General features: G+C 74.7%; 52 protein-coding genes (2 of these 52 running past the window's edge). 28 read left to right on the top strand and 24 right to left on the bottom strand.

Annotated elements, in window-relative coordinates; translation table 11 throughout:
• Positions 1-356: the beginning of a M14 family zinc carboxypeptidase gene (locus IE316_RS19565; protein ID WP_190205703.1), read on the bottom strand. Its footprint begins 1,003 nt before the window's first position; the window shows 356 of its 1,359 coding nt (coding positions 1-356); its start codon is at positions 354-356; the stop codon falls past the left edge of the window.
• A 136-nt stretch (positions 357-492) separates the two neighbouring features.
• Positions 493-1,047: an FHA domain-containing protein gene (locus IE316_RS19560; RefSeq protein ID WP_190205702.1), complete on the bottom strand. Its 555-nt coding sequence runs from the start codon at positions 1,045-1,047 to the stop codon at positions 493-495.
• A 171-nt stretch (positions 1,048-1,218) separates the two neighbouring features.
• On the opposite strand from IE316_RS19560, the gene treZ reads away from it, so the two are divergent.
• On the top strand, positions 1,219-2,964 hold the full coding sequence (gene treZ, locus IE316_RS19555) for a malto-oligosyltrehalose trehalohydrolase (RefSeq protein WP_190205701.1): 1,746 nt from the start codon (positions 1,219-1,221) through the stop codon (positions 2,962-2,964).
• 261 nt (positions 2,965-3,225) lie between these two features.
• Here treZ and IE316_RS19550 read toward each other — a convergent pair whose 3' ends face one another.
• From IE316_RS19550 to IE316_RS19520, 7 genes are all read right to left on the bottom strand, one after another.
• Entirely contained in the window at positions 3,226-4,404 is a 1,179-nt protein-coding gene (locus IE316_RS19550) for an aminoglycoside phosphotransferase family protein (RefSeq protein WP_373311239.1), read from the bottom strand.
• Positions 4,405-4,455: 51 nt separating this feature from the next.
• Entirely contained in the window at positions 4,456-5,583 is a 1,128-nt protein-coding gene (locus IE316_RS19545) for an aminopeptidase P family protein (RefSeq protein ID WP_190205700.1), read from the bottom strand.
• Positions 5,584-5,762: 179 nt separating this feature from the next.
• Complete coding sequence (locus IE316_RS19540; protein ID WP_190205699.1) at positions 5,763-6,320, bottom strand: PDZ domain-containing protein; 558 nt, start codon at positions 6,318-6,320, stop codon at positions 5,763-5,765.
• A gap of 89 nt (positions 6,321-6,409) precedes the next feature.
• Positions 6,410-8,296 carry an O-aminophenol oxidase PhsA gene (phsA, locus tag IE316_RS19535; RefSeq protein ID WP_190205698.1) on the bottom strand — a complete coding sequence of 629 codons (1,887 nt, stop codon included), beginning with the start codon at positions 8,294-8,296 and terminating at the stop codon, positions 6,410-6,412.
• Between the two features lie 158 nt (positions 8,297-8,454).
• Positions 8,455-10,617 carry a germacradienol/geosmin synthase Cyc2 gene (gene cyc2 / locus IE316_RS19530; protein ID WP_190205697.1) on the bottom strand — a complete coding sequence of 721 codons (2,163 nt, stop codon included), beginning with the start codon at positions 10,615-10,617 and terminating at the stop codon, positions 8,455-8,457.
• Positions 10,618-10,717: 100 nt separating this feature from the next.
• A complete protein-coding gene (locus tag IE316_RS19525) occupies positions 10,718-11,977 on the bottom strand; it encodes a damage-control phosphatase ARMT1 family protein (protein ID WP_190205696.1) in 1,260 nt (419 codons plus the stop codon).
• 279 nt (positions 11,978-12,256) lie between these two features.
• On the bottom strand, positions 12,257-12,904 hold the full coding sequence (locus IE316_RS19520) for a ScbR family autoregulator-binding transcription factor (protein WP_190205695.1): 648 nt from the start codon (positions 12,902-12,904) through the stop codon (positions 12,257-12,259).
• A gap of 372 nt (positions 12,905-13,276) precedes the next feature.
• Between IE316_RS19520 and IE316_RS19515 the strand changes: the two genes are divergently transcribed.
• The 5 genes from IE316_RS19515 to IE316_RS19495 are packed head-to-tail and all read left to right on the top strand — an operon-like array spanning position 13,277 to position 17,963.
• Positions 13,277-14,287, top strand: coding sequence for a substrate-binding domain-containing protein (locus tag IE316_RS19515; RefSeq protein ID WP_190205694.1), 1,011 nt, complete (start codon positions 13,277-13,279; stop codon positions 14,285-14,287).
• Positions 14,288-14,320: 33 nt separating this feature from the next.
• The gene (locus tag IE316_RS19510) at positions 14,321-16,597 is read left to right on the top strand and encodes a sensor histidine kinase (RefSeq protein WP_190205693.1); all 2,277 of its coding nucleotides are present in this window, start codon (positions 14,321-14,323) and stop codon (positions 16,595-16,597) included.
• Positions 16,594-17,013 carry a roadblock/LC7 domain-containing protein gene (locus IE316_RS19505; protein ID WP_190205692.1) on the top strand — a complete coding sequence of 140 codons (420 nt, stop codon included), beginning with the start codon at positions 16,594-16,596 and terminating at the stop codon, positions 17,011-17,013. Before IE316_RS19510 ends, IE316_RS19505 begins: the two co-directional genes overlap by 4 nt.
• A gap of 1 nt (position 17,014) precedes the next feature.
• Positions 17,015-17,374, top strand: coding sequence for a DUF742 domain-containing protein (locus IE316_RS19500; protein ID WP_190205691.1), 360 nt, complete (start codon positions 17,015-17,017; stop codon positions 17,372-17,374).
• Entirely contained in the window at positions 17,361-17,963 is a 603-nt protein-coding gene (locus IE316_RS19495) for a GTP-binding protein (protein ID WP_190205690.1), read from the top strand. Before IE316_RS19500 ends, IE316_RS19495 begins: the two co-directional genes overlap by 14 nt.
• Here IE316_RS19495 and IE316_RS19490 read toward each other — a convergent pair.
• From IE316_RS19490 to IE316_RS19475, 4 genes are all read right to left on the bottom strand, one after another.
• A complete protein-coding gene (locus IE316_RS19490) occupies positions 17,956-18,918 on the bottom strand; it encodes an ABC transporter substrate-binding protein (RefSeq protein ID WP_190205689.1) in 963 nt (320 codons plus the stop codon). The genes IE316_RS19495 and IE316_RS19490 overlap by 8 nt on opposite strands.
• A gap of 77 nt (positions 18,919-18,995) precedes the next feature.
• Positions 18,996-19,661: an ABC transporter permease gene (locus IE316_RS19485; protein ID WP_190205688.1), complete on the bottom strand. Its 666-nt coding sequence runs from the start codon at positions 19,659-19,661 to the stop codon at positions 18,996-18,998.
• Positions 19,658-20,329 (bottom strand): ABC transporter permease, encoded by a 672-nt coding sequence (locus IE316_RS19480; protein ID WP_190205687.1) that lies wholly within the window; start codon positions 20,327-20,329, stop codon positions 19,658-19,660. Before IE316_RS19480 ends, IE316_RS19485 begins: the two co-directional genes overlap by 4 nt.
• Complete coding sequence (locus tag IE316_RS19475) at positions 20,326-21,450, bottom strand: ABC transporter ATP-binding protein (RefSeq protein WP_190205686.1); 1,125 nt, start codon at positions 21,448-21,450, stop codon at positions 20,326-20,328. Before IE316_RS19475 ends, IE316_RS19480 begins: the two co-directional genes overlap by 4 nt.
• A 248-nt stretch (positions 21,451-21,698) precedes the next feature.
• Here IE316_RS19475 and IE316_RS19470 point away from each other — a divergent pair, with 248 nt between their 5' ends.
• Positions 21,699-22,397, top strand: coding sequence for a response regulator transcription factor (locus tag IE316_RS19470; protein ID WP_229910468.1), 699 nt, complete (start codon positions 21,699-21,701; stop codon positions 22,395-22,397).
• Positions 22,394-23,830, top strand: coding sequence for a sensor histidine kinase (locus IE316_RS19465; RefSeq protein WP_190205684.1), 1,437 nt, complete (start codon positions 22,394-22,396; stop codon positions 23,828-23,830). Before IE316_RS19470 ends, IE316_RS19465 begins: the two co-directional genes overlap by 4 nt.
• 3 nt (positions 23,831-23,833) lie before the next feature.
• On the opposite strand, the gene msrB is transcribed toward IE316_RS19465, so the two are convergent.
• The 4 genes from msrB to IE316_RS19445 all read right to left on the bottom strand — a co-directional run bounded on the left by msrB (position 23,834) and on the right by IE316_RS19445 (position 27,169).
• Positions 23,834-24,241, bottom strand: coding sequence for a peptide-methionine (R)-S-oxide reductase MsrB (gene msrB / locus IE316_RS19460; protein WP_190205683.1), 408 nt, complete (start codon positions 24,239-24,241; stop codon positions 23,834-23,836).
• A 6-nt stretch (positions 24,242-24,247) separates the two neighbouring features.
• Positions 24,248-25,645, bottom strand: a complete 1,398-nt coding sequence (murC, locus tag IE316_RS19455; protein ID WP_190205682.1) for a UDP-N-acetylmuramate--L-alanine ligase — start codon at positions 25,643-25,645, stop codon at positions 24,248-24,250.
• A 153-nt stretch (positions 25,646-25,798) separates the two neighbouring features.
• Complete coding sequence (locus IE316_RS19450) at positions 25,799-26,272, bottom strand: indole-3-glycerol phosphate synthase (RefSeq protein WP_190205681.1); 474 nt, start codon at positions 26,270-26,272, stop codon at positions 25,799-25,801.
• Between the two features lie 111 nt (positions 26,273-26,383).
• Positions 26,384-27,169, bottom strand: a complete 786-nt coding sequence (locus tag IE316_RS19445; protein WP_190205680.1) for a pyrimidine reductase family protein — start codon at positions 27,167-27,169, stop codon at positions 26,384-26,386.
• Positions 27,170-27,206: 37 nt separating this feature from the next.
• On the opposite strand from IE316_RS19445, the gene zapE reads away from it, so the two are divergent.
• The 11 genes from zapE (at position 27,207) to IE316_RS19390 (ending at position 38,429) form a co-directional block, all read left to right on the top strand.
• Positions 27,207-28,307, top strand: a complete 1,101-nt coding sequence (zapE, locus tag IE316_RS19440; RefSeq protein ID WP_190205679.1) for a cell division protein ZapE — start codon at positions 27,207-27,209, stop codon at positions 28,305-28,307.
• A 159-nt stretch (positions 28,308-28,466) separates the two neighbouring features.
• Positions 28,467-28,865 (top strand): hypothetical protein, encoded by a 399-nt coding sequence (locus IE316_RS19435; protein WP_190205678.1) that lies wholly within the window; start codon positions 28,467-28,469, stop codon positions 28,863-28,865.
• A gap of 78 nt (positions 28,866-28,943) precedes the next feature.
• Entirely contained in the window at positions 28,944-29,525 is a 582-nt protein-coding gene (locus tag IE316_RS19430) for a carbonic anhydrase (RefSeq protein WP_190205677.1), read from the top strand.
• Positions 29,526-29,533: 8 nt separating this feature from the next.
• Positions 29,534-31,066 carry a SulP family inorganic anion transporter gene (locus IE316_RS19425; RefSeq protein WP_190205676.1) on the top strand — a complete coding sequence of 511 codons (1,533 nt, stop codon included), beginning with the start codon at positions 29,534-29,536 and terminating at the stop codon, positions 31,064-31,066.
• Between the two features lie 220 nt (positions 31,067-31,286).
• Positions 31,287-32,702, top strand: a complete 1,416-nt coding sequence (locus IE316_RS19420; protein WP_190205675.1) for a PhoX family protein — start codon at positions 31,287-31,289, stop codon at positions 32,700-32,702.
• Between the two features lie 30 nt (positions 32,703-32,732).
• On the top strand, positions 32,733-34,256 hold the full coding sequence (locus tag IE316_RS19415; protein ID WP_190205674.1) for an FAD-dependent oxidoreductase: 1,524 nt from the start codon (positions 32,733-32,735) through the stop codon (positions 34,254-34,256).
• 86 nt (positions 34,257-34,342) lie between these two features.
• Positions 34,343-35,197 carry a polysaccharide deacetylase family protein gene (locus tag IE316_RS19410; RefSeq protein WP_190205673.1) on the top strand — a complete coding sequence of 285 codons (855 nt, stop codon included), beginning with the start codon at positions 34,343-34,345 and terminating at the stop codon, positions 35,195-35,197.
• Between the two features lie 29 nt (positions 35,198-35,226).
• A complete protein-coding gene (locus IE316_RS19405; protein ID WP_190205672.1) occupies positions 35,227-35,409 on the top strand; it encodes a hypothetical protein in 183 nt (60 codons plus the stop codon).
• Positions 35,410-35,433: 24 nt separating this feature from the next.
• Positions 35,434-36,150, top strand: a complete 717-nt coding sequence (locus IE316_RS19400; protein WP_190205671.1) for a peptidyl-tRNA hydrolase — start codon at positions 35,434-35,436, stop codon at positions 36,148-36,150.
• A 96-nt stretch (positions 36,151-36,246) separates the two neighbouring features.
• On the top strand, positions 36,247-37,554 hold the full coding sequence (locus tag IE316_RS19395; protein WP_190205670.1) for an MbnB/TglH/ChrH family RiPP precursor modification enzyme: 1,308 nt from the start codon (positions 36,247-36,249) through the stop codon (positions 37,552-37,554).
• Between the two features lie 95 nt (positions 37,555-37,649).
• Positions 37,650-38,429 carry a TIGR04222 domain-containing membrane protein gene (locus IE316_RS19390; protein ID WP_190205669.1) on the top strand — a complete coding sequence of 260 codons (780 nt, stop codon included), beginning with the start codon at positions 37,650-37,652 and terminating at the stop codon, positions 38,427-38,429.
• 146 nt (positions 38,430-38,575) lie between these two features.
• Here IE316_RS19390 and hemQ read toward each other — a convergent pair whose 3' ends face one another.
• On the bottom strand, positions 38,576-39,307 hold the full coding sequence (gene hemQ / locus IE316_RS19385) for a hydrogen peroxide-dependent heme synthase (protein ID WP_190205668.1): 732 nt from the start codon (positions 39,305-39,307) through the stop codon (positions 38,576-38,578).
• A 4-nt stretch (positions 39,308-39,311) separates the two neighbouring features.
• Positions 39,312-40,775 carry a protoporphyrinogen oxidase gene (gene hemG / locus IE316_RS19380; protein WP_190205667.1) on the bottom strand — a complete coding sequence of 488 codons (1,464 nt, stop codon included), beginning with the start codon at positions 40,773-40,775 and terminating at the stop codon, positions 39,312-39,314.
• A 158-nt stretch (positions 40,776-40,933) separates the two neighbouring features.
• Here hemG and IE316_RS19375 point away from each other — a divergent pair, with 158 nt between their 5' ends.
• From IE316_RS19375 to IE316_RS19365, 3 genes are all read left to right on the top strand, one after another.
• The gene (locus IE316_RS19375; protein ID WP_190205666.1) at positions 40,934-41,953 is read left to right on the top strand and encodes a DUF4349 domain-containing protein; all 1,020 of its coding nucleotides are present in this window, start codon (positions 40,934-40,936) and stop codon (positions 41,951-41,953) included.
• A 9-nt stretch (positions 41,954-41,962) separates the two neighbouring features.
• A complete protein-coding gene (locus tag IE316_RS19370) occupies positions 41,963-43,333 on the top strand; it encodes an FAD-dependent oxidoreductase (protein ID WP_190205665.1) in 1,371 nt (456 codons plus the stop codon).
• An 89-nt stretch (positions 43,334-43,422) separates the two neighbouring features.
• Positions 43,423-44,241: a rhomboid family intramembrane serine protease gene (locus IE316_RS19365; RefSeq protein WP_190205664.1), complete on the top strand. Its 819-nt coding sequence runs from the start codon at positions 43,423-43,425 to the stop codon at positions 44,239-44,241.
• A gap of 55 nt (positions 44,242-44,296) precedes the next feature.
• Here IE316_RS19365 and IE316_RS19360 read toward each other — a convergent pair whose 3' ends face one another.
• Both IE316_RS19360 and IE316_RS19355 read right to left on the bottom strand, forming a co-directional pair.
• Complete coding sequence (locus IE316_RS19360) at positions 44,297-45,154, bottom strand: ScbA/BarX family gamma-butyrolactone biosynthesis protein (protein WP_190205663.1); 858 nt, start codon at positions 45,152-45,154, stop codon at positions 44,297-44,299.
• A 205-nt stretch (positions 45,155-45,359) separates the two neighbouring features.
• Complete coding sequence (locus IE316_RS19355; RefSeq protein WP_229910466.1) at positions 45,360-45,911, bottom strand: TetR family transcriptional regulator; 552 nt, start codon at positions 45,909-45,911, stop codon at positions 45,360-45,362.
• Positions 45,912-46,198: 287 nt separating this feature from the next.
• Here IE316_RS19355 and IE316_RS19350 point away from each other — a divergent pair, with 287 nt between their 5' ends.
• Positions 46,199-47,608 carry a class II 3-deoxy-7-phosphoheptulonate synthase gene (locus IE316_RS19350; RefSeq protein ID WP_190205661.1) on the top strand — a complete coding sequence of 470 codons (1,410 nt, stop codon included), beginning with the start codon at positions 46,199-46,201 and terminating at the stop codon, positions 47,606-47,608.
• A gap of 51 nt (positions 47,609-47,659) precedes the next feature.
• Positions 47,660-48,715: a 2,3-diaminopropionate biosynthesis protein SbnB gene (gene sbnB / locus IE316_RS19345; RefSeq protein ID WP_190205660.1), complete on the top strand. Its 1,056-nt coding sequence runs from the start codon at positions 47,660-47,662 to the stop codon at positions 48,713-48,715.
• 13 nt (positions 48,716-48,728) lie between these two features.
• Here the strand turns inward: sbnB and IE316_RS19340 are convergent, their stop codons facing one another.
• Together IE316_RS19340 and IE316_RS19335 are read right to left on the bottom strand one after the other, a co-directional pair.
• Positions 48,729-49,457: a thioesterase II family protein gene (locus IE316_RS19340; RefSeq protein WP_190205659.1), complete on the bottom strand. Its 729-nt coding sequence runs from the start codon at positions 49,455-49,457 to the stop codon at positions 48,729-48,731.
• Positions 49,454-50,245 (bottom strand): AfsR/SARP family transcriptional regulator, encoded by a 792-nt coding sequence (locus IE316_RS19335; protein ID WP_190205658.1) that lies wholly within the window; start codon positions 50,243-50,245, stop codon positions 49,454-49,456. The genes IE316_RS19340 and IE316_RS19335 overlap by 4 nt, the downstream gene beginning before the upstream one ends.
• 427 nt (positions 50,246-50,672) lie before the next feature.
• Here IE316_RS19335 and IE316_RS19330 point away from each other — a divergent pair, with 427 nt between their 5' ends.
• The 3 genes from IE316_RS19330 (at position 50,673) to IE316_RS19320 (ending at position 53,723) form a co-directional block, all read left to right on the top strand.
• The gene (locus tag IE316_RS19330) at positions 50,673-51,188 is read left to right on the top strand and encodes a flavin reductase family protein (protein ID WP_190205657.1); all 516 of its coding nucleotides are present in this window, start codon (positions 50,673-50,675) and stop codon (positions 51,186-51,188) included.
• A 166-nt stretch (positions 51,189-51,354) separates the two neighbouring features.
• The gene (locus IE316_RS19325) at positions 51,355-52,602 is read left to right on the top strand and encodes a cation:proton antiporter (RefSeq protein ID WP_229910465.1); all 1,248 of its coding nucleotides are present in this window, start codon (positions 51,355-51,357) and stop codon (positions 52,600-52,602) included.
• Positions 52,603-52,805: 203 nt separating this feature from the next.
• A complete protein-coding gene (locus IE316_RS19320; protein ID WP_190205655.1) occupies positions 52,806-53,723 on the top strand; it encodes an ArsR/SmtB family transcription factor in 918 nt (305 codons plus the stop codon).
• Between the two features lie 514 nt (positions 53,724-54,237).
• On the opposite strand, the gene IE316_RS19315 is transcribed toward IE316_RS19320, so the two are convergent.
• Complete coding sequence (locus IE316_RS19315; protein ID WP_190205654.1) at positions 54,238-55,752, bottom strand: amino acid adenylation domain-containing protein; 1,515 nt, start codon at positions 55,750-55,752, stop codon at positions 54,238-54,240.
• Between the two features lie 156 nt (positions 55,753-55,908).
• Between IE316_RS19315 and IE316_RS19310 the strand changes: the two genes are divergently transcribed.
• Positions 55,909-56,470 carry the 5' portion of a ScbR family autoregulator-binding transcription factor gene (locus tag IE316_RS19310; RefSeq protein WP_190205653.1) on the top strand. Its footprint extends 71 nt past the window's final position, so only the first 562 of its 633 coding nucleotides appear in the window; it begins with the start codon at positions 55,909-55,911; its stop codon lies off the right edge, out of view.

The following is a 56,470-nucleotide window of genomic DNA, read 5'->3' as shown; positions in this document are numbered from 1 at the left end:
AGGGTGTACGGCCCGGCCAGCCAGCCCTCGTTGCGGCGCAGGCCGTCGGGGTCCAGGCAGAGCAGCAGGTTCCAGGTGGCGCCGTCGGTGAGCCGGGGGTCGGCCAGGGCGCGCTCGGCCAGCCGCAGGGCGGTGGCGCCGCCGACGGGTTCGTTGGCGTGCGGTCCGGCGACGACGAGCACCTGCCGGTCGCCGCGGCCGACGCTGAGCAGCAGCAGCGGGTCGCCCGCGCGGGAGGTGCCGATCCTGCGCAGCCGGGCCCGGCCGGGGTGGCGGGCGGCGAGCAGGGCGGCTGCGGCGCCCAGTTCGTCGACGGTCGGGTAGCGCAGGAGGCGCGGCAGGGCACACACCTCCACGATGCGGTGCCGACGGTCCACCGGGTGTGCACGGCGTACGCACAGTCAGTCACGAGACCGGGGGTACGTCAACACCGCGACCAGCAGCAGGCTTTCGGCCACCCTGCCCGGGGTGGCGGCCCCTGCGGAGCACGGCTCAGTGCGCCGCCAGCCGGAACGCCATCTGGCCGAAACCTATCTGGTCGCCCTCGCGGACCACGGCGGCGCCGACGACCCGCCGTCCGTTCACGGTGGTGCCGTTGGTGGAGCCGAGGTCGCGCAGGACCCACAGGCCGCCCTGGCGGCTCAGCTCGGCGTGTACGCGGGAGACCGTCTCGTGGGTCAGCCGCAGCCCGTTGGCCGGGTCGCGGCCGATGCGCAGCGGGTGGCCGGTGCCCGGGTGCGGCAGCAGCAGCTTGGGCAGCCTCTCCGCCTGCCAGGCCCGGCGCAGCTTCACGGTGAAGCCCGAGACGGCCTCCACCGCGCCGAACACCAGCCGGGAGAGGCGGCCCTCGGTGCGCAGGTCGGCGGTGAGCACGGCCAGTTCCTCGGGGCTGCGGGCGGTCAGCGCCAGCTCCATCCGGCGGATGAACGTGTCGTGCGACAGCTTGCCCAGGGCGACCCCGTCCCGGAGCACCTTCAGCGCTTTGTCGCGCTCCGCGTCGGACAACCGCTCCGCGGGGTACGTGTTGAACTCGAAGGACGACGTCACGCAGGTGATTGTCGGTCAGCGCGGGCGGGGTGTCCAGGAAAGGCCGGACGGCCGGTACGCGCGCGTGGCCGGTGACACCTGTGCCGACAGGCGCGTTCACCGGCGGAACGATCGCTTCCGCGGGACCATGGACGGGTTACGTCACCGTGTGCAGACGAAGGGGAACCGCCCGTGCAGTTCGAGGTGTGGGCACCTGAGGCCGGCAGTGTCAGGCTCCAGTGCGACGGCGTCACGCGCGCGTTGGAGCGCGATCCGGAGCGCCCGGGGTGGTGGCGGGGTGAGGCGGAGGCGCGGGACGGCTCGCGGTACGGCTTCTCGGTGGACGACGGCCCCGTGCTGCCCGACCCGCGCTCCCGCCGGCAGCCGGACGGCCCGGACGGGCTCAGCGCGGTCGTCGACCACGGGCGGTACACCTGGCGGGCCGAGTGGACCGGGCGGCCGCTGCCCGGCGCGGTGCTGTACGAGCTGCACGTGGGCACGTACACGCCCGAGGGCACGCTGGACGCCGCCGCCGACCGGCTGGAGCACCTGGTCGAGCTGGGCGTCACCCATGTCGAGCTGATGCCGCTCTGCCCGTTCCCGGGCCGGCACGGCTGGGGCTACGAGGGCGTCTCGCTCTGGGCGGTGCACGAGCCGTACGGGGGACCCGAGGCGCTGAAACGGTTCGTCGACCGGGCGCACGAGCGGGGCCTCGGGGTGGTCCTGGACGTCGTCCACAACCACCTGGGCCCGACCGGCAACTACCTGCCCTCCTTCGGCCCGTACTTCACCGACACCCACCACACGCCCTGGGGCGCGGCCGTCAACCTGGACGCGCCCGGCTCGGACGAGGTCCGCGACTACTTCGCCCAGAGCGCCCTGGCCTGGCTGCGCGACTACCGGATCGACGGGCTGCGCCTGGACGCGGTGCACGCGCTGGCCGACACGCGCGCGTGCCACTTCCTGGAGGAGCTGTCCAGGGCCGTGGACGCGCTCGCCACCGAGACCGGCCGCCCCCTGTTCCTGATCGCCGAGTCCGACCTGAACGACCCCCGGGTCATCACCTCCCGCGCGGCGGGCGGCCTCGGGGTGCACGCCCAGTGGAACGACGACTTCCACCACGCCGTGCACGCCGCGCTGACCGGTGAGGCGCAGGGCTACTACGCCGACTTCGCCCAGGACCCGCTGGCCGCGCTCGCCAAGACGCTCACCGGCGGCTACTTCCACGACGGCACGTACTCCAGCTTCCGGGGCCGCCGGCACGGCCGCCCCCTGGACCGGTCCCGGATCGCCGCGCACCAACTGCTGGGCTACAGCCAGACGCACGACCAGATCGGCAATCGCGCCCAGGGCGACCGGCTCGCCGCCCTGGTCTCCCCCGGCCTCGCGGCCTGCGCGGCGGCGCTGACGCTGACCTCGCCGTTCACCCCGATGCTGTTCATGGGCGAGGAGTGGGCGGCGGGCACGCCCTGGCAGTTCTTCACCGACCACACCGACCCGGAGCTCGCCGACGCGGTACGGCGCGGGCGGCGCCGGGAGTTCGCGGCGCACGGCTGGCGCGAGGAGGACATCCCCGACCCGCAGGACCCGGCGACCCGGGACCGCTCCTGCCTCGACTGGTCCGAGCCCGGACGCGAGCCCCACGCGCGCGTGCTGGACTGGTACCGGCGGCTCATCGCCCTGCGGCACGAGCGGCCCGACCTCACCGACCCGGACCTGGCCGGCACGAAGGTGGCGTACGACCGGGCGGCGCGCTGGCTCGCCTTCCGGCGCGGGGACATCCGGGTCGCCGTCAACCTCGGCCCCGAACCGGCGGCCATCCCCCTCGGCACCCGCCCCGCGCGCGTACTCGCCGCGTGGGAACCGGTCGAGGCACCGGGGGCGGACGGGGCGCTGCGGGTGCCTGGGGAGTCGGCGGTGGTGCTGGTGCAGGAGTAGGCGGGGATCCCCACCGTAGGAGGGGATCCCGATCGTCCCGGCGCCGGGCGCCGGGCGCCGGGCGGTCGGCGGCCGGGCGGTCGGCGGCCGGTCGGTCGAAGGGTCGGCGCCCAGGCGGTCGGCGGCTGGGGCAGTCGGCGGTCGGGCGGTCGAACGGTCGGCGCCCAGGCGGTCGGCGGCTGGGGCAGTCGGCGGCCGGGCAGTCGGCGCCCGGGCAGTCGGCGGCCGGTCGGTCGGCGGCCGGTCGGTCGGCGGCCAGCGTCAGGGTTCCGGGTTCGGGTTCGGGTCGGGGTCCGGACCCGGATCGGGGTCCGAGTCGGGGTCCGGGTCCGGGTTCGAGTCGGGGTCTGAACCCGGGCCGGGGTCCGAGTCGGGGTCCGGGTCCGGGCCGGGGTCCGAGTCGGGGTCCGGGTCCGGGCCGGGGTCCGGGTCCGGGCCGGGGCCCGAGTCCGGGCCGGGGCCCGAGTCCGAGTCGGGGTCCGGGTCCGGGCCGGGGCCCGAGTCCGGGGTTGCCTCGCGGAGTTCCGTCACGCGTTCCAGCAGGATCGGCTCCCAGGCGCGGCGCAGCCGGTCGGCGGCGCGCAGGTCGGCGTGGGCCGCGGCGAGGGCCAGGAGCGCGTCGCAGCGGGCCAGCCAGAGGCCGCGCAGGCAGGGGCGGGCGCCGTAGCCGGCCAGGGTGGCGGCGCGGACGGCGGCGGGGGAGCCGACGGCGAGCGCGAGGGCGGCGATGTCCTCCGCGGGGTCGCCGATCACCGCGTCGGACCAGCCGAGGACGCCCCGCACCCGGCCGTCGGCGCTGACCACGAGGTGCTCGCCGGTGAGCCCGTGGTGGACGAGGACCGCGGTGCCGGGCTGGGCGGCCAACTGGGCGGTGGCCGCGGGGGTGAGCTGGGCCAGCCGGGCCGGGTCGAACTCGTCGGCGGCGGCGAGCCGGCGGGCGGCCCGCTCGGCGGCCCGGCGCAGCGCCTCCAGGGACCGCGGCGCGGTGCGCGGCACTCCGAGGGCCTCGGCCTGCCGTACGGGCACCTCGCGCAGCCCGGTGAGCAGCCCGGCCAGGTCGGTCTCGCCGATGGCGGACACCTCGTGCCGGTCGGCCCGGCCGCCCCGGACCCGGGCGTCGAGGGTGCAGGTCAGGCCGGGCACCCACTCGCCGTGCGCCACGCTCACCGGGACCGCGACGGGTAGGTGCGGGCGGACCAGGTCGCGCAGGCGCAGCTCGCGGCGCTGGCGGACGGCGGCCTCGCGGTCGGGGGCGAGCCGCAGCACATGGCCGGTGCCGACCCACCACGCGACCGGCGCGGCGCCCTCCCTGACGGGCCGCACCTCGGTCCCGGCGCCCGTGCCGCCGGAACCGCCCCCGCCGTCGCGGTCGCCGCCGCCGAGCAGGGAACGGACCAGTCTGCGGACGGTGTCCGCGGTGGGTGTCGGTGCCTGGGTCATGGTCGCGCCGTTGTCTTCCGGGACGGTCGGGGAAGCGGACGGGGGAAACGGTCAGTCCACGACGACCAGTTCCCGCACGGTGTCGTTCAGCCGCCCCCCGCCGTCCTCGGTGACCGTCACGATGTCCTCGATGCGTACCCCGAAACGGCCGGGCAGATAGATCCCCGGCTCCACCGAGAAGCACATGCCGGGCACCAGGGGCCGCTCCTCGCCCTCGATCATGTACGGCGGTTCGTGGGTGGTGACGCCGATGCCGTGCCCGGTGCGGTGGATGAAGTACGCGCCGTACCCGGCCTCCTCGATCACCGCGCGGGCGGCCCGGTCGACGTCCTGGCAGGCGGCGCCCGGCCGTACCGCCCGGAAACCGGCCTCCTGGGCCGCGCGGACCACATCGTGCACCCGGCGCTCCTCGGCGGTGGGCTCGCCGACGTGGACGGTGCGGGAGGTGTCGGAGCCGTAGCCGCCGAGCAGGCCGCCGAAGTCGAGGACGACCATGTCGCCGTCCTCGATGACCCGGTCGCCGGCCTCGTGGTGCGGGTCGGCGCCGTTGGGGCCGGAGGCGACGATGGTGAAGTCGACCACCGAGTGGCCGTGCGCGCGCAGCAGCCCGTCGAGGTCGGCGGCCACCTCCGACTCCCGGCGGCCCCGGAAGGGCAGCGCGCGGAGGTCCTCGAAGGCGGCGTCGGCCGCCGCGCCCGCCGCGGCGAGCAGTTCCAGCTCGGCCGGGTCCTTGACGGCGCGCAGCATCGGCAGCGCGTCGGTGAGGGAGGCGTAGCAGGTGCCGGGCAGGGCGCGCTGGAGGCCCAGCAGGTGCATCGCCCAGGCGTTGTCGCTGATCCCGAACCGCCCCGAGCCGTCGAGCAGCGCGGCGGCGACGGCGTACGGGTCCTTGCCGTCGGTCCAGTCGCGCAGGGTCAGCGCGGGCGCACCGGGGGCCCGCGCGGCGTCGGGGGCCTCCAGGGCGGGGACGACCAGGGCGGGGTCCTGCCCGGGGGTGAGCACCAGGAGGGTGAGCCGTTCGGTGACGGCGGTGGGCGCGTAGCCGGTGAGCCAGACCAGGTCGGGGCCCGGTGCCACCAGCAGCCCGGCCAGCCCGGCGTCGGCCGCCGCCCGGACGGCGCGCTCCATGCGCGCCCGGTAGTCGTCGGCGGTGAAGGGAGCGGGCGTGCCACCGGTCATCCGGGCCTCCTGAACCACTGCGCTGGGACCGCTGCGAGGGAACCACTGGGAACTGGGACGGGACCACGGCCGTGACCGGGTCATGGTCCGGCCATGGTCCTACGCAGCATCCTGCCCGCAGCGGGGAGGCGGCGCGAGCCGGTTGACGAGGCCGGGTCCGCCGGTCCGTCCGGGGCCCGTCAGGTGACGACCCCCGGAACGGCCGTCAACTGCTGGTAGCCGCCGCTCGCGTGGCGCACCGTGAGCCGCACCGCGCTGCCCGGACGGGCCCCGGCGACGGCACGCGCGAGGTCGGCGGCCGAGTCGACGCGGGCGCGGCCCACCGCGAGCAGGACGTCGCCCCGGACCAGGCCCGCCGCGTATCCCGGGCCCGGCACATGGACCCCGACGACGCGGGCGCCGGGCCCCTCGTCGTCCACCGCCTCCACACCGAGCGTCGCGGTGACGCGGGCGGACGGCGGGGCGGTCACGGCGGCCGGGGACGCGGTGGCGGCGGGAGCCGCGGTGTGCTGCCGCAGTTCGGCGAGCCGGCTCATGCCGATCACCGTGGTGCCCAGCGCGCCGAGCCCGGCCCCCGACAGGACCAGGACGGTCCCGACGAGCAGACCGGTCAGGACGGTGGTGAGCCGGCGCCGGCGGCGGCGCACGGGCCCCGGACGCCGGGCGGGTGCCCGCCCGGCGCGGTCACCGGGGCCCTGACCGGGGATCGGTTTGGGACGCAGCGCTGTCTGTTCCATGGTTCGCCTCCGCCGGGAGCCCTACCCGGGCCGCCGGCGGCCGACGAGCCACGAACGAGTGAGACTGACCCGGCGTCAGCCGGTGCGGGTCAGCCGGTGTGGCCCTCCTCGTGTCCGCCGTGCCCGCCGTGCCCGCCGTGGTCGAACTTCAGCGCTTCCGGGGGCAGCACGACGAACGGCCGCATCATGCCCATGTCCTCGTGCTCCAGCAGGTGGCAGTGGTACATGAACCGCCCGTAGGCGCCGTCGAACCGGCCCATGATCCGCAGCATCTGGCCGCCGGGCACCCGGTAGGTGTCCTTGTTGCCCAGTTCGTTGGGGGCCGGTGTGAGGGTGGTGCCCGCGTCGTACCGGATCGGGGTGCGGGTGCCGCCGAGCGCCGGGTCGAAGCCCGAGACGTCGTAGGCGTCGCGGCCCAGGAGCTGGAAGTCGGCCAGGTGGACGTGCATGGGGTGGACGATCGGCGCCAGGTTGAGGAAGCTCCACTGCTCGTGGCTGCCCTCGGCGATGGTGAAGCCGAGCGCGTCGTTGAACGTCCGTGCCGTGCGCCGGTAGGTGCGGGTGGTGCCGTCGGGGCCGGTGACCTGGACGACGCCCTCGGCGGGGAGCGGGACCGAGCCGGGGTCGGCGACCTCGGTCATCTCCCAGATTTCCGGGTGGCCGCCGGCGCCCTTGGTGCCGGGCGGGGTGAGCAGGACCAGCCGGTGGCCGTGCCCGATGTCGTGGGTGAGCCGCCGGAAGGAGCCGGAGAGCACCTCGGGCAACTCGAAGGCGTCCTCGGCGCAGTCCTCGCCGACCCGGAACTCCATCACGTCCGGGTACCGCACGTCCCCCTCCGGGTCGGGCACACCCGCCGGCTGGTTCGGCCCCTTGTCGACCAGGCGGAGGGTGCGCCCGGCCAGCCCCCGGAAGTCCACGAGCAGGTCGAACCGCTCGGCCGGGGCCGCGGGCAGCGTCGGCAGCTCGGGCCCGAAGACCGGGACCGGGCGCGGCAGCAGCCCGCCGTCGCTGCCGATCTGGTGGACGACGCCGGGCACCGGGTTGTCGTCCTCGTCGATCAGCACCAGGTCGTAGATCCGCGCGTTGGACGCGTTGACCAGCCGGAAGCGGTACCAGGCGGGGTCCACCTCGGCGTACGGCCAGATGCGGCCGTTGACCGTGGTGTACGGGCCGGTGAAGGGCAGGGTGACCGGCTTGCCCGTCTCCGGGTTGCTCTCCTGGACGATCACCGTCTTGTGCAGCAGCCGTCCGTTGAGCCGGCCGTCCTCGTCGGTGTCCAGGTTCCGGTCGGCCAGCAGCAGCGGTATCTCGCGGTCCCCGCGGGGCAGCCGCAGGGCGTCCTCCTCGTCGTCGCGGACCAGGTAGGTGCCGTACAACCCGGTCATCACGTTCCACCGGGTGATGTTCATGGCGTGGTCGTGGTACCACCACTGGACCGCCTGGTGGTCGTTCGGGTACTCGGAGAGCTGGGCGTCGCCGGAGCCGACCGCGTTGTCCGCCCAGCCGTCGTTGCCGCCGCCGGTCTGGGCGCCGTGCAGGTGGGTCACGGTCCAGGCGGGCAGGGCGGTGACGTCCTTGTTCGGTTCGGCGCCGCCGCGGCCCGGTTCGGTGCCGGCGGGCGGCTCGCCCCGGCCGCGCACCGGGACCTCCACCGAGGTCACCGGGTACTCGCTGTCCTTGGGGACGCGGTTGGTCCAGGCGATGCGGATCCGCTGTCCGCGCCGGACCTCGATGGTCGGGCCCGGCACCTGTCCGTCGTAGCCCCACATCAGGGTGGGCGGCAGTTGCGGGTGCAGCCGCACCCAGGTGGGGCGCACGGCGATCTCGGTCACGCGCGGGGCGTCACCGGACGCCGGGCGCAGGACGGGCGGGACGGTCAGCGGCGCGACGTACGGCGTCAGTTCGGTGACCGCCGCGGCCGGCTCCCCCACCGGTCGCGCGGTCGTGCGGACGGGCCTGTCGATGATCTCGGTCAAGGTCGAACACCCCCCGTGTTCCGTTGCTTGTTCACCTCACAGGAGAAGACTCGCGCAACCGCCGGGAAGTTCCCTGAATATCCCGTTCCGCACCAAAAGGCAGAGAGCGTTCCGGAACGGGGGCCGGGCCGGGGCGGTCCAAGGGGGCGGGACCGGGTTCAGTGGAGGACGGGTACCGCCGGGGTGCGGTCGGGGAGGAAGAGGTGGGCGCGCCGGGCGAGGTACTCGGCCCGGTAGCGGGGGACGCTCCGGTGCCAGTTGAGGATGCCCGCCATCCAGTTCCGCAGGTCCGCCACATAGTCGCGCATGATCTGCCGGGCCTCCTCGGAGAGGTCGAAGTCCTCGTAGACGACGGGCAGTTCGCGCTCGACGACGTGCTCGAACTGGCGCATGCGCTGGGTCATCAGGTCGTGCACCACGGGCAGGGCGGTGGGGTAGTCGACGCCGAAGAAGTTCTGCACGACCAGGATCGCGTTGTGCATCTCCCCCTCGTACTCGATCTCCTTCTGGTACGAGAAGATGTCGTTGAGCAGGCAGGCCCAGTCCATCGCCGCGTTCTCCAGGGAGCGGACCGGGCCGCTGCGGTAGACCTCGGGCGGGACGGCGGGGCCGTGGCCCGCGCGGCACAGGCCCAGGGTGAGGTCGGAGCCGAAGGTGGACCGGCGCATCTCCAGGTAGTCGACCGGGTCGGGGACGCGGTGGTGGATCTGGTTGAACAGCTCCCACAGCCACGCCTCGGTCATCTTGTCGATGGCCGTCCGCAGCGGGCGGCGCTGCTCCGGGGTCATGTCCGCCGTGGTGCGCGCCCACAGGTCGATCAGGGAGCGCTCCATCGCGTTGACCGGCGGGGGGACCGGTTCCCCGGCCAGGGGCATGCAGGCCGACAGGCGGGCCGTGGTCAGCCGGGCGGCGACCAGGTCCCGGCGGTGGCCGTAGACCAGCGGGTAGTAGTCGTCGCCGTAGGTGCCGAAGGCCAGCCAGCCGGAGGCGAGGTCGAGCTGGTCCTGGGTGGCGTCCGGGTCGAGGCCCGCGGCGCACAGCGGGAGGTCGCAGCTCGCGAGCTTGTCCTCGTCCCACACGCCTTCGCTGAGCATCCCCATCCGCGCGCACCAGTCGAACAGATGGCGGCGGGAGCCCTCCAGGGCCGGGCTCAGCTCCAGCGGGAAGGGCATGTAGATGTCGGGGATGCGGGAGGGGCCGACGCGCTGGAACGGCACATGGGTGTGGGCCCGCAGCCGCTCGGCACCGGCCGCGGCGAGCAGGGCGCCCACGTCGGCGGCGGAGGTGCCCGGGCCGCCGAGGGACTGCCAGGGGAAGCCGGACGTACGGGCGTTCTCGTTCATGTAGCGGCTGGAGCGCATGTGCCACTCGTGGCCGCCGGACTGCCAGTCCTGGAGCCCCTTGGTGTACGCGGCGACGGCGGCGACCTCGGCCGGGGTCAGGCCGTTCTCCAGGGCGACGGCCGGGACCTCGGTGAACGCGGTGTGCTCGAACTGGTGCAGCCGGGAGGTCAGGACGTCGTTGACGAGGTCGGCGGCCTCCTGGGTGGTGCAGCCGAAGAAGGTCTCCAGCACCAGCACGCCGTTGCTCAGCTCGCCCTCGTCCTCCACCTCGCGCTGGTAGGAGAACAGGTCGTTGCGCAGGTGGACGGCGTCGGCGAAGGTCTCCATCAGCACCCGCATCGGGCGGGTCCCCGCGATGGCCGCGGGAACCTCGGCCGTGGCGTACTCCACCAGCCCCGCCGACCAGGGGGCGCCGCCGACCTTGCGGCGCATCTCGATGTACTCGACGGGGTTGGCGATCCGGCCCTCGTGGATGTTGGACAGCTCCCACAGCGACTCGTTGAGCAGGTGCTCGGTGGCGACGGCGAACCGGCGGCGCCAGCCGGCGGACATCGCCGGCACCGTGCGCGCCCAGAGGTCGGCGAGGCCGGCCTCCACCGGGTTCTCCGGCTCCGGGACGCCCGTGGCCAGGTCGAGCGGCATGAACAGGGGCAGCCGGTCCAGGTGGGCCTTGCCGGCGGCGCGGTCCTGGGAGCGCTTGTACTTCTCCAGGAAGTGGTCGTCGAAGAAGAACACCCACACGTACCAGTCGGTGATCAGGGACAGGTCCGGGCCGTCGCAGTCGGGGTGGGTGTAGGCGCAGAGCAGGCCGTAGTCGTGCGCGTCCAGGTCGGACTGCTCCCAGACCCCGGAACCCTCCAGCATGCCCATGTCGCGCGCCCACGCCGTCGAGTGGGCGCGCGCCTCGTCGACGTGCGGGTTCAGCCGCGCGGGGTGCGGCAGGTAGAAGTGCGGGAGTTCGAAGGGCTGCTGCGTCATGGCCGGGGCCCTACCCAGGGCCCCGGGGCGGCATCCCCGGATCGAACGATGGTCACACCATCGCGTGAATCGGGGCCGTTTCGGGGAACTTCCGCCCCGGTCAGTGCCGTACCTGGATCAGGGCGTGCGCGCCGGCGGTCCGCCAGCGGTCGCCCTCGGTGGCGTCGAGGGCGGCCTGGGTGGCGGGGGCCAGGCCGGTGATCACATCGGACTTCAGGGTGCGCAGCGCGGCGACCGGGCCGGGGAAGTACGCGGTGACGTCGGCGAAGGGTGTGGTCGGGGGCCAGCGCCGGTCGCCGACCAGCCGCCGGTAGTTGAGGTCGCCCTTGAGGACGGTGACCGTGGCCGCGGCGAAGTCCGCGCGCAGGTCCTCGGGCATCCGCGCGTACGGCAGCGGGGCGCAGGAGAAGGGGTGGGCGCGCAGGGTGAGGCGGCCGTCGGCGAGCGCCTCCCGCAGCGCGTGTCCGTACCGGGCGGCGGTGCCCCCGGCGCCGGTCAGCCGGCGCAGCGCGTCGAGCACGTCGGCGGGGGTGGCGTCGGACACGTAGTAGGGGTGGGGTTTGACGTGCAGGACGGCGCGGCGGACCCGGCCGTGGGTGAGGAGGTGGGCGATGAGCAGCAGATCGGGGACGAGTTCGCGGCCGGCGTTGTCGGCGACCAGGCAGAGCGTGGCGTCGCCGGCGGGCGGCAGCAGCGACCAGAGGCGTTCGCTGTCGTCGGCGACCAGGGGCGGCACCTCGGCGCGGTCCGCGGCGCCGGGCGCGGAGAGGCGGAAGCCGAGGTCGGCCCGGTTGCCCCAGACCGAGCCGTGCAGCAGCGCGGCGGCCAGGCCGTCGGGCGGGAGGGCGTCCAGGGCGGCGAGTTCGGCGTCGGTCTCCGGGGCGTCGAGGTCGGCGAGCTTGGCCGGGCGGAAGGGGTCGACGCCCTGCCAGGGGCCGGGGGCGAAGTAGCCGACGGCGTCGAGGAGGCGGCGGTAGAAGTAGCTCTCGGACCACAGCCAGGGCACCTCGAACCAGGAGCGGCCGGCGTGCGCGTCCATGTCCCAGGCGGTCCAGCGGGCGTGGTCGTGGGCGTCGGCGGGCAGCGGTTCGATGCTGCCCTTGAGGCAGTTCTCCAGCAGCGCGTCGAGCGCGCGGCGCCGGGCCGGGTCGTACGGGAGGTCCCGCGCCACCTGCCGGACGATCGCCGGGTGCCGTTCGGCCAGGACGGCGTGCGGGAAGGAGCCGGGCTCGTCGCCGAGGATGACGGGCGGGGCGGGGGTGCCGCGCCCGCCGGGGGCGCCGGGGGCGCCGGGGGCGTCAACAGCGCCGGGAGCGTCAGGAGCGCCGGGTACGTCGGAGGCGTCAGGTGCGTCGGGCATACCACCGACGCTATCGCGGGGGCCCGCGCGGCCGGGTGCGGCGACGCTGGCGGCCAGGCGCGGCGACGCACGCGGCCAGGCGCGGCGACGCTCGCAGCCAGGCGCGGCGACGCTCGCAGCCAGGCGCGGCGACGCTCGCAGCCAGGCGCGGCGACGCTGGCAGCCAGGTGCGGCGACGCACGCGGCCAGGCGCGGCGGCGACGCACGCGGCCAGGCGCGGCGGAACCTCCGCACGAGCCCTGCGTACGGACCTCCCCGCCAAGTCCCGGCGCACCCCCCTCAGATCCGACCGGCCTCCCGCTCCAGATGCGCCGTGAGCCCCAGATAACGCGGTCGGCGGGTCACCGGCACCAGGCCGCGGATCAGCACGCGCCACATCTCCGCGACCCGGCGCGGCTGGCGGGCGACGGGCTCGACGAAGCGGCCCACCACGCGGGTGCCGACGAAGGAGCAGACCAGGGTGTGGGCGACGGAGTCCACGTCGACGTCCGGGTGGACGTCGGACTCCTCGACCGCGCCGAGCAGCCGGGCCGAGACCAGCTCCAGCCACTCGCTGAACGGGTGCCGCAGCGGCGGCCGCACCGGCACGCCCCCGGTGGCCAGCCGCAGGCCGGCCCGGAGCACGGGCCCCTCGACGGAGAGCCGGGCGATGCCGAAGGTCAGGCGCATCAGCGCCTCCAGCGAGGAGTAGCCCCGGCCGTCCATCTCCCGGGCCAGCCGCAGCGAGGTCCGGGACTGGATCTCCATGATGGCCTGGGCGAGGTCCTCCTTGGCGGCGAAGTGGAAGTACAGGGCGCCTTTGGTGACGTGGGCGTGTTCCACGATGTCGCTGAGGCTCGTCGATTCATAGCCGTGGCGGTCGAACAGATCGGCGGCGGCCGTGATGATCGTCGCGCGGGTCTGCTCGGCGCGTAACTGCCTCGCCATCGACTTGTACTCTCTCCTGGGCGGGAACCGACGGGCCATGCCGTTTGTTTTGACCCGGTGTAGACCATAACTCACGTTCCGATCAGCCTATTTGAAGAGACGCAGGAAAGAACGGCGTACGCTCCTGGGTAAAACCGGTTGCCCGGTATGTTTGCGCTCGGCGCCGCTCCGGTCACCCTCCCCGGCGGCCGATCATCACGATGCGGTGGCGACGGCTCACGCCGGGTCTCCGGTCACTTGACTACCGGTGGTCACACGCGGTTTGCTCCGGGCGAGCGAGAATCACCCGGTCGGCGCAGCCCCCGTCGCGCGGCCGCGGCACGGCTCGCCGTTCATCCTGCTCGGCCGCACAGCGAGGTGCCGCGAACCACCATGAACACTCCTCCCCCGCCGCCCGCCCGGCCCCGGCGCCTGCGCGCCGCGGTGCTGACGGTGGCGGTGTGCCTGTTGCTGGCCGACTGCTCCGCCTCGGACGCCGGCGAGGACGGCCGGGCCGCGGACGCCGCCGGGCCGGGCGCGGGACGGCTGCGGATCGCCCTGATCACCCACGGCGGTGCGGGCGACGCCTTCTGGGAGCGGGTGCGCAAGGGCGCCGAGGCGGCGGCCGCCAAGGACGGCGTCGAGCTGACGTACGCCGGGGACGCCGACACCGCCGGCCAGGCCGAACTGGTGCGGGACGCGGTCCGCGACAAGGCCGACGGCATCGCGGTGACCCTGGCCAAGCCGCAGGCGATGAAGGCCGCGGTCGCCGAGGCACGCGCGGCCGGCATCCCCGTGGTCGGCCTCAACTCCGGGATCGACGACTGGCGTCCGGCCGGGCTGCTGGAGTACTTCGGGCAGGACGAGAGCGTCGCGGGCCGGGCCGTCGGCGACAAGCTGGACGACCTGAAGGCCCGGTACGCCCTGTGCGTCATCCACGAGCGCGGCAACGTCGCCCTGGAGGCCCGCTGCGCCGGGGTGAAGAAGACCTTCGGCGGCGAGACCGAGATGCTGTACGTCGACGGCACCGACAGGGAGGCGGTGGGCGCGGCGCTCACCGCGCGTCTGCGGCAGGACGCCCGTATCGACGAGGTGGTGATGAACGGGGCGCAGTTCGCGCTCACCGCGGTGGACGCCGTCCGGGAGGCGGGCAGCGCGGCCCGGGTCGCCACCTTCGACCTCAGCGAGGACCTGGTGGCCGCCGTCAAGCGCGGGGACGTGCAGTTCGCCGTCGACCAGCAGCCCTACCTCCAGGGGTACCTCGCGGTGGACGCGCTGTGGCTGTACCGGACCAACGGCAACGTCAGCGGCGGCGGGGTCGCGCCGGTGCTCACCGGCCCGGCGTTCGTCACCCGCGCCAACGCCGACGCGGTCGCCCGCCACGCCGCGGGCGGCACCCGGTGACACCGCCCTGCCCACCGACCCACCGGGACCGCGATGTCTGAACGGACGGGGGCCCGGCGGCGCCTGGGCTCGATACGGCTCTCCCTGATCCTGCTGGCGGTGGTGCCCAGCGTCACCCTGGCCGCGATGTGGGGCGTGACCACCACCCAGATGTTCGCCGAGGGCCTGCGGCTGCGGGCGCAGACGGAGCTGAGCCGGTCCACCGGCGCCATGGGCACCGAGGCCGCCCTCGCCCTCCAGCGCGAGCGGGCCGCGTCGGCCGAGTGGCTCGCCGCGCCCGGCGGTCCCCGCACCGCCCTGGACGCCCGGCGCGCGGCGACCGACCGGGCGGTCGCCGAGCTGACCGGCCGGTCCGACGCCATCGGCGAGGCACCCGACCGGGTCTCGGAGAAGCTGTACTCGGTGCTGGGCGCGCTGGGCAGCCTGGAGTACTACCGCGACCAGGTCGACGACCCCACCGACATCACCGCCGAGCAGGCGCTGGACCAGTACACGTCGATCATCGACGGGCAGATCCACGCCTTCCAGGAGCTGTCCCAGGTCGACGACGGCGACCTCACCTCGCGGGCCGGCCCGCTGGTCGCCCTGGAACACGCGGCCGAACTGGCCTCCCGGGAGGACGCCGCGCTCACCCTCGCCTGGCCCGGCGGGCGGCTCGACGCCGAGGGGTGGGCCGGCTTCGCGCAACTGGTGCACACCCGGCGCTGGCTGGTCCAGGACCAGATCATGCCCGCGCTGCGCGGCGGCGCCAGGACCGAGGCCGAGGCCATCCTGCGCAGCGCCGAGTGGACGGACCTGGAGGCGGTCGAGGACCAGGTGCTCGCGGCCCGCGCGGCGGGCGGCGACGGCTCGGTCCGGCTGCCGGACGCGCGGCAGCGCTGGTCCGCCGCGATGGACCGGGTCTCCGCGCGGTACGCGGCGCTGATCGAGCGGCAGACCGGGCTGCTGCTGGACCGCAGCGCCGACGAGGCGCACGGGCTGCTGCTGACCGCCGCCTGGCTGAGCGCGGGCGGGCTGCTCGCCCTGCTGCTGTGCGTGGTGCTGTCCTGGCGGATCACCCGCTCGCTCTCCCGCCGGCTGAGCGGCCTGCGCCGGGCCACCCTGAGCCTGGCCCGGGAGCGGCTGCCGGACGTGGTGGCCCAACTGGAGCGCGGCGAGACCGTCGACGTGGACTCGGCGGCCCCGCCGCTGGACTACGGGCGGGACGAACTCGGCGAGGTCGCGCAGGCGTTCAACACCGCGCAGCGCACGGCCGTCAACACCGCCGTCGAACTCGCCGACAACCGGCGCGGCTTCCAGAAGGTCATCCTCGGCATCGCCCGGGAGAGCCAGAACCTCGTCAACCGGCAGCTCGCCAGGTTGGACGCGCTGGAACGCGAGCACACCGACCCGGAGGTCCTCCAGGGCCTGTACGAACTGGACTCCACCGCCAGCCAGTTGCGCCGGTACGAGGAGAATCTCGTCATCATCGCCGGTGAGCAGCCCCGGCGCAGTTGGCGGGAGCCGGTCGCGCTGGTCGACATCCTGCGCGGCGCGGTCGGCGAGGTCGCCGAGTACCGGCGGGTGGAGGTGCACACCGACGAGGAGGTGTCCCTCGCGCCGCCCGCGGTGGCCGACGTGATCCATCTGCTGGCCGAGCTGATCGACAACGCCACCGCCTACTCCCCCGCGCCCAGCCCGGTCGAGGTGCGCGCCGCGATGGTGGGCAAGGGGCTCGCCGTGGAGGTCGAGGACCGGGGGCTGGGGCTGTCGGAGGAGGAGTACGCCTCGTTCAACGCCCAGTTGGCGGTGGTGCCGCAGTTCGACGTGGTGGCGCTCGCCGACGACCTGCGGCTCGGCATGTTCGTCGTCGCCCGCCTCGCCCACCGGCACGGCATCCAGGTGACGCTGCGGCCGTCGCCGTACGGCGGCACCACGGCGGTCGTGCTGGTGCCGCCGGAGGTGGTGGTACGGGAGGTGCCGGAGGCCGGACCCGGGGACGGGCCCGGGGACGAGCGTGCCCTGCCCGCACGGCAGCCCGCCGCACCCCCCTGCGCACCCGCCCCCGCTCCCGTCGACCCCGCTGCCCCCGCCCCGCTCCCCCGGCGGGTGCCGGGGACCAGTCTCGTCGCCGAGTTGCGGGAGGAACCCGCGAGCGGACCGGACGAACCGGACGGCGGACACGGCGACTTCAGCGCCGAGCGCGCCGCCGCCTCCCTCGGCGGATTCCAGCGCGGGACGCTCAAGGCGCGCGGCCGGGAGGCCGACGAGGAGACCGACGGGACCGACGACCGCTCCGCCCGCAGACCGCTCACGAAGGACACGCCATGACACGCCCCACGCCCGCCACCGACACCCGACTGGACCAGTTGCTCACCGGACTCGTGGACCGGGTCGCGGACGTGGACCGGGCCGTCGTGCTCTCCGAGGACGGGCTGGTGGTCAGCAAGTCGATCGGGTTCCCGCGCGACGACGCGGAGCGGCTGGCGGCGACCGCCTCCGGTCTGATGAGCCTCAGCAAGGGCGTCAGCATGGACTTCCGGGGCGGGCCGGTCCGGCAGGCGCTGATCGAGATGGCCAACAGCTATCTGATCCTCACCTCCGCCGGTCCCGGCGCCCACCTCGTCGTGCTGACCGGGGCCGACGCCGACGTCGGCGTGGTGGCGTACCAGATGAACATGCTGGTGAAGAAGATCGGCGACCATCTGAGCGCGGCACCGCGGGCCGCCGCGGGCCCCGGCGCGTGAGGTGAGCGAAGGCGACGCGGGGGGCCGGCTGGTCCGCCCGTTCACCCTGACCGGCGGCCGGACCCGGCCCAGCCGCGCCGACTTCGCCCTGATCACGACGGTGACCGCGGTGGACCCGCCGCCCGCCCGGGCCCCGCGTCCGCAGCCCGAGCACCTGCGGATCCTGAAGCTGTGCGCCGAGCCGATGGCCGTGGCGGAGCTGGCCGCCCGGCTGGACCTGCCGGTGAGCGTGGTCGTCATCCTGCTCTGCGATCTGCTGGAGGCGGGCCGGATCACCGCCCGTGCGCCGCATCCCGTCACGCGGTCCGCCCCGGACCTGGACCTGCTGCAGAAAGTGAGGGAGGGCCTTGGCCGGCTCTGAGCACGCCGCCCCGGCGGCACCCGACGCGGTGAAGATCCTCATCGCCGGCGGCTTCGGCGTCGGCAAGACCACCATGGTCGGGTCGGTCAGCGAGATCGCCCCGCTGCGCACCGAGGAGCCGCTCACCGTGGCGGGGCTGGGCGTGGACGACCTCGCCGGGATCGAGGAGAAGCGGTCCACCACGGTGGCGCTGGACTTCGGCCGGATCACCATCGGCCGGGACCTGGTGCTGTACCTGTTCGGCACCCCGGGCCAGCAGCGGTTCTGGTTCATGTGGAACGACCTGGCGGTCGGGGCGCTGGGCGCGGTGGTGCTGCTGGACGTGCGGCGCCCCGAGAGCAGTTTCGCCGCCATCGACTTCTTCGAGCGGCGGAACATCCCGTTCGTCGTGGGCGTCAACGGCTTCCACGGACGGCACCCGTATCCGCCCGAGGAGATCCGTCAGGCGCTGGCGCTGCCGGAGCGGGTGGCCGTGGTGCTGTGCGACGCCCGGGAGCGGGCCTCCGCCCGGGACGTGCTGATCGCCCTCGTCGACCGGCTGATCGCGGACGCGGACGGCCGGGCCGACGAGGGCGGGCGGATCAGATGAGGCCCTCCGACTGCAGCCACGCCTTGGCCACGTCCAGCGGGTCCTTCTTGTCCGTCTGGACCTGGCTGTCCAGGTCGCGGAGGGTCTCGGTGTCGAGCTTGGCGGAGACGGCGTTCAGCGCGGCGACGGCCTTCTCGGAGAGGTCGCCCTCGCGGACCAGCGGGGTGACGTTGGCGAACCCGAAGAAGTTCTCCGGGTCCTTCAGGACCACGAACCCCTCCTTGTCGATGGCCGGGTCGGTGGTGAAGATGTCCGCCGCCTGCACGGTGTTCTTGGCCAGCGCCGCCTGGGTCAGCGGGCCGCCCGCGTCCAGCGCCTTGAAGGACTTGAACTTCAGCCCGTAGACCGACTCCAGGCCCTTCAGTCCCTGCTGGCGGGTCTGGAACTCCGGGGACCCGCCGATCACCAGGTCGGGGGCGATGTCCTTGAGGTCGGCGAGCGTGCTGGACTCGGTGAGCTCGTACTTCTTCGCCGTGGCCGCGTTGACGCTCACCGAGTCCTTGTTCTCGGCGGGCGAGGAGTCGAGCAGCGTCAGGGACTTGTCCAGCTTGGCCTTGACGGCCTCGTCGACCGCGTCGGCGGACTTCTGCTCCGCCTTGGCGTCGAGGTAGGCCAGCAGCGAGCCGTTGTACTCCGGCAGCACCGTGACCGAGCCGTTCTTCATCAGGCCGTACGTGGTCTCCCGGCTGCCGATGTTGTGCTTGTAGGTGACCTTGACGCCCTTGGCCCGCAGCGCCTCGCCGTACAGGTCGGCGAGGAGGGTGGACTCGGCGAAGTTGTTGGAGCCGACGACGACCGTGCCGGCCTCGGCCTTCTCCCCGGCCAGCGGGTCGTCGCCGTCGTCGGTGCCGTCGGAGGAACAGCCCGCGAGCAGCGCCGCCGCGGCGGCGAGTGCGACGGCCGCCGCACCGGTGTGCCTCGTCCTGGACCTGCTGCTTCGCGCGGTGAAAGTCATTCAACGATCCAATCCAGCCGGTGTTCGATGCGTCAAGAACGGCCTGATTACGGTTTTCCGTCACCGTCGACGGGCCGTCAGCGCCGCCGGACCCCGGGGGAGACCGCGAACCGGCCCGCCGCCCAGAACAGGGCGAGGGTGGTCAGGGCGAGGACGGCGACCAGGGTGGCGCCGCCGACGACCTTCTCGTAGTCGCGCTGGTAGAGCCCGTCGACGATGTACCGGCCGAGGCCGCCGAGGCTGACGTAGGCGGCGATGGTGGCGGTGGAGACGATCTGGATGGCCGCCGAGCGCAGTCCGCTGAGGATCAGCGGCAGGGCGACCGGCAGTTCGACCTGGAACAGGACGCGGGACTCCCGCATGCCCATGCCGCGGGCGGCGTCCACCGGGGCGGGGTCGACGGAGCGGACCGCCTCGTAGGTGGTGACCAGGATCGGCGGGACGGCGAGGACGACCAGCGGGATCATCACCGGCAGCAGGTTGAAGCCGAGCGCGATGGCGATCAGCACCAGCAGGCCGAAGCTGGGCAGCGCGCGGGCGGCGGTGGCCAGGAACGCCAGCACGTTGCCGCCGCGCCCGGTGTGCCCGGTGAGCAGGCCGACGGGCAGGCCGATGGCGGCGGCCAGGCCGAGCGCGAGCAGCGAGTACTGGACGTGTTCCAGCAGGCGTCGCGGGATGCCGTCGTAGCCGTGCCAGTGGGCGCTGTCGCTGAAGAAGGCGTCGACGAAGTTCAGGACGTTCACTTGACCACCGCCGGGCGCCGGGTGGCGGTGCCGCGGGGCATCCACGGGGTGAGCAGGAGGCGCAGGCCGACCAGGGCGGCGTCGCAGGCGATGGCGAGGACGGCCGTGGTGACGACGGAGTTGACGGCCAGTTCGGGCCGGTCGTACTTCTGCGCGGCGGCCAGCAGGTTGCCCAGGGCGCCCTGGTTGCCGATCAGGGCGCCGACGCTGACCAGGGAGATGCTGGAGACGGTGGCGACCCGCAGCCCGGCCACCAGGGCGGGCACGGCGATCGGCAACTGCACCTGGAGGTAGCGGCGTACCGGCCCGAAGCCCATGGCGGTGGCGGCGGCCAGGGTCTCCTGGGGCACCGAGCGGACCCCGTCGACGATGGCCGGGACCAGCACCACCAGGCTGTAGACGGCCAGCGGGATCATCACGGTCAGCTCGGTCTGGCCGGTGTAGTCGATGAGCACGACGAAGAACGCCAGCGAGGGCACGGCGTAGAGCACGGTCGTCACGCCGAGCACCGGGGGGTACAGCCAGCGGAAGCGGACGCAGAGCTGGGCCAGCGGCAGGGCCAGGACCAGCCCGGCCAGCACGGGCAGCAGGGCCTCGCGCAGATGCAGGCCGATCAGCCCGGCCCAGGTGTTCTGCAGGTCGCTGGGGATGTCGAAGTAACCGCTCACGGGGCGACCCCGGCGCGGTCGGCGGGGCCGGCCGCGTGGGCGGCGCGGATCGCCTCGCCGATGGTCGTCTGCGAGGCGACGCCGGTGACCCGGCCGTCGGGGTCCACGGCGACGGCCCAGCCGGTCGGCGAGAGCACCGCGCAGTCCAGGGCGGCGCGCAGCGAGTCGGTGCCGGGCACGAAGGGCCGCCCGTACGGCAGCAGCCGGTCCGGCGCGGTGTCCCCGGCGGCCAGGCCGGCCGGGGTGCCCCAGCCCAGCGGGCGGCCGTCGGCGTCGGTGACCAGCAGGTACGGGGCGTCGGCGGCGGCGAACCGCTCGGCGCCGGCGTCGGCGCGGACCACCGGGGCGGTGGTCAGCTCCAGCGCGGCGGACGGGAAGAAGGACAGGCGCCGCACGCCCCGGTCGGCGCCGAGGAAGTCCTCGACGAAGGCGTCGGCGGGGGCGGAGAGCAGTTCGGCGGGGGACGCGAACTGGGCGAGCCGGCCGCCGGTGCGCAGCACCGCGACCATGGTGCCGAGTTTGATGGCCTCGTCGATGTCGTGGGTGACGAAGACGATGGTCTTGCCCAGCTCCGCCTGGATGCGCAGCAGTTCGTCCTGGAGCCCCTTGCGGACCACGGGGTCGACGGCGGAGAACGGCTCGTCCATGAGCAGCACCGGCGGGTCCGCGGCCAGCGCGCGGGCCACCCCGACGCGCTGCTGCTGCCCGCCGGAGAGCTGGTAGGGGTAGCGCCGGGCCAGGGAGGTGTCGAGGCCGACCCGTTCCATCAGCTCCGCCGCCCGGGCGCGGGCCTTCTGCTTGCCCCAGCCCAGCATCCGGGGCACGGTCGCGATGTTGTCGACGATGGTGCGGTGCTGGAAGAGGCCGGCGTTCTGGATGACGTAACCCATGGAGCGGCGCAGGGTGGTGACGGGCCGGCGCTGGATGTCGGTGCCGTCGAGGAGGATGGTGCCCTCGGTCGGCTCCACCATCCTGTTGATCATGCGCAGGGTGGTGGTCTTGCCGCAGCCCGAGGGTCCGACGAGGACCGTGATCGAGCCGTCGGGTATGTCCAGCGACAGTTGGTCGACCGCCACCGTCCCGTCCGGATACCGTTTGGTGACTGATTCCATCCGTATCAAAACGCCGAGAACCCTTCGGGTGGGGCGGACAACTCCAGGACACCTGGCCCGGGGTCGTACGGGCAGTTGCCGCCCGAGTCTAGACGTGCTGCCTCGGACAACCCTTCCCGGAGCCGCCGCCGCCATGCCCCGGTCCGCGCCCGGCCCGCCTGTCGTTTCCCTGTCGGCGGGCTGTCGTCCAACTGTCGATCACGGTCCGTGGCATCCGGGGGGTCGGCGGCGGGCGGCGGGTGGCGCAATATGAGCGGGTGGACAAAGTTCGACTCCTGGTCGTGGACGACGACCCGCCCATCGCCGATCTCGTCGCCACGGTCGCCCGGTACGAGGGCTGGGAGGCGGTCACCGCCAACTCCGGCACGGACGCGCTGCGCACCGCGGGCTGGTTCCGGCCGGACATCGTGGTGCTCGACCTGATGCTGCCGGACATCGACGGCTTCGGCGTCCTGGACGAGCTGCGCCGCTCGGGGACGATGGTGCCGGTGGTGTTCCTCACCGCCCGCGACCAGGTGGCCGACCGGGTGGCGGGGCTGACCCGGGGCGGCGACGACTACCTGGTCAAGCCGTTCGCGGTGGAGGAGCTGATGGCGCGGCTGCGGACCGTGCTGCGGCGCAGCGCCGGACCCGGCTTCCCGCGCTCGGTGCTGCGGGTCGGGGACCTGACGATGGACGAGGACACCCGCGAGGTGCGGCGCGGCGGGACGCTGATCGCCCTCACCCCGACCGAGTACGAGGTGCTGCGCTATCTGATGCGCAAGTCGCCGGCCGTGCTGACCAAGGCGCAGATCCTCGACCACGTCTGGGAGTACGGCTTCGGCGGCCGGTCCAACGTGGTGGAACTGGTCGTCAGCCGGCTGCGCCGCAAGCTCGACGAGGCCGGGGAGGCCGGCGGGCCGCTGATCCACACCGTGCGCGGCTTCGGGTACGCGCTGCGCCGGACCGCCCCGTGATCCGGCGGCTGTGGCGAAGCTGGCGCCGGCTGCGCCTGGGCACCCGCCTCGCGCTCGGCCTCGGGGTGCTGTCGCTGGCGGTGTTCGCCGTGGTGGGCACGGCGCTGACCGCGTCCATGCGGGAGTACCTCCAGGCGCGGCTCGTGGACCAGATGAAGCTGGTGCAGGTGGTGCAGTCCAAGGACGCGGCGACCCACGGCACGGTCGAACGGCAGCCGTACTACGGCTGGTACACGGCCGTGTACGACGTCACCGGCGGCTCCGCCGACCTGCGCCGGCCCGCCGACGTACCGGCGGACAGCGGGGCGCTGACCGACCTGGCCGAGACCCGGGCCCGGGCCGGCCAGGACCTGACCCGCAGCGTGCGGATCGACGGCCGCGGGCCCTATCTGCTGCGGGCCTGCGAGGTGCGGCCCGGGGTGGTGCTGGTGAGCGCCGCGCCGCTGGGGGACGTCGAGAACACCATGGACCGGCTGATCGCCGTGCAGGTGGTCGCCTACGGCCTGGCGCTGCTGGCGCTGGTGGTGCTCGGGCGGCGGATGCTGCGGCGGGGGCTGCGCCCGCTGAGCGAGATGGCGCGCACCGCGCACGGCATCGCCTCGCACGACCTGACCCGGTCCGCGGCCCAACTGCCGCTGCGCGCGGCCGGCCGGCCCGGCGGGCGCGAGGTGGAGGAGCTGCGCACCGCGTTCAACGCGATGCTGGAGCACATCGACGACTCCCTCGCGGTGCGCGCCGAGGCGGAGCGGCGGCTGCGCCGGTTCGTCGCCGACGCCTCGCACGAGCTGCGCACCCCGCTGATGTCCGTACGGGGCTACGCCGACCTCTTCCAGTACGCGGCCGCCAACGAGCCCGGGGAACGGGAGCGGCACCTGGCCCGGCTGCGGGCCGAGGCGGCGCGGATGGGGGTGCTCCTGGACGACCTGCTGCTGCTCGCCCGGCTGGACGCCGCCGAGGTCGAGGCGCCGCTGCGGCGGACCGACACCGATCTGACGGAGCTGGTGCGGCAGGCGGCCGACGCGTTCCGCGCCTCCCACCCGGGGCGCCCGCTGACGGTGACGGCGGGACCGGAGGCGCTGACGCTGCCGCTGGACCCGCAGCGGATCCGGCAGGTGCTGGACAACCTGCTGACCAACGCGGCCGTGCATACCCCGCCGGGCACCTCGGTGTCGGTGACCGTCACGGCCGGCGCGGACACCGCCGAGGTGCGGGTCGCCGACACGGGGCCGGGGGTGCCGGCCGCCGACCGGGACCGGGTCTTCGACCGGTTCTACCGGGTCGACAAGGCCCGCAGCCGGGACCGGGGCGGCAGCGGCCTGGGCCTGGCCGTCGCCCGCTCCCTGGTGGAGGCGCACGGCGGCACCGTGACGCTGACCGGCGCGCCGGGCGCGACGGTGTTCACGGTGACGCTGCCGCTGCGCGCGGCCCGGTGAGGGTCAGCTCTCGGCGGGCGTCAGCCGCAGCGAGAGGGAGTTGATGCAGTACCGCTGGTCGGTGGGGGTCGGGTAGCCCTCGCCCGCGAAGACGTGACCGAGGTGGGAGCCGCAGCGGGCGCACCGCACCTCGGTGCGGACCATGCCGTGCGAGCGGTCCTCGATCAGCTCGACCGCGTCGGTGTCCTTCGGGTCGAAGAACGACGGCCAGCCGCAGTGCGACTCGAACTTCGTGTCCGAGGTGAACAGCTCGGCGCCGCAGGCCCGGCAGGAGTAGACGCCCTTGGTCTTGGTGTCGGTGTACTCACCGGTGAACGCGGGCTCGGTGCCGGCCTGGCGCAGCACGGCGTACTCGGCCGGGGACAGCTCCGCGCGCCACTGCTCGTCCGGCTTCTCGACGGCGTACGACATGAGACTTCAGCCCCTTACTTCGGCAAGACGGTCCAGGATGAGCGGGCCGAGGTCGGTGACGTCGCCCGCGCCCATGGTGAGAACGAGATCACCGGGCCGGGCCATTCCCGCCACCGCCGCCGGGACCCCGGCCTGGTCGGACAGCGGGGTGACCTCGGCGCCGGCCGCGCGGGCCGCCTGGACGATCAGGTCGCTGGTGACGCCGGGGATCGGGTCCTCGCGGGCCGGGTAGATGCCGAGGACCAGGGAGGCGTCGGCGAGGGCGAGGGCCTGGCCCATCTCCTTGCCGAGTTCCTGGGTGCGGGAGAACAGGTGCGGCTGGAAGACGACGAGGATGCGGCCTCGGCCGGCCGCCGCGCGCATCGCCTCCAGGTCGGCGGTCATCTCGGTGGGGTGGTGGGCGTAGGAGTCGATCACCTGGACGCCGGCCGCCTCGCCCTTGAGCTGGAGCCGCCGCTTGACGCCGGTGTAGGCGGCGAGCGCGGGGGCCAGCTCGGCGGCGGGGATGCCCAGCGCGGCCCCGGCGGCCAGGGCGGCGACGGCGTTGGAGGCGTAGTGCCGGCCGGGCACGGAGACGGTGAAGGTCAGTTCGGTGCCGTCCAGCAGGACGGTGACCTCGCTGCTGAGGCCCCGCGCGGTCACCGACAGGATGCGCACGTCGGCGTCGGCCGCCTCCCCGTACGTCACCGTGCGCACCGAGCCGGCCAGCCGCCGGGTCAGCTCCCGGGCGCCCTCGTGGTCGGCGGAGATCACCAGGGTGCCGCCGGGCCTGATCCGGCCCGCGAACGTCTCGAAGGACTCGTAGATCTCGTCCATGGAGGCGTAGTTGGCGTGGTGGTCGAGCTCCACGTTGAGGACGATCGCGACCTCGGGGGCGTACTTGTGGAAGCTGCGGTCGGACTCGTCGGCCTCGGCGACGAAGATCTCGCCGGTGCCGTGCAGGGCGTTGGAGCCGGGCGCGTCCAGGTCGCCGCCGATGGCGTACGAGGGGTCCAGGCCCAGCTCGGCCAGGGAGACCGCCAGCATCGAGGTGGTGGTCGTCTTGCCGTGGGTGCCGGCCACCGCGAGCGGGCGCAGGCCGTCCATCAGGGCGGCCAGGGCGTCGGAGCGGTGGACGACCGGGACGCCCAGTTCGGCGGCGCGGGCCAGCTCCGGGTTGTCCGCGCGGATCGCGGAGGAGACGACCACGCAGCTCGCGTCGTCGGCGAGGTGCTCGGCGGCGTGCCCGATGTGCACGGTGGCGCCCAGCGCGCGCAGCGCCTCGGCGGTCGCGGAGTCCTTCGCGTCGCTGCCGGCCACCTTGGCCCCGCGCTGCGCGAGGATCTTGGCGATCCCCGACATTCCGGCGCCGCCGATGCCGATGAAGTGCGGTCGGTCCATGGCGGTGGGGAGGCCGGGTGCCATGTTGTCTCCCTGTGCGTGCGGGTCGGTACGTGCTGTCTGCGGCGGTCAGCCTATGCGGTGCGGGGCGCGGGGGCCGACCTCGGCCGGGGTGTGCGGGGGGCCGGGTGGCCGTGCGGGGTGCCCGCGCCCCTGACGGCGTCGTCCGGCCCCGCCTCACGCCTTGCTGTGGGAGAACAGCTTGAGCACCGGGACGCCGACCTTGTGGCGGGCCCGGGAGGCCCAGTCGCGGTGGAAGAACTCCTCCACGTAGTGCGGGTCGGTCAGGACGATCACCTCGTCGGCGCCGCACTCGGCGACCAGGGACTTCAGCTCGTCCAGCGGATGGTCCGCCACCAGTCTGCCCTCCGCGCGGTGCCCCGCCGCGTGCAGGGCGGTGAGGGAGACCTCCAGGGCGCGCTGCCCGACGGTCAGCGCCTCCTCGCCCTCGGGGGTCTCGCCCTCGCGCACGGCCTCGTCCAGTTCGCCGAGGGCGACGTCGTCGATGGCCCGCAGCAACCGGTCGGCCTGGTCGCCGCGCGGCTGGAGCAGCACCTGGAAGGTGACCGGCTCCTCCCCGTGCAAGGTGGTGACGAACTCCACGTCGGCGGACGTCAGGGCCTTCTCGATCATCAAAACGCTTGTGAACACCAGGCGCCCCTTCTCCTTCGAGGGCCACTGCGGCCCCACCCTCCGTGAGCCGCTACCCGGCCCTGCCGAAACCATCCTGCCCCGTGACCGGACTCCCGGCACCGGGTCCGCTCACGGCAGGTCGCGCCGGTAGCGGCTGAAGAGGAAACCCTCCTCTTCCAGCAGCGACGCCAGCACGAACCGGCGCGGCACCGCCATCGCCGGCCCCCCGGCGATCCGCTGGGCGTCGCCCGCGGTGAGCATCGGCGCGACGGTCAGGCACAGCTCGTCCAGCACGCCCGCCGCGACGAACTGCCCGAGCAGCTTCGGCCCGCCCTCGGTGAGCAGCCGGGTGTGGCCGAGCCCGGCGAGGGCTTGGACGGCGCGGGCGGGGTCGACGCCGGTGCCGTCCCCGGCGAGCACCACGCGGGCGCCGGCCTTCTCGGCGGCGGCGATCCGCTCCGGGGGCGCGCCGGCCCCGGTCAGGATCAGCGTGGGGACCAGCGGCGAGGTGAACAGCGGCAGCGAGAAGTCCAGGTCCAGTCCGGCGCTGACCACCGCGATCGCCGGCACCGGACCCTGCCCGGCGGCCCGCCGCGTCCCCGCGAGCCCCTCACGCGCGCGTGCCGGGCGGTAGCCCTCCGCGCGGACCGTCTCGGCGCCGACGACCACCGCGTCGGCCAGGGCCCGCAGGATGCCGAAGATCCGCATGTCGGCGGCGCTGGAGAGGGGCTGGGAGCGGCCGTCGTGCTGGGCGGCCCCGTCGAGGGAGGCGACCATGTTGGCCCGCAGCCACACCCCCGGTCCGCCGCCGTCCCCGTCCGGGTAGGCGTACGCGGCGGCCAGCTCGGCCAGGCTCCACTCCCGGTCGGGGTCCGGCGCTGCTGTCTGGTCGGTCACAGGGAACAGGCGTCGCATGCCGTGCAGTGTTCCACGCCAACTAGCATGGTGAACCGTGTCTTCTCCCTCCGCCGCCCCCGGCCCCGCGCCCTCCGGTTCCGCCCCGCTGTCCCTGTGCGCCCGTGAGCCGCACGTCCCCGCGGAGCGTCTGGTGGCGGAGATGGTGCCGCCGCCGCGCTTCGACTCGGTCCGCTTCGGCACCTACGTCCCGGACCCGGCGCAGCCCAGCCAGCGCGAGGCCGTGCGGGTGCTGGAGGACTTCGCGGCCGGGCTGGGCGGGCGCCCGGCGGGCGGCGGGCGGCGCGGCCTGTTCGGGTTCGGCCGGGCGCCGAAGGCACCGGCGGGCCCGCGCGGCGTGTACCTCGACGGCGGGTACGGCGTCGGCAAGACCCATCTGCTCGCCTCGCTGTGGCACGCCGCCCCGGCCGAGCCGTCCCGCAAGGCGTTCGGCACCTTCGTGGAGCTGACCAACCTGGTCGGCGCCCTCGGCTTCCAGCAGACCGTGCGGACCCTGTCCGGGCACGCGCTGCTGTGCATCGACGAGTTCGAGCTGGACGACCCGGGCGACACCGTGCTGGTCTCCACCCTGCTGAGCAGGCTGGTGGAGGCGGGCGTGGCGCTGGCCGCCACCTCCAACACGCTGCCCGGCAAGCTGGGCGAAGGCCGGTTCGCGGCGGCCGACTTCCTGCGGGAGATCCAGGGCCTGTCCGCCCACTTCCGCACCCTGCGCATCGACGGCGAGGACTACCGCCACCGGGGGCTGCCCGAGGCGCCCGCGCCGTTCACCGAGGAACGGGTGACGGCGGCGGCGCGGGCGACCGAGGGGGCCTCCCTGGACGCCTTCGACGCCCTGCTGGACCACCTCGCCAAGGTCCACCCGAGCCGGTACGGGGCGCTGACCGACGGCCTCGGGGCGGTCTGCCTGACGGGGGTGCGGCCGGTGCCGGACCAGTCGACGGCGCTGCGCCTGGTGGTGCTCGCGGACCGGCTGTACGACCGAGAGGTGCCGGTGCTGGCCTCCGGGGTGCCCTTCGACCGCCTGTTCAGCGAAGACATGCTCGAAGGCGGCTACCGCAAGAAGTACTTCCGGGCGATATCCCGGCTCACCGCGCTGGCCCGGGACGGGGCCCGGCTGGTCGAGCCGCCCCGCGACTGACCGGGTTCAAGCCAAGGACCCCGCATTTTTCGGGCTCTCTTCGCCTGGTAACACGCAGTTAACCCTGCAAACGCCCACCCCGGGCTACCGTGCTTCTTGACCAATCGTTGACCAAATGTTGGTCTGCACCAGAGGTACGAGCCGACCGGGAGGGGGCGCATGATGCGAGGTGCGGCGGCCCGGACCGCGATCGCGCTCCTCACCGCCGTCCTGCTCGCCTTCTCCCTCTTCGCGCCCGAGGCTTCCTTCGCATCCGCGCACACCGGCCGTGAAGTCGTGGCCAACGCCACCCCCGGGCTGCTTCCCGCCGCCACGGTCCAGCGCGAGACCGTCCTGTGCCCCGACGCCGGCCGGCCCGGGGACCCGAGCGGTCCCGCGCGCACCCGCGACCGGCACCGTGCCGCCGCCGCCCCGGGCCACGGGACGGCCGAGCGGCCGCTCACCGGACGGCACCTGCCGGCCGTCCCTTCCTCCTCCGTGTCCCCCGCCGGGCACCCGCACCCGTCGAGACCCTCGGCGGACCGCACCCCGGCGGTCCTGCAGGTCTTCCGCTGCTGAGCCTCGCGCCCAGCGGCACCCCCACCTCTGTCCTGCTCATCCGACGCGCCCCCACCGCGCGCCAGGAGGAAACCCATCATGCAGCCCCTCATCGACCACGCCCGCACGTTCGGACAGCGCCCTGAGGAGTTCGCCAGGTACGCCGACGGCCAGTCCCCCGACGTCCTGTTCATCACCTGCTCCGACTCGCGGGTCGTGCCCGCCCTGATCACCGGCGCCCGCCCCGGCCAGCTCTTCGAGCTGCGCACCGCGGGCAACGTCGTCCCGCCGTACACCGCCGGCCGTCCCACCGGCGAGGCGGCCACCATCGAGTACGCCGTGCAGGTGCTCGGCGTCCAGGACATCGTGGTCTGCGGCCACTCGCACTGCGGCGCCGTCGGCGCCCTGGTCCGCGGCGACGACCTGACCGCCGTACCGGCCGTGCGCGACTGGCTGGCGTACGGCGCGGAACCGCCCGAGTGCACCGACCCCGCCGACCCGGCCGTCTCCGAGCCGGTGCAGAACCACGTGCTCGCCCAGGTGCTCCGGCTGCGCTCCTACCCGTGCGTGGAGCGCCGGCTCGCGGCGGGCGAGCTGAAGCTGCGCGGCTGGTTCTACGAAGTGCACACCGGCACCGTGCGCGAGCACCGCGCCGACACCGACACCTTCGAGCTGCTGTGAGCCGCGCCATGACCGCGATATCCAAGTACCCCCACCTGCGGCAGGACTTCGCCGCCTCCCTCGTCGTCTTCCTGGTCGCCCTGCCGCTGTGCGTGGGCGTCGCCGTCGCCTCCGGGGTCCCGGCCGAGGTCGGCCTGGTCACCGGCATCGTGGGCGGCATCGTCACCGGCCTGATGCGCGGCAGCAGCCTCCAGGTCTCCGGCCCGGCCGCCGGACTGACCGTGCTGGTCTACGAGGCCGTCGACAGCTACGGACTGGCCGCGCTCGGCGTGATCGTGCTGGCCACCGGCCTGCTCCAGGTGGCCATGGGCGCCCTGCGACTGGGGCGGTGGTTCCGGGCCATCTCCCTGTCGGTCGTCGAGGGCATGCTCGCCGGCATCGGACTGGTCATCATCGCGGGCCAGTTGTACGCGGCGGCCGGCCTGGAGGCGCCCGCCTCCGGCCTGGACAAGATCCTCGGGCTGCCCGGTGCCGCCGTCGACGTGATCGGCAGCGCGGAGGCGGCGGCCTCGCTCGCGGTCGGCGCGGGCACCATCGCCGTGATGGTGCTGTGGAGGAAGCTGCCCCGGCGGGCGTCGGCGGTGCCGGGCGCGCTCGCCGCGGTCGTGCTGGCCACGCTCGCCGCGCTCGTCTTCGGGCTGCCGGTCGCCACCGTCGAGGTCAACGGCCTGCTGGACTCCGTACAGGTGCCCGGCGCGGACGCCTTCGGCGAACTGGCCGACCCCGGCTTCCTCGGCACCATCGTCGCCTTCACCCTGATCGCGTCCGCCGAGAGCCTGTTCAGCGCCGCCGCGGTGGACCGGCTGCACGACGGTCCACGCACCCAGTACGACAAGGAGCTGATGGCGCAGGGCGCGGGCAACACCGTGTGCGGTGTGCTCGGCGCGCTGCCGATGACCGCCGTCATCGTGCGCAGCTCCGCCAATGTCGCGGCGGGCGCGAAGACCAAGGCGTCCCGGGTCCTGCACGGCGTCTGGCTGCTGCTGTTCGCCGCGCTGCTGCCGTCCGCGCTGGCCCTGATCCCGCTGCCCGCGCTGGCCGGGGTGCTGGTGCACGCCGGCTGGAAGCTGATCCCGCTGCGCGGACTCGTGGCGCTGTGGCGGCGGCACCGGGGCGAGGCGGTGATCCTCGTCGTCACGGCCGTGTCGATCGTCGCGGTCAACATGTTCGAGGGCGTGCTGATCGGGATGGCCCTGTCGGTGGTCAAGACCGCCTGGGAGGCGTCGCACCTGCGCACGGAGGTCGTCGACAAGGGCGCCGGGCCGATCCAGGTGTACCTGACGGGCAACGCCACCTTCCTGCGGCTTCCGAAGATCCTCGACAGTCTGGAGTCGCTGCCCGAGGAGCGGCCCGTCGAGCTGGACCTGACCGGGCTGCACCACCTGGACCACGCCTGCCGTACGGCGCTGGAGAACTGGGCCGAGCGGCACGGCGCCACCGCCGCGGAACCGGTGAAGGTGACGGGGCCGGCGAAGGCCGCGGGACCCGGCGGGGCCGCGGAACCGGAGACGGTCACGGAACCGGCCGCACCGGCCCGGTAGCCCGCGCCCGCCGCGGTACCCGGTCCGGCGGCACGGCCCCGGACACCCCCGCGCGGTACCCGGTCCGGCGGCACCGCCCCGGACCGGGTACCGGTCGGAAGCGGCCGGGCGGGGGAACGTGCAAGGGACACGCAGGGGCGCGCGCGTGGTTCCCGGGGGTCCGCGCGAGTGATAGACACGGCGGGGTCACTGTCCTGTCCGCCAGCAGGAAGGTTTCGCCATGTCCGTCTCCGAGCCCGCCCCCCGGTCCGTCCCCGAGCCTGCCCCCGGGTCCGCCTCCCGCCGTCAGGTCCTCGCCCGGTCCGGTGCGGTGGCCGCGGGGATCGCGTTCACCGGCGCCCTCGGCGAACTCTTCGCCGGCACCGCCGCCGCGCAGTCCCTCGGCCACCGCGGTTACGGCCCCCTCGTCCCCGACCCCGACGGACTGCTCGACCTGCCGAAGGGCTTCCGCTACCGGGTGCTCTCCCGGGAGGGCGAGGCGCTGCGCTCCGGCGAGGGCCCGGTCCCCTCCAACCACGACGGCATGGCGGCCTTCCCGGCCCGCCGGGGCGGCGTGCACCTGGTCCGCAACCACGAGAACCGGGCCGGCGGCCGCGTCCCCGTCCCCACCGTCGAGGGCCTCACCTACGACCCGGCCGGCAAGGGCGGCTGTACCGCCCTCACCCTCGACTCCCACGACCGGGTGCTCGCCGAGCGGGTCGCCATCGCCGGTACGGCCGTCAACTGCGCGGGCGGGCCGACCCCCTGGCACACCTGGCTGACCTGCGAGGAGACCGAGGACAGAGCCGGCACCAACGGCTACACCAAGGACCACGGCTTCATCTTCGAGGTCGACCCGGCCGACCCGCACCGCACCGGCGCGGTCCCGCTGACCGCGATGGGCCGCTTCCAGCACGAGGCGATCGCCGTGGACCCCCGCCGGGGCGTGGTCTACGAGACCGAGGACGCCTTCGAACGGCCCTTCGGCCTCTTCTACCGGTTCCTGCCCGAGAAACCGCTCGGCGGCACCGGTTCGCTGCGCGCGGGCGGCCGGCTCCAGGCGATGCGCGTCCCCGGCGTGCCCGACCTGTCCTCGATCCAGGAGACCGGCGCCGTGTTCGACGGCGTGGAGTGGGCCGACGTACCCGACCCGCTGGCCACCGGCACCCCGGTCCGGCTCCAGGACTTCGGCAAGCGGGGCATCACCCACGCGCAGAAGCTGGAGGGCTGCTACTGGGGCGGGCGCAGCGTGTACTTCGTGTCCTCCTTCGCCCGCAGCGCACAGGGCTCGGCGGCCGACCACTACGGGCAGATCTGGCGCTACGAGCCCGACCGGCGCCGCCTCACCCTGGTGATCGTCTTCGGCCCGGACACCGAAGTACAGCTCCCCGGGGAGTCGCCGGACAACATCTGCCTGGCGCCCAGCGGCGGCCTGATGGTCTGTGAGGACGGCGACGGCGCCCAGCACGTCTTCGGCGTCACCCGGCACGGCGAGGTCTACCCGATGGCCCGCAACGCCCAGAACACCGGCACCGCCGAGGCCCCGGAGTACGGCGAGTTCGCCGGCGTCACCTTCTCCCCCGACGGCGGCACGATGTACGTCAACTGCTACACCCCCGGAACCACCTTCGCCGTCACCGGCCCCTGGCGCCGGTGAAGCGCCGGTAAACGGGGTACCCGGTGCCGTATGACGGAGAACGCGCAGGTCAGCGGCTCGTACTGGCTTCAGACGGCACCGGGCGCCCCCCGCCCCGCACTGACGGAGGACCTGGATGTCGACGTCGCCGTGATCGGCGGCGGCATCGCCGGGCTGTGCACGGCGTACGGGCTGGCCCGCGCCGGGCGCAGCGTGGCGGTGCTGGAGGCGGACCGGATCGCGGCGAGCGTCACCGGCCACACCACCGCCAAGCTGACCGCCCTGCACAGCCTGGTCTACGCCAAGCTGCGCCGCACCCGGGGCCCGGAGGGCGCGAAGCTGTACGCCCGTTCGCAGACCGAGGCGATCGAGCACGCCGCCGCGCTGGTGGACGAACTGGGCATCGACTGCGACTGGGAGACCCGCAGCGCCTACACCTACGTCCGGGACGCCAACCGGGTGGACGAGGTGCGGGCCGAGGCGGCGGCGGCCAAGGAGGCGGGGCTGCCGGCCGCGTTCGTGACGGAGACCGGGCTGCCGTTCCCGGTGGCCGGGGCGGTGCGGGTGACCGGGCAGGCGCAGTTCCATCCGCGCAGGTTCCTGCTGGCCCTCGCCGAGGACTTCGAGGCGCGCGGCGGGCGGATCTTCGAGCACACCACCGTGCACGGCCTGGACGAGGGCGAGCCGTGCCGGGTGTCGGCCGGGACGGGCGCGACGGTACGGGCCCGGGACGTGGTGGTCGCCACGCACTACCCGGTCTTCGACCGGGCGCTGCTGTTCTCCCGGCTCTCCCCGCGCCGCGAACTGGTGGTCGCCGGGCCGATCTCCGCCGACCGCGAGGTCGACGGCATGTACATCACGCCGGAGGAGGGCACCCGCTCGGTCCGTACCGCCCCGCTCGCCGGGGACGCCGGGCAGAAGCTGCTGATCGTCACCGGGGAGCACTTCACGCCCGGCACGGGCGACACCCGCGAGCGTTTCGACCGCCTGGGCGCCTGGACCGCCGAGCACTTCCCCGGCGTCGGCCTCACCCACTCCTGGGCCACGCAGGACATCGACCCCACCGACACCGTGCCGATGGTGGGCCCGCTGCACCCGCGCGCGCGGCACACCTACGTGGCCACCGGCTTCGGCGGCTGGGGCATGAGCGGCGGCCTGATGGCGGGCCGGCTGCTGACCGCTCAGATCACCGGCGCGGAGTGCGCCTGGAGCGGGCTGTACGACCCGCGCCGGCTGCGGACGCAGGTGCGCGAGGCCCCGCAGTTCCTGAAGACGCAGGCCGAGGTGGCCGGGCACTTCGTCGGGGACCGCCTCAAGCCGGCCCCGCCGGTGGACGCGCTGCCGCCCGGCGAGGGCGCGGTCGTCCGGGTCGACGGCCACCGGGTCGCGGTCTACCGGGACGAGGACGGCGCCCTGCACGCGGTCTCACCGCGCTGCACCCACCTGGGCTGCCTGGTCGGCTTCAACGCGGCCGAACGCGCCTGGGAGTGCCCCTGCCACGGCTCCCGCTTCGACACCGAGGGCAATGTCGTCCAGGGCCCGGCGACCAAGCCGCTGGAGCGCCGGGAGATCTGACCCCGGTCCGTCCGCCCGGGTGACCGCACGGCCCGGTCACCCGGCCTCGCCGCGAAAGCCGACAAACACCCCCATACGTTCGTACGATGATCACTCTCGTACGACGTGCGGTGGCCGTCGGGGTCCTGGGGGCCGCCGTCCTCACCGGCTGCGGCACCGCCCCCGCCCCGCAGGCCCCCCGCCCGGCCTCCCCGACCGCCGCCTCCCCCTCCCCCGCGAAGTCCCGGCCGCCGACGCTGGCGCCCGGCCCGGCGGGGCTCACCCCCGTCTTCGCGCACGGTCCGCGCACCGGCGGGCGGACCGTGGCGCTGACCTTCGACGCCGACATGACCGCCGACCAGGGGCGCCGGGCGGCGGCCGGCGAGCGGTTCGACAACCCCGAGCTGATCGCGGCACTGCGCGAACTGGGGGTGCCCGCCACGGTGTTCATGACCGGCCGGTGGGCCGAGGAGTACCCGCGGCAGGCCCGCGCGATCGGCCGGGACCCGCTGTTCGAGGTCGCCAACCACTCCTACAGCCACTACGCCTTCACCGGCGGCTGCTACGGCCTGCCGACCGTCGCCCGCACCCGGATGCGGGCGGAGGTGGAACAGGCGTACGCGGCGTTCCGCGCGGCCGGGGTGGCGGAGCCGATGCCGTACTTCCGCTTCCCCGGCGGCTGCCACGACCGGACGGCGCTGAGGGAACTGACGGCCGCCGGGGTCACCGCCGTGCAGTGGGACGTGGTCGGCGGCGACGCCTTCGCCACCGACGCGGACGCCGTCGCCCGGCAGGTGCTGGACGGGGTCCGGCCCGGGTCCGTGGTCGTCCTGCACTGCACCCGCAGCGCCGCCCCGGCCACCGAGCGGGCGGTCCGGCGGATCGTCCCGGAACTGCGCCGCCAGGGCTACCGGTTCGTCAAGGTCTCCGAACTGATCGGCGCCGCCGACGGCCGCCGCTGACCGCCGCCCGGCCGTCCTACGCTGGAAGTATGAGCGACGACGACGACTGCCTGATCGACGACGCGGCCAGGCCCCCCAGGGCCGACGGGCCGCCGTACGCCGAGTGCATACTGTGCCGGGAGCCGACCGAGTACCCCGAGTCGTACAAGGGCGTGACCCTCTGCCCGGTCTGCGAGTGGCAGGAGGCCCAGCGGACGGCCTGCTCGGGCTGAGCGCGGGGTTGGCAGACTGGGGGCGTGAACACTGATCCGGCACCCGCCCCCGAGGGCCCCTTCCGTTCCGAGCCCGGCGACCGCGACCTCGCGCCGCAGTTCGTGCTGCCGCTGGTGGTACGCATCGAGCGGGCCGCGCCCCCGGCCCGCACCGACGCCCTGGAGACCGCCGCGCGGGCGGTCCTGGTGATGCTCACCGACGAGCGCTCGACCGGCGACGGCCCCTGGGCGAAGGCGGTCCGGGACTGGCAGGACGCCCGCATCCGCAAGGTGGTCCGGCGGGCCCGGGGCGCGGAGTGGCGGCGCGCCGAGGCCCTGCCCGGCATCACGGTCACCGGCGCCACGGCCGAGGTGCGCGTCTTCCCGCCGGTCCCGGTCGACGACTGGCCCCGGGACCTCGCCCGGCTCCAGGTCTCCGGCACCGACCTCGACGACCCCGAGCCCCCGGTGGACCCCGACCCGTCCGCGCCGGTGCTCTGGCTCAGCCCCGACCTCGACATGTCGGCCGGCAAGGCGATGGCGCAGGCCGGGCACGGCGCCCAGTTGGCCTGGTGGGAACTGACCGGCGCCCAGCGCGCCGCCTGGCACGCCGCGGGCTTCCCCCTCGCGGTGCGCACCGCCGCCCCCGGCCACTGGAAGACCCTCACCACCAGCGGCCTCCCGGTGGTCCGCGACGCCGGCTTCACGGAGATTGCCCCGGGGTCGTGCACGGTGGTGGCGGATCATCCGGGGCTGCGGTAGCGGAAACCTCAAGTGTTGCTCTGAACCTGCCACCCCCGAGGTTCGCCCGTTCCCGGCCGGGCCATATCCCCCGGGAACGAAGGAGGGGGACGGGACATGGAGAAGCTGGGGACGGGGATCGGGTGGCGGCCGGAGATCGCGGACGTCGTGGAGGGGCTGCCGGGGATCGACTGGGTCGAGGTGGTGGCGGAGAACGTCTGTCCCGGGCATCTGCCGGCGTCGCTGCTGCGGTTGCGCGAGCGGGGCGTGACCGTGGTGCCGCACGGTGTCTCGCTGGGCCTCGGGGGCGCCGAGCGGCCCGATCCGGCGCGGCTCGCGGCGCTCGCCGAGCGGGCCGAGGCGCTGGGGTCGCCGCTGGTCACCGAGCACATCGCGTTCGTCCGGGCGGGCGGGCCGCTGACCGCCTCGCCCCGCCTGGAGGCCGGGCACCTGCTGCCGGTGCCGCGCACCCGCGAGGCCCTCGACGTGCTCTGCGAGAACATCCGCATCGCCCAGGACGCGCTGCCCGTACCGCTCGCCGTGGAGAACATCGCCGCGCTGCTGGCCTGGCCGGGCGAGGAGCTGACCGAGGGGCAGTTCCTGTACGAGCTGGCCGACCGGACCGGCGTACGGCTGCTGATCGACGTGGCGAACCTGCACACCAACCACGTCAACCAGGGCGAGGACCCGGCCGAGGCGCTGGCCGGGCTGCCGCTGGAGGCGCTCGCGTACGTGCATGTCGCGGGCGGCTTCGAACGGGACGGCGTCTGGCACGACAGCCACGCCCACCCCGTGCCGCAGCCGGTGCTGGACGTGCTGACCGACCTGGCCGCCCGGGTCGCCCCGCCGGGGGTGCTGCTGGAGCGGGACGAGGACTTCCCCGGTGCGGCCGAGCTGGCGGGCGAGCTGACGGCGATCCGGGAGGCGGTGGAGAAGGGGCGGGCACAGGGCGGGGCGCCGGTCCGCCGGGCCCGGGGGGCCGGGGGCGCGCCGGTGGCGTCCGACACCGGGCCCGCGCGGCTGCGGCTGGGACTCGCGCAGGCCGCCCTGCTGTCCGCGCTGGTCGCGGGGACGCCCGCGCCGGAGGGGTTCGACCGGGGCCGGCTGGCGGTGCAGGCGCGGGCGCTCGCCGCCAAGCGGGCCGGGGTGGTGGCCAAGGTCGCGCCCGAACTGCCGGAGATCCTCGGGGCGGCGTACCGGCCGGCCTTCCTGGCGTACGCCCAGCGCCATCCGATGTCCGGCGGGTACCGGAGGGACGCGCTCGACTTCGCCGGGCATCTGCTGCGCTCCGGTGAGCTCCGGGAGGCGGCCGCGCGGCGGGAGGTGCGGCGGTGGTGGCGCGAGCGGTCCGGTCCGGTGCCGCCCGCGCGGCGTCCGGCGGTGCGACTGGCGCGGGCCGCGCGACGGGTGGTGCTCGGGCGCTGATCCGCCCGGGCGGAAGGTCACGTACCGGCCACACTCACGTCCGGATGGTGAAAGGGGCATGGCGGAGGTGGCGGCGTTCGGCATAGAAAAGCGGCATGGTCTGGGTCCTTCTGCTGCTGCCGGCCTGGTTCGTCGCGGGCGCGGCGTGCACCCGGCTGTGTCTGGCCGCCGTCCGCGCGGCCTCCGCCGACACGCACCCGGAGCGGGGACGTGAACTCGACCTGTACGAGGCCGCGTTCCTGTCCGGCGGCCCCGCGCGGGTCGCCGACCTCACGCTGGTCTCGATGGCCCGGCAGCGGCGGCTGCTGCTGGCACACACCGGCTGGGCGACCGTGGTCGACCCCCGCGGCCGGGACGAGATGGAACGGTCCGTGATCGGGGCGATCGGACCCGGGGGACAGTCCCGCATCGCGCCGGTACGGGCCTCCGCGGCGGCGGCCGAGGCGGTACGGAACCTGGCGGAACGCCTGGTCAGTGCCGGTCTGGCGGTGCCGGACGAGACCCGGACGGTGGCGGCCGGGGTACGCCGGGTGCGGCGGGCCGCGCTGGCGGTGTGCGCGCTGGGCGCGGCGGCGCTGGCGCTGCCCGTGCCCACGGACGTGCCGCGCGGTCTGATCGCCCTGTGGTTCGCGCTGCCGCTGATCCTCACCGTGAGCTGCCTCGCCATAGCGCGGATCGAGGTCCACCCGTACTCGGCGTGGGCCTCGCCGGCCGGGCAGCGGCTGCTCGGCGCGTTCGTCCGGCAGGCGTACGGCCCCGCCGACGAGCGGGCGTATCTGACCTCGGTCGCCGTGCGGGGCGTACGGGCGGTCGGCGAGCCGGATCTGCGCGCGGCCTTCGCGCACCGCGAGGAGTCGTGGAACGGGCCGGGCTGAGCGGCACGGGGGCCGGCCTCCGCCCGGCCGGCGTCGGCCTTCTTCCGTCCGTCCGGCCGGACGGTCGTGCGCCGGACGGCCTGCTGCCGTCGACGTGCGCCGGGCCGCGCCCGGGAGGCCGGTCCCGGGCGGGCGCCGGGTGACGGTCAGGCCAGGCCGGCGATCAGCTCGGCGACGTCCTTGCGGCGGCCGGTGAAGAACGGCACCTCCTCGCGCACGTGCAGCCGCGCCTCGGAGCCGCGCAGGTGACGCATGAGGTCGACGATGCGGTACAGCTCGTCGGCCTCGAAGGCGAGGATCCACTCGTAGTCGCCCAGCGAGAACGAGGCGACCGTGTTGGCCCGCACGTCCGGGTAGCCGCGGGCCATCTTGCCGTGGTCGGCGAGCATCCGACGGCGGTCCTCGTCGGGCAGCAGGTACCAGTCGTAGGAGCGGACGAACGGGTAGACGCTGACGTAGTTCCGCGGGGTCTCGTCGGCGAGGAAGGCCGGGATGTGCGAGCGGTTGAACTCGGCGGGGCGGTGCAGCGCCATGTTCGACCAGACCGGCGTGAGCGCCCGGCCCAGTTGGGTCCGGCGGAACAGGTTGTACGCCTCCTGGAGCTGGTCGCTGGTCTCGGCGTGCCACCAGATCATGAGGTCGGCGTCGGCGCGCAGCCCGGACACGTCGTACGTGCCGCGGACGGTCACGTCCTTGGCGGCGAGCTGGTCGAACAGCTCCTGGACCTCGTCGGCGTAGCCCGCGCGGTCCTCGGGGAGCACGTCCTTGAGCTTGAAGACGGACCAGAGGGTGTAGCGGATGACCTCGTTGAGGTCCTTGGCCAGCTTGCCCTTGTTGGGGATGCGCTCGGCTGCGGGGGTGGAGGCGTCGTCACTCATGCCCTCATTCTCCCGCTCCGCCGTGCAGGCTCTGCACCGGGTGGGCCGTGAGCCGCTGCACACCGGAGGCGTCCCCGGCGAGCAGGTCGACGGCCGCGTGGGCGCTGGCGACGGCCGCCGGGATGCCGACACCGTCGTAGACGGCTCCGCAGACGGCGAGGCCGGGGAGCTTCGCGACCTGCTCGCGGATGCGCGCCACCCGCGCGTGGTGGCCGACCGGGTACTGGGGCAGGCCGTCGGTCCAGCGGGTGACGCGGGCGGCGACCGGGGCGGCGGCCAGACCGGTGGCCTCGGCCAGGTCGCGCCGGGAGACGTCGATCAGACCGGCGTCGTCGCGGCCGAGGATCTCGGTGTCGCCGTACCGGCCGACCGAGGTGCGCAGCACGACCAGGCCGGGGTCCTCGCGGTCGATCCAGCCCCACTTGCGGGAGGCGAACGTGGACGCCTTGATGGTGTGCCCGTCGACCGGCGGCACCAGGAAGCCGCTGCCCTCGGGGAGCGCGGCGGCGTCCGCGCGGCGGTAGGCGAGGGTGACCAGCGCCATCGAGGCGTACTCCACGGCGGCCAGCTCAGCGGCGGCGGCCGGGGCCTCGGCGCGCAGCAGCGCGGCGGCGGCCGGCGCCGGGACGGCCACGACGACCGCGTCGGCGCTGAGCACCCGGTCCCCGGCGACCACCCGCCACCCGGTGGGCCCGGTGCGGCGCAGGGCGGTCACCGGCGTGTTCAACAGGATCTCGCCGCCGCGCGCGCGGACGGCGTCGGCGACGGCCGGGGGCAGGGTGCCGATGCCGCCCTCGATGCCCATGAAGACCGGGCCCGCCGCCGGGGCGGCGGCCGTGCGGCCCTGGATCGCGCGGACCGCCTCGGTCAGCGAGGTGTGCGCGCGGGCCGCCTCGAACAACTGGGGGACGGCGGAGCGCATCGAGATGCGGTACGCGTCGCCCGCGTACACGCCGCCCAGCAGGGGCTCCACCAGACGGTCGACGACCTCGCGGCCGAGCCGCGCCGCCACGTACTCCCCCACCGCCACGTCGTCGCCGACCTCGGTGCGGGGCAGTTCGGCGTCCCGGCCGATGCGGGCCAGCCCCTCCGCGGAGAGCACGCCGGACAGGGCGGCGGCGGTGCCGGGGACGCCCATGACGTGGCCCTTGGGCATGGGCCGCAGCGCGCCCCGGGTCCACAGGGCGGCCGTCGCGGTGGTCGGCGGCTGGAGCCGGTCGGCGAGCCCGACCTCGCGGGCCAGGCCGACCGCCTCGGGGCGGCGGGCCAGCATCGACTCGGCGCCGAGGTCGACGCGCACACCGGCGATCTCGCCGGGCAGCAGCTTGCCGCCGACCCGGTCCGACGCCTCCAGCACCGTCACCCGGGCGCCCCGCCCGAGCAGCCGGTGGGCGGCGGCCAGACCGGCGATGCCGGCGCCGACGACCACGACCTGCCCCGCGCCCGCGGGGGTCTCGCTCACGTCCATGCGTCCAGCCTCTCAGACGGCACCGACAGCGCCGGACGGGGCCCGGCGAGGCGGTGCCGAGTCCGGACCGTGACCGCTTCGGGACCTTTCCGCGCGATCGTTCCGGCAGGCCGCGGCGTCCTAGGAGCGTCATTCGCCGCGACCCTCGGGGGCCTTTCATGCAGGTACGCCGTTCCGCTCGATCCGCACGACCCGTCTCCGCCCTGGCCGGGCTGCTGCTGGCCGCGGCCCTGGCGCTCACCGGATGCTCCGCCGCGGACGACTCCGGGGCGGACGGCGCCGACAAGGCGGCCGGCGCGCGCGCCGACTCCCAGGCCGACTCCGGGGCCGGTTCCGGGGCCGGCTACGAGGAGGGCAAGGGCGGTGCGGCGGACGACGGCAAGGCGTCCGCGCCGCCGAAGCTCACCCCCGACCACGTCATCCACACCGCCTCGCTGACCGTCGAGGTCGAGAACGTCCCCAAGGCCCTGGCGCGGGCGCGTGCCGCCACCGAGAGCGCGGGCGGCTACGTCGGCGAGGAGAGCACCGCCCGCGACGAGGAGGGCGCCGAGTACACCGAGGTCGTCCTGCGCGTCCCCGTCGACGCCTACGACAAGGTCCTGGCCGGCCTGGAGGGCACCGGCAGGCTCGTCGAGCGCAACGCCGAGGCGCGGGACGTCACCGACCAGGTGGTGGACGTGGACAGCCGGGTGAAGACGCAGCGCGCCAGCGTCGCCCGGATCCGCGAGCTGATGGACCGCGCGACGAAACTCAGCGACGTGGTCACCCTGGAGGGCGAACTGAGCAGCCGTCAGGCGGAACTGGAGTCGCTGCTCGCCCGGCAGGCGTCCCTGAAGGACCGCACCGACCTGGCCACCATCACGCTCTCCCTGTCCGAGCGGCCGGCGGGGCGGGACGACGGGTCGGACGACCCCGGCTTCACCGACGCCCTGACGGGCGGCTGGGACGCGTTCGTGACCGTGCTGCGCTGGGTGGTGGTGGCGGTGGCCGCGGTGCTGCCGTTCGCCGCGGCGCTGCTGCTGCTGGTGGTGGTGTGGCGGCGGGTGGTCCGGCCCCAACTGCCGCGCCGCCCGGCCCCCGCGCCCGCCGCGACCGCGCTCGGCCCGCTGCCGTCGGCCCGGCCGGCGCCCCGGCCGGCCGGGGGGAGCGAGGGCGGCGCGGGCACCGAGGAGTCGTAGCGTGGGCGCATGAGCAGACTGGTCGTCATCGGCGGCGACGCCGCGGGAATGTCCGCGGCGTCACAGGCCCGCCGCCTGCGGACACCCGGCGAACTGGAGATCGTGGCGTTCGAACGGGGCCGTTTCACCTCCTACTCCGCGTGCGGCATCCCGTACTGGGTGGGCGGCGAGGTCCCCGACCGGGACGACCTCGTCGCCCGCACCCCCGAGGAGCACCGCGCCCGCGGCATCGACCTGCGGATGCGCACCGAGGTCACCGCCGTCGACGTGGCGGGCGGGCGGGTACGCGCGCGTGACCTCGGCTCCGGGGCCGAGTCCTGGACCTCGTACGACCATCTGGTGATCGCCACCGGTGCCCGCCCGGTCCGGCCGGAGCTGCCCGGCATCGACGCCCCCGGGGTGCACGGGGTGCAGACGCTCGGCGACGGGCAGGCGCTGCTGGACACGCTGGCACACGCGCGTGGCCGCCGGGCGGTGGTGATCGGCGCCGGGTACATCGGCGTGGAGATGGCCGAGGCGCTGATCAACCGCGGCTACCAGGTGACCGTCGTGGACCGCGGCCCGGAGCCGATGGCCACCCTCGACCCCGACATGGGCCGCCTGGTGCGCCGGGCCATGACGGGCCTCGGCATCACCATGGTGAGCGACGCCGAGGTCACCGAAGTGCGCACCGGCGCCGACGGACGGGTGAGCGCGGTGGTCACCGGGGACGCGGAGTACCCGGCGGACGTGGTGGTGCTCGGCCTCGGGGTGCGGCCGGAGACCGCCCTGGCGCGGGACGCCGGGCTGCCCCTGGGCGACCACGGCGGGCTGCTGACGGACCGGACGATGCGGGTGCGCGGGCACGAGAACATCTGGGCGGGCGGCGACTGCGTCGAGGTCCTGGACCTGGTGTCCGGGCAGCAACGGCACATCGCGCTGGGCACCCACGCCAACAAGCACGGCCAGATCATCGGCACCAACGTGGGCGGCGGCCACGCGACCTTCCCGGGCGTCGTCGGCACGGCCGTCAGCAAGGTCTGCGACCTGGAGATCGCCCGGACCGGGCTGCGCGAGAAGGACGCCCGCCGGGCGGGCCTGGAGTACGTGACGGTCACCGTCGAGTCGACCAGCCGCGCGGGCTACTACCCGGGGGCCTCCCCGATGACGGTGAAGATGCTCGCCGAGCGCGGCACCGGCCGGCTGCTCGGTGTGCAGATCGTCGGCCGGGAGGGCGCGGGCAAGCGGGTGGACATCGCCGCGGTGGCGCTGACGGCGGGTATGACGGTGGAGCGGATGACCACCCTGGACCTGGGGTACGCCCCGCCGTTCTCCCCGGTGTGGGACCCGGTGCTGGTGGCGGCCCGCAAGGCGGTCCGGGCGGTGGAGCAGCGCGGCTGACGGGACCCGCCCCGCGACGCCGGGGAGCCGTACGGGGCGTCCGGCCCGGTCCGCCGGTTCGCCCCGGCCGTCGGGGGCACTAGTCCTGCGTGGTCATCCCCGTCCATGACGTGAACCCGGTGCGCCGCACCCCCTGGGTCACCTACGCGCTGATCGCGGCCAACGTCGCCGTGTTCCTGTCCATGCCCGGCATGGCCGACTCGCTCACCGGAGCCGCCGGCCTGGCCCGGCAGTGCGATCTCCAGGCGTACCTGGACCACTGGGCGGCCGTCCCCCAGGAGCTGATCCACCACCGGATGCCACGGCTGGTGCCCACTGGTGAGGTGGGGGTCGGCCCGCACGGGCCGGGCTGCGTGGTGGCCGCGCCCGGCTACGACAAGTCGCCCGAGCTGAGCGTGCTGACCGCGATGTTCCTGCACGGGAGCTGGCTGCACCTGCTGGGCAACATGCTCTTCCTGTGGATCTTCGGCAACAACATCGAGGACCGCATGGGCCACCTGCGGTTCCTGCTGTTCTACGGCGTCTGCGGCTACGCGGCGACGTACGGCTTCGCGCTGTTCGACGCCGGGTCGGCCGCCCCGCTGATCGGCGCGTCCGGGGCGATCGCCGGTGTCCTCGGGGCGTACCTGGTCCTCTATCCCAGGGCCCGGGTCTGGGTGCTCGTGCCGTTCTTGATCTTCCTGCCGCTGCGGCTGCCCGCCTGGATCGTGCTCGGCCTGTGGTTCGTCCTCCAGGCGTTCTACTCGGCGGGCCAGGGCGTCGCCCAGGCGGGCACCGTCGCCTACGTCGCGCACGTGGTCGGCTTCGTCGCCGGGATGCTGCTCGCCTGGCCCCTCAAGCCCGGCACTCCCCCGCCGCCGGAGCCGCGCGGCATCCTCTTCGGCCGGCGGACCCGGCGGTCCTGGTAGGGCGGGGCACCGGACGCGGCGGCCGGTGGGCCCGGCCGGCGCGTCCGGGCCGGTGTCAGTGCCGGGCGGCGATGAGGACCGAGGAGAAGACGGGCCTGCCGTCCTGGGCGGCGGTGACGTGCACCTGATGGCCGCGCGGGTCGCCGGACGGCCCCGGCTCGGCGGTCAGCAGGCACGGCCGGTCCAGTTCCACGTACCGCAGGAAGCGGGTGTCGAAGGCGACGGGTGTCACCGGCTGCCCCACCAGCGACCGGGCCGCCTGGGCGGCGGCCTCCAGCAGGACCATCCCCGGCACGTGGTCGTGCGGGTGGTCGAAGAAGACCCGGTGGCCGGTGTCCACCCGCAGCCGCCAGGTGTCCGGCGGGCCGGCCGGCGACAGCAGCACGTCGCGCGCCTGGTCCCGGCCCACCCGGGCGGCCGGTACCGGCGGGCCGGGCGGCAGCGCGCGGGCCACCGCCTCGGCGGCGTCGCGGTGGCTGCCGCGCAGCCGGTCGTAGAGGGCGGGGGGATGGGCGGTGTAGTCGAGTTCGGCGGTCCCCAGCGGCACCCCGGCGCGCTGTGCCTCGATGCGCGAGGTGAGCCGGACCGAACCGAGCCGCCGGCGCCCGACCGAGGGGTGGGTGATCCGCAGCACCACCCGCGCGGGGCTCCCGTCGGCCCGCAGGGCCTCCCGGTTGACGGTGGCGCGGAGCTGTTCCCAGCCGAGCCGGTGGCCGAGGGGTATGCGGTGCACGTCGTGGCTGAGCAGGGCCAGCGCCTGGCGCAGGCTCTCGACGAACAGCAGCGGGCTGTAGTGACCTTCCTGGACGTGGAAGGAGTGCTCGGACGGCCAGCGGACGGTCACCCGCTGGTCCTTGCCGTCGATCTCGTCCCACTCCGTGACCAGCACCGCTTCCGGTACGGACTTGCGCACCAGCGCACCGATGCCGGGTGCGGAAGGTGACGAGCCGGCTCTCTCGCGGCACGCGTCGTTCTCCGGGCTCACTGGCGACCTACCCCCCTGGTCGACGCGTGCGCACCGGTCGCGGGCACACGCGTGCTGCGGGACCTCTGGGGCCCCCGTGGTGCCAAAGAATAATGAGAGTTCTTTTTCCGCAGTAGGGTCCCGGTGCCGGCAATCAGGCGGACGGCGAAAGCCCCTGGAGAACGACGGTCCATATTCGGGCGAGCTGGACCCTGGCCTGCTCCGCCGATTCCTCCTGGTGAATGATGCGGCGGCGGATCTCCGCCTCGACGCCGGTGACCAGATAGGTGGCCAGGGAGGCGAGCGCCGCGGGGTCGGGCCCGGCGCCGGCCGTCTCCCCGGGGTGGTCGGGCAGGCATTCGCGCAGCGTGGGCGTCCAGGCCGAGGTCCAGTCCAGCGGGCCCGGCTGCTCCCGGGAGAGCCGGGCGGCGGCGCGCACCGCGACCTCCTGCTCCAGCAGTTCGGCCAGGGTCAGCGTCAGCCGGACCACCGCCTCCACGGGGTCGGCCTCCCGCGCGGCCGCCCGGCCGACGGCCGGCACGGTGTCGGCGTGCGCCTTGCGCCGTACCGCGTCCGCCAGTTCCCGTTTGTTGGCGTAGTGGAAGGTCAGGGCGCCGACGGAGATCCCGGCGGAGCTGGCGATCCGCGTCAGGGAGGTGCCCGCGTATCCGTGCCGGTCGAACTCCCGGGCAGCCGCTGTGGTCACGGCTCGCCGCGTCCGGAGGGCTCGCTCCTGCATCACCGTGGTCCCTTCCGGCGAGACGCGCCCGGGGCCTGCCCCGCGGACGCGAACTTCCGGCGTCGAAAATAAAAAACCTCACTATAATTATCGTGTCCCGGCAGTACCGGCGGCAAGGAAGGGATTCCGGCCACCGGCCGGACCGAAGCGTGAACCGCCGGGTCCACCTGCCAGTTTCATCCGACACTGAATAAGGTGGCCCGCCGCCCCCGGCTGTTCCTACGGTTCTTCTCCGGCCCTACGAAAGGCAGCCGATGGGAAACGCCACGCAGGAATCCGAGGCGGGACGGCAGGCGGCCGGGACCTGGCGCCACCGCCCGGCGGCACAGCAGCCGGACTGGCCGGACCGGGCCCACCTGGGGGCCGTGGTGCGGCGGTTGTCGCTGGCCCCGCCGCTGGTCTTCGCCGCCGAGTGCGAGACGCTGCGCCGCCGGATGGCGTCGGTCGCCCGCGGTGAGGCGGTGCTGCTCCAGGGCGGCGACTGCGCGGAGACGTTCGCGCGGACCACGACCGAGTCCATCCGCGGCAAGCTGAAGACGCTGCTGCAGATGGCCGTCGTCCTCACCCACGCCGCCGCGCTGCCGATCGTCAAGGTCGGACGGATGGCCGGGCAGTACGCCAAGCCCCGCTCCCGCGCCGCGGAGGAGCGCGGCGGGACGGTGCTGCCGGTCTACCGGGGCGACGCCGTCAACGGGCCGGAGTTCACCGCCGAGGCCCGGCGGCCGGACCCGGAGCGGCTGCGGCTGATGTACGAGCACTCCGCCATGACGCTCAATCTGATCCGGGCGCTGACCACCGGCGGCTTCGCCGATCTGCGCCGGGTGCACACCTGGAACCAGGGGTTCGTGGCCGGTTCCCCGTCCGGGGAGCGCTACGAGCGCCTGGCCGAGGAGATCGAGCGCAGCCTGGCCTTCATGCACGCCTGCGGCGCCGGCACCCGGGGGCTGGACACCGCGGAGTTCTTCGTCAGCCACGAGGGCCTGCTGCTGGAGTACGAGGCCGCGCTGACCCGGGTCGAGCCGGGGACGGACCGGGCGTACGCCACCAGCGGGCACATGCTGTGGATCGGCGAGCGGACCCGGGACCTCGACGGGGCGCACATCGAGTTCTTCTCGCGGGTGGCCAACCCCATCGCGGTCAAACTGGGCCCGGCCACCGGCGCGGACGAGGTGATGGGCCTGCTGGACAGGCTGGACCCGGCCCGCGAGCCCGGCCGGCTCACCCTGGTGGTCCGGGCCGGGGCCGAGCGGGTCCGTGACGTGCTGCCCACGCTGGTGGCGAAGCTCCAGGCGGAGGGCGCCCAGGTGGGCTGGGTCTGCGACCCGATGCACGGCAACACCATCACCGCGGCGAGCGGCCACAAGACCCGCAGGTTCGACGCGGTCATGGACGAGGTGCGCGGCTTCTTCGAGGTGCACCGGGCGCTGGGCAGCCACCCCGGCGGCATCCACGTGGAACTGACCGGGGACGACGTCACCGAGTGCGTCGGCGGCGGCCACGAGGTCCGCCCCGAGCACCTGCACCACCGCTACGAGACGGCGTGCGACCCCCGGCTGAACCACACCCAGTCCCTGGACCTGGCCTTCCTGCTGGCCGAGATGTACCGGGAGCGGACCGGCCGCGCCGGCCCGGCGCCCGACGCCCCGTCAGCGCCCTGTCAGTGACGCCGGGAAGCATGACGCCGACCCCGTCCGTTCGCCGCAAGGGAGTCGTGGATGCCCACGGAAGCCGCCGTCCCGCCGTTCTCCGTCATACCCGGATCGCAGGTGCACGAGGTCCTGGCCGGCCGCGAGCGGACCGTCGTGGACCTGGTCGAGGCCGCCTACCGGGTGCACGGCGAGGGCGACACGGTCAACCCGCCCTCGTACTTCCTGCGCTTCCCCGACCGCCCCTCCTCCCGCATCATCGCGCTGCCCGCCTCCCTCGGCGGTGACAACCGGATCGACGGGCTGAAGTGGATCTCCAGCTTCCCGCAGAACGTGGCCGCGGGCATCCCGCGGGCCTCCGCGGTCCTGGTGCTCAACGACCACGCCACCGGGTACCCGATCGCCTGTCTGGAGAGCTCGATCATCAGCGCGGCCCGCACCGCGGCCTCCGCGGCGCTCGCCGCGGACCGGCTGTCCCGGGCCGGCGGACGGGCCCGCCCCGCACGGGTCGGCTTCATCGGCACCGGCTTCATCGCCCGGCACATCCACACCTTCCTCGCCCGCACCGGCTGGACCTTCGACGAGGTGGGCGTGCACGACCTGTCCAGCGAGTACGCGGCGGGCTTCCGCTCCTATCTGGCGGCGGCCGGCGAGACCGGGCACGTCACCGTGCACGACAGCGCCGAGAAGCTGGTGCGCTCCTCGGACCTGGTCGTCCTCGCCACCGTCGCGGCCGCTCCGCACATCCACGCACCGGAGTGGTTCGGGCACGCCCCGCTCGTCCTCAACGTCTCCCTGCGCGACCTGGCCCCCGAGGTGCTGCTCGCCTCGGCCAACGTGGTGGACGACATCGAGCACTGCCTGAAGGCCGACACCTCCCCGCACCTGACCGAACAGCTCACCGGCGGCCGGGACTTCATCGACGGCACCCTGTACGACGTACTGACCGGCCGGACGGCGCTGCCCGCCGACCGGCCGGTGGTGTTCTCGCCGTTCGGCCTCGGCGTGCTCGACCTCGCGGTCGGCAAGTACGTCTACGACGAGGTGCGGCGGCGCGGCGAGGCCCAGGTCGTCGAGGGCTTCTTCCACGAGGTGGACCGCTACGCGCCCGGCGGACGGCGGTGACCGGGGAGCCCGTTCACCGCGGTCCGTCCACCGCGCCGAGCAGCTCGGCGCGGTGCTCGACGAGGTAGAAGTGACCCCCCGGGAACTGCCGCCGGGTGAAGCCGCCCGGCGCCACGTCGGCCCAGGCCGCCATGTCGGCCGCGGTGACCACCGGGTCGCTGTCGCCCACGTAGGCGTGCACGGGGCAGCTCACCGGGGTCGGCTCACGGGGCCCGTAGGTGCCCACCGCGGTGAAGTCCGAGCGCAGCGCGGGCAGCACCAGTTCGAGCAGTGCCGGGTCGTCGAGCAGGGCGCCGTCCGTGCCGCCCAGCGCGCGCACCTCGGCGACCAGCACGTCGTCCGCCGCCAGGTGCCAGGCCCGGGGGGTCAGCCGGTGCGGGGCCTTGCGGCTGGAGACGTGCAGGGAGTGCGCGGCCACCCGGTGCCGGTCCTCCAGGCGCACCGCGATCTCGTAGGCCAGCGAGGCGCCCATGCTGTGCCCGAAGAGCGTGACCGGCACGTCCAGGAAGGGCAGCAGCGCGGCGGTGATCTCGTCCGCCAGCTCCTCCATGCGTTCGATCCGCGGCTCGGCCCACCGCTCCTGGCGGCCGGGGTACTGGGCCACCAGGACCTGGGTGCCGGCGCCGGACTCCTGGCCCCAGGGGTGGTAGAAGCTCGCGGTGCCCCCCGCGTGCGGCAGCACCAGCACCCGCTTGCGGGGCGGTCCGGCGGCCGGGTGCGTCCGGAACCACCTGCCCGTCATGAGTACGCGTCGGCCCGGGTGACGCCCCGGGGCTCGCCGAGGACCTCGGCCTGCTGGAGGATGGCCTGGTGCAGCTTGCGCATCGAGCGGCCGGGCTCCACGCCCAGGCCGTCGGCCAGCCGCCGGCGGGCGGCCTGGAAGGCGGCCAGCGCCTCCGACTGCCGGCCCTCGCGGTACAGCGCCAGCATGAACAGCTCGGTGAGCCGCTCGCGTTCCATGTGGCTCTCCGCCAACTGCCGCAGCTCGGGGATGGCCACCCGGCCGAGGCCCGCCGCCAGCCGCAGCTCCGTCAGGTCCTCATAGACGGTGAGCCTGCGCTCCTCCAGGTCGGCGGCGCTGATCCGGCAGCGCACCCCGTCCCGTGCCTCCATCAGCGCCGGGCCGCGCCACAGGCTCAGTGCCTCCACCAGCAGCCGGCAGGCGGCCACCGGGTCGTCCGCGGAGCGTTCCCGGCCGGCGTCGGCCAGCGAGGTGAAGCGGACCGCGTCCACCGCGTCGGGGGGCACGTCCAGCACATAGCCGTTGCGTGTGGTGCAGAGTTTCTTTCCGCCGCCCGGACTGGTCGACGACATCGCGCGGCGGATGCGCACGATATGGGCGTGCAGCGCGTTCCGCGCGTTCGCCATGCTGCTGTCCGCCCATAATTCGTCGACGAGCTGCTCGAACGGAATGACCCGTCCCGGGGAGAGCGCCAGCAGCGCGAGGACCATTCCGGCCCGTCTGGAGGCCACCGGTTTCTCTTTCTCGGCTGTCGATATCTCCAGCGGCCCGAGTATTCTGATCTGCATGATCCCCCATCAGAAATCGACCAAATGATCGAGTCAAAGTCTGCCTCCTGACGGCCGGATCACGGACATACCATGTGCGCCGCGCCCCGGGGATCGAACGGTATGGAGGGCCGCGGGCTGCGGGATCGAGGCGCGGAGGCGGCGCGTACGGGTCCGGCGCGGGCGCCGCGCACCCCGCGCCGGCCGCCCGCCGGGCGAGGCGCACCGAGGTCTTTCACGCAGGACTGAAACTCCTGGCCGGTCCCCGATCGGCCCGCCTAGGCTCCCTTTTCGAACGACGCGACCTGGAACGCCGGGCGTGTGTCGATACGGCGGACACGCCGGGACATTCCTTTCGCAGGCGGATACGGAAGACGCGTATCGCCCGGTCCGGCCCTGTACCCGTCCTTGCGTTTGCCGTCCGACTCCGGAGGCGGAGCCCGAAGACATGACCGATCACACGATGCTGTCGGCCGAAGAGGCCGGCCCCGACGATTTCCGCGACATGATGAGCGGATTCCCTTCCGGTGTCTCGGTGGTGACCGCGGTCGGGCCGGACGGCCGGCCGCGCGGCATGACCTGTTCCTCGGTGTGCAGCGTCTCGCTGGCACCCCCGACGATCGTCGTCTGCCTGCGGTACGGGAGCCCGACCCTGGAGGGGGTGCTCGGCAGCGGGACCTTCGCGCTCAACCTGCTGCACTCCGGTGCCGAGTCGGTCGCCGTGCTGTTCGCCTCGGGCGACCCGGGGCGGTTCGACACCACGCCCTGGCACTCCTCCCCGACCACCGGCGGCCCCCACCTGGTGCGGGACGCGCACTCGGTCGCGGACTGCGCGGTGACGCTCACCCAGCGGGTGGGCGACCACGTCGCCGTCTTCGCCCGGACCCGGCAGATCACCCGTCACCAGCGGCGCGCTCCGCTGCTGTACGGGCTGCGCGAGTTCCGGCCCTGGACGGTCGGCTGATCCGGCCCGGGGCGGCGCCCGCCGCCGTCCGCTGCTGCCCGCCGTCGTCCGCCGTCGCCCACCCCTGCCCGTCCCCCGCCCGCCACGGTTCGGGCCTCCCCGTGGCTTGCGCAACCCCCGTATGTCCCGCACCCCCGGTATCCCCGCATCCCCGGAAAGGGAGGACATGACTCTTCTCGACGCAGCGGTCGTCGTGGTGGCGGCGCTCGCGGCGGCCGTCCTGGGCCGGCGGATCGCCGGCCTCGCCCGGCAGCCCGCCATGGTCGGCGAGATCGTGCTGTGCCTGCTGCTCGGCGCCGTGCTCGCCGCCTCCGGCCTGCACCTGCTGGACTCCGCCGACACCGTCGTCCGTACCGTCGGCCACGCCGGCCTGGCCCTGTTCGTCACCGGTGCCGTCCACGGCATGCGGACCGAGGGGGCCCGCCCGGTGGGCCGCGCGGTCGTCGGCCTCGCCCTCGGCTCCGTACTGCTGCCGATGGCGGCCGGGGTCGGGGTCGCCGCCTGGGTGATGAGCTCCGGCGACTCGGCGCTGCGCGGCGACTCGCCCGCCCCCGCGCTGACGTTGATGCTCGCCGTCGCCCTGTCCGTCACCGCCGTCCCCGTGCTCGCCGGGATCCTCCAGGACCACGGCCTGGAGCGCACCCTCACCGGCCGGCTCTCGCTGACCGCCGCCGTCACCATCGACGCGATCACCTGGCCGCTGCTGGCCGTCGCCGTGGCCCTCGCCAAGGGCGGCGGCGGCCCGCTGCGCACCGCCGCCGTGCTCGGGGGCGGCGCCGTGGTCGCCCTGGTGGCGCGCCGGGCCGCCACCGCACCGGCGGTCCGCCGGGCCGCCGTACGGTACCCGGTGCTCGCCGTCGTCACCGCCGCCGCGCTCTCCGTCGCCGCCGCCACGACCACCCAGGAGCTGGGCTGCACCGACGTGCTCGGGGCCGCGCTGGTCGGCCTCGCACTGCCCGCCGACGGGCCGTTCGAGCGGGTGGGCCGGACCGTCGGTGTCGCCGGACGCCGTACCCTGCCGGTCTACTTCGTGGTCACCGGGGCGACCTTCCTGACCGGCGCGGGCGCCGGGGTCCCGTGGACCGCCATCGTCGTGGTCACCGTCGCCGCCATCGCGGCCAAGCTGATCGGCTCCTACGCCGGGGCGCGGGCCGGCGCCCTGCCCCGCCCGGTCGCGCTGCGCCTGGCCACCCTGATGAACACCCGCGGCCTGACCGAACTCGTCGTCCTCCAGGCCGGGCTGGCCTCGGGCGTGCTGACGCCCCGGCTCTATCTCGCCCTGGTGGTGATGGCGCTGGTCACCACCGTGCTCAGCGGTCCCCTGCTGCGGGCCGTGGGCGGACCGGCCCCGGCCCCGCCCACCCGGGTCGGCCGCGCCACCCCGGCGGTGATCGGCGACGAGCGGACCTGGTGAGCATCAGTGACCGGTCAGCGTGGTGTCAGGTGACAAGGAGAGAGTGCTCCTTACGGGTTGCCGTCCCCCGCGGACTCCTCCTCCCGCCCTGATCACCACGGCCCGGCCTGTCGACGACTCCTGCCCCGACCGGCCGTGGGAATCCGCGGGTCGCCCGGTCGGCTGACGCACCCGGTCGGTCCGCGTCTTCGAGAGGCAGGTTCATGCAGAGGATCCACTTCGGCAGCGGGGACCTGCTCCGGGTCGGCCTCAGAGCCACCGCCGGGGCGGCGGTCGAGACCGCGCTCGCCCAGCACCAGCTCGCGGCGGGCACCGGCGCCTCGGCCGCCGTGTGGCGGCGGCAGGCCGCCGCGCGCCTGCCGCGGCGGGTGGCCGCCGCCGCCCCGGCCGGTCCGCCGCCCGGGGACCCGGAGATCCCGGCCGGGACGGGTCTGTCCGGCGACGGTCTCCTGCCGGAGGTGTGGCGCCGGGCCATCGCGCCCCACTGGGACCGGCTGCTCGCCCACCTGGAGGCGGAGTGCGACGCCCGCGGACGCGTCGCGATGGCGGGCGGCGTCCAGCAACTGCTGGCCACGCTGCACCCGAGGATCACCTGGCGGAACTCGGTGCTGAGCGTGCCCGGCGGGCCGGACGAGGACATCCGGCTGCACGGGCGCGGGCTGGTGCTCTGCCCGTCGGTGTTCCTCAGCCACCGCCCCGGGATGGTGGTCCGGCCCCGCCCGGCCGGCGACGCGGGCGACGCACGGCCGCTGCTCGTCTTCGGGGTGCAGCTCGACCCCCGGACCGCCGAGCGGATCTGGGGGGTGCCCTCGCGCGAGCGGTCCGCCTCGCTGAACGCCCTGGTCGGCCGGACCCGCGCGGCGGCGCTGCGGGTGCTGCGGGTGGGCTGCACCACCAGTCAGCTCGCGGACCGGCTGGGGATCTCGGTGGCCGGGGCCAGCCAGCACGCGTCGGTGCTGCGCGAGGCCGGTCTGATCACCACCCGCCGCTTCCGCAACACGGTGCTGCACACCGTGACGCCGCTCGGCCTCGCCCTCCTCGACGGCCACGACTCCGGTACGCGACCCGGACCGACGCCCCGGCTCACCGCCCGCGCCCCACGCGGCCCCGTCCGCGCCTGAACCCCGCCGCCCGCACGGGGCCCCGCGCGACCGGGGCCGCCCGCGGCACGCCGGGCCTCGCGGCCCCGTCCGCGTGCGAACGTCGCCGCCCGCACCGGGCCCCGGTCGCCCGGTCCCGCCCGCGGCACGCCGGGCCGCGCGGCCACGGACCGTACGGACGCCCAGCCCCGCCCGCGGCACACCGGGCCGCGCGGCCACGGGTCGTACGGGCGACCGGCCCCGCCCGCAGCACACCGGACCCCGCGGCCACGGGCCGTACGGACGCCCGACCCCGCCCGCGGCACACCGGGCCGCGCGGCCACGGGTCGTACGGGCGACCGGCCCCGCCCGCAGCACACCGGACCCCGCGGCCACGGGCCGTACGGGCGCCCGGCCCCGGCGGTCCTCGGACCACCGCCCGCACCGACTCCCGTGCGGGGCGGCCGGGCCGGCCGATCCTGACGACCCATGGACCGCCGCCCCGCCTGCCCCCGTGGACCGGCCGGCCCCGATCCCGGGGCCGGCCGGTGCGTCGTCAGCGGTGCTCCGCCGGGGTCGCCGTGCGGTGGACCCGGTGGGCCAGGGCGCGGCGGTCGAGCTTGCCGCTCAGGGTGAAGGGCAGCGCGGAGACGACCTCCACGCTCGTCGGGACCATGTGCGGCGGCAGCAGCCCGCTCAGGTGGACCCGCAGCTCCCGTACGCTCGGCGCGGCGGCGGGGGCCGGCACCACGAAGGCGGCCAGGACCTGCTGCCCCATGCCGTCGCGGACCGGGGTGACGGCGGCCCGGGCCACCGCCGGATGGCCGCGCAGCGCCGCCTCGACCTCGCCCGGCTCCACCCGGTGCCCGCGGATCTTGAGCTGCTGGTCGAGCCGCCCGAGGAACTCCACCGACCCGTCGTCCAGGCGGCGCACCCGGTCCCCGGTCCGGTAGGCCCGGGTGCCGTCGTCGAGGGTGACGAAGCGCCGCGCGGTCTGCTCCGGCGCCCGCCAGTAGCCGCGCGCCAGCCCGGCACCCGAGATCAGCAGCTCCCCCGCCGTCCCGTCCGGGACCCGCTCCAGTCGGGCGTCGACCACCCGGACCTCCGTGGCCCGCACGGGCCGGCCGATGGGCACGGTCGCGCCCGCCCGCCGGGCCGCCTCCGCGGGCCCCACCTCGTACGTCAGCGAACCGACCGTCGTCTCGGTGGGCCCGTAGTGGTTGATGATCCGGCACCGGCCCTGAGCGCGGACCCGGTCGACGAGCTCCCAGGGCAGCGCCTCCCCGCCGAGCAGCAGCGCCTCCCTGGGCAGCACGTCGGCGTCCTGGTAGCTCAGCAGCGCCGCGAGGTGGGACGGGGTGATCTTCAGGTGGTCGATGCCGTGGGTGCGCGCGTAGCGGGCGAAGCTGTCCGGGTCGAGCACCACCTCGGCGGGGACCAGGTGGACGCAGCCCCCGGAGATCAGCGCGGGGAACACGGCGGTGTTCCCGAGGTCCGTGGCGAGGCTGGTGACGCTGGCGAACGACCGGGGCCGGTCGGCGCAGTCGAGCAGGGACACCACGTGCCGGGCGTAGTTCGCCAGCGCACCGTGGGTGACCGCCACGCCCTTGGGCGTACCGGTCGACCCGGAGGTGTAGACGAGGCAGGCCAGGTCGGCGGGTTCGGGGGGCCGGGGGCGGACGGCCGGGGCGGGCGGCAGCGCGTCGGGGCGGAGCACCGTACCGCCGAAGCCGGGCGCCGGACGGTCGGTGAGCAGGATGCGGGCGCCCGAGTCGGCCAGTTGCGCCGTCAGCCGGTGTTCCGGCTGTTCGACGTCGAGGCAGACATAGGGGGCGCCGGACCGTAACACGCCCAGCAGGGCGACCAGTTGGCCGGTGCCGCGGCCGGTGAGCACGGCCACCGGCTGGTCCGTGCCCGCGCCGTGGCCGGCCAGCGCGTGGGCGACACGGGCCGTGGCCCCCTCCAGCTCCGCGTAGGTCAGGCGGCCCCCGTCCCCGACCACCGCCGGGCGGTCCGGCCACCGTGCTGCCTGCTGCTGGAACAACTCCATCACCATGCGTTCGACGGTCATGAGAACCTCCGGTGCGGAACGGTCGGTTCCGCGGATAGGGGTCGGTGGGGATGCGCGGATCGGCGCGGGTCGCGCGGCCGGTCGGCACGGCCGGCGCGGATAGAATGATGAGAACTTTTCTCTTCTCTTCGCGGGAGGTGCCCTCGGGGGCGGCGCATGACTGGTCGGGTAGTGAAGCAGGAGCGGGCCGAACGGACCCGCGCCGCCGTGGTGCTGGCGGCCTCCGAGGAGTTCAAGGAGCGGGGCTTCGCCGGTGCCAGCGTGTCGCGGATCGCGGACCGGGCCGGTGTCACCCTGGGAGCGGTGTACTTCCACTTCCCGTCGAAGAACGAGCTGGCCCGTGACATCGTGTCCCGGCAGCCGGACTTCGTGGTCCCCCCGCACCCCTCCCACGGTCTGCAGCGCGTCGTCGACGTGACGCTGACCTGGGCGTACCAGTTGCTGGACGACCCCGTGCTGCAGGCGGGGGCCCGGCTGGTGTGGGAGCAGGAGCGGTTCATGGAGCCGGAGCGGAACTCGCACGACCAGTGGGCCGGACTGCTGCTGCCGGAGCTGCGCGCCGCCCGCCGGCTGCGGGAGCTGCGCACCGGCACCGACGTGGAGGCGGTCGCCCGGCTGGTGGTGAACGCCTGTACCGGCGCCCAGATGCACTCGTACGTCGAGGCCCGGCACCGGGACCTGCCCCAGCGGGTGGAGGAGATCTGGCGGTGCCTGCTGC

The organism is Streptomyces fumanus, assembly GCF_014655295.1.
Taxonomy (GTDB): Bacteria; Actinomycetota; Actinomycetes; order Streptomycetales; family Streptomycetaceae; genus Streptomyces; species Streptomyces fumanus.
Note: the sequence above shows the minus strand (reverse complement) of the source record. Positions and strands in the feature narration are given on the sequence as shown.

What these genes read in the sequence shown, in the direction of transcription:
- IE316_RS19550 (WP_373311239.1), bottom strand. Translation starts at nt 4,404, where the DNA reads ATGACCCAGGCACCGACACCCACCGCGGACACCGTCCGCAGACTGGTC.
- IE316_RS19545 (WP_190205700.1), bottom strand. Translation starts at nt 5,583, where the DNA reads ATGACCGGTGGCACGCCCGCTCCCTTCACCGCCGACGACTACCGGGCG.
- IE316_RS19540 (WP_190205699.1), bottom strand. Translation starts at nt 6,320, where the DNA reads ATGGAACAGACAGCGCTGCGTCCCAAACCGATCCCCGGTCAGGGCCCC.
- cyc2 (WP_190205697.1), bottom strand. Translation starts at nt 10,617, where the DNA reads ATGACGCAGCAGCCCTTCGAACTCCCGCACTTCTACCTGCCGCACCCC.
- IE316_RS19525 (WP_190205696.1), bottom strand. Translation starts at nt 11,977, where the DNA reads ATGCCCGACGCACCTGACGCCTCCGACGTACCCGGCGCTCCTGACGCT.
- IE316_RS19520 (WP_190205695.1), bottom strand. Translation starts at nt 12,904, where the DNA reads ATGGCGAGGCAGTTACGCGCCGAGCAGACCCGCGCGACGATCATCACG.
- IE316_RS19515 (WP_190205694.1), top strand. Translation starts at nt 13,277, where the DNA reads ATGAACACTCCTCCCCCGCCGCCCGCCCGGCCCCGGCGCCTGCGCGCC.
- IE316_RS19510 (WP_190205693.1), top strand. Translation starts at nt 14,321, where the DNA reads ATGTCTGAACGGACGGGGGCCCGGCGGCGCCTGGGCTCGATACGGCTC.
- IE316_RS19505 (WP_190205692.1), top strand. Translation starts at nt 16,594, where the DNA reads ATGACACGCCCCACGCCCGCCACCGACACCCGACTGGACCAGTTGCTC.
- IE316_RS19490 (WP_190205689.1), bottom strand. Translation starts at nt 18,918, where the DNA reads ATGACTTTCACCGCGCGAAGCAGCAGGTCCAGGACGAGGCACACCGGT.
- msrB (WP_190205683.1), bottom strand. Translation starts at nt 24,241, where the DNA reads ATGTCGTACGCCGTCGAGAAGCCGGACGAGCAGTGGCGCGCGGAGCTG.
- murC (WP_190205682.1), bottom strand. Translation starts at nt 25,645, where the DNA reads ATGGCACCCGGCCTCCCCACCGCCATGGACCGACCGCACTTCATCGGC.
- IE316_RS19445 (WP_190205680.1), bottom strand. Translation starts at nt 27,169, where the DNA reads ATGCGACGCCTGTTCCCTGTGACCGACCAGACAGCAGCGCCGGACCCC.
- IE316_RS19435 (WP_190205678.1), top strand. Translation starts at nt 28,467, where the DNA reads ATGATGCGAGGTGCGGCGGCCCGGACCGCGATCGCGCTCCTCACCGCC.
- IE316_RS19430 (WP_190205677.1), top strand. Translation starts at nt 28,944, where the DNA reads ATGCAGCCCCTCATCGACCACGCCCGCACGTTCGGACAGCGCCCTGAG.
- IE316_RS19425 (WP_190205676.1), top strand. Translation starts at nt 29,534, where the DNA reads ATGACCGCGATATCCAAGTACCCCCACCTGCGGCAGGACTTCGCCGCC.
- IE316_RS19420 (WP_190205675.1), top strand. Translation starts at nt 31,287, where the DNA reads ATGTCCGTCTCCGAGCCCGCCCCCCGGTCCGTCCCCGAGCCTGCCCCC.
- IE316_RS19415 (WP_190205674.1), top strand. Translation starts at nt 32,733, where the DNA reads ATGACGGAGAACGCGCAGGTCAGCGGCTCGTACTGGCTTCAGACGGCA.
- IE316_RS19410 (WP_190205673.1), top strand. Translation starts at nt 34,343, where the DNA reads ATGATCACTCTCGTACGACGTGCGGTGGCCGTCGGGGTCCTGGGGGCC.
- IE316_RS19405 (WP_190205672.1), top strand. Translation starts at nt 35,227, where the DNA reads ATGAGCGACGACGACGACTGCCTGATCGACGACGCGGCCAGGCCCCCC.
- IE316_RS19395 (WP_190205670.1), top strand. Translation starts at nt 36,247, where the DNA reads ATGGAGAAGCTGGGGACGGGGATCGGGTGGCGGCCGGAGATCGCGGAC.
- IE316_RS19390 (WP_190205669.1), top strand. Translation starts at nt 37,650, where the DNA reads ATGGTCTGGGTCCTTCTGCTGCTGCCGGCCTGGTTCGTCGCGGGCGCG.
- hemQ (WP_190205668.1), bottom strand. Translation starts at nt 39,307, where the DNA reads ATGAGTGACGACGCCTCCACCCCCGCAGCCGAGCGCATCCCCAACAAG.
- hemG (WP_190205667.1), bottom strand. Translation starts at nt 40,775, where the DNA reads ATGGACGTGAGCGAGACCCCCGCGGGCGCGGGGCAGGTCGTGGTCGTC.
- IE316_RS19375 (WP_190205666.1), top strand. Translation starts at nt 40,934, where the DNA reads ATGCAGGTACGCCGTTCCGCTCGATCCGCACGACCCGTCTCCGCCCTG.
- IE316_RS19370 (WP_190205665.1), top strand. Translation starts at nt 41,963, where the DNA reads ATGAGCAGACTGGTCGTCATCGGCGGCGACGCCGCGGGAATGTCCGCG.
- IE316_RS19350 (WP_190205661.1), top strand. Translation starts at nt 46,199, where the DNA reads ATGGGAAACGCCACGCAGGAATCCGAGGCGGGACGGCAGGCGGCCGGG.
- sbnB (WP_190205660.1), top strand. Translation starts at nt 47,660, where the DNA reads ATGCCCACGGAAGCCGCCGTCCCGCCGTTCTCCGTCATACCCGGATCG.
- IE316_RS19340 (WP_190205659.1), bottom strand. Translation starts at nt 49,457, where the DNA reads ATGACGGGCAGGTGGTTCCGGACGCACCCGGCCGCCGGACCGCCCCGC.
- IE316_RS19335 (WP_190205658.1), bottom strand. Translation starts at nt 50,245, where the DNA reads ATGCAGATCAGAATACTCGGGCCGCTGGAGATATCGACAGCCGAGAAA.
- IE316_RS19330 (WP_190205657.1), top strand. Translation starts at nt 50,673, where the DNA reads ATGACCGATCACACGATGCTGTCGGCCGAAGAGGCCGGCCCCGACGAT.
- IE316_RS19325 (WP_229910465.1), top strand. Translation starts at nt 51,355, where the DNA reads ATGACTCTTCTCGACGCAGCGGTCGTCGTGGTGGCGGCGCTCGCGGCG.
- IE316_RS19320 (WP_190205655.1), top strand. Translation starts at nt 52,806, where the DNA reads ATGCAGAGGATCCACTTCGGCAGCGGGGACCTGCTCCGGGTCGGCCTC.
- IE316_RS19315 (WP_190205654.1), bottom strand. Translation starts at nt 55,752, where the DNA reads ATGACCGTCGAACGCATGGTGATGGAGTTGTTCCAGCAGCAGGCAGCA.